Origin of the sequence: Streptomyces sp. CA-106110, from assembly GCF_050936285.1 — a bacterium.
GTDB lineage: Bacteria > Actinomycetota > Actinomycetes > Streptomycetales > Streptomycetaceae > Streptomyces.
Genome location: NZ_JBNJNB010000001.1, coordinates 2,738,797 through 2,794,837, shown reverse-complemented (window position 1 = coordinate 2,794,837; position 56,041 = coordinate 2,738,797). Strand labels below are relative to the sequence as shown.

53 protein-coding genes and 3 pseudogenes (2 of these 56 running past the window's edge) are annotated in these 56,041 nt (G+C 69.3%); 15 read left to right on the top strand and 41 right to left on the bottom strand.

Features of this window, described 5'->3' with window-relative positions; all coding sequences use genetic code 11:
- Window positions 1-1,167 carry the 5' portion of a metallophosphoesterase gene (locus ACQEXA_RS12900; protein ID WP_433129879.1) on the bottom strand. The gene continues 54 nt to the left of window position 1, outside the view, so 1,167 of the gene's 1,221 nt are visible here — the first part of the coding sequence; its start codon is at window positions 1,165-1,167; its stop codon lies off the left edge, out of view.
- Between the two features lie 376 nt (window positions 1,168-1,543).
- Here ACQEXA_RS12900 and ACQEXA_RS12895 point away from each other — a divergent pair, with 376 nt between their 5' ends.
- The 3 genes and pseudogenes from ACQEXA_RS12895 to ACQEXA_RS12885 form a co-directional block, all read left to right on the top strand.
- Entirely contained in the window at window positions 1,544-1,741 is a 198-nt protein-coding gene (locus tag ACQEXA_RS12895) for a hypothetical protein (protein WP_432934785.1), read from the top strand.
- Window positions 1,742-1,784: 43 nt separating this feature from the next.
- On the top strand, window positions 1,785-1,919 hold the full coding sequence (locus ACQEXA_RS12890; RefSeq protein WP_432934786.1) for a hypothetical protein: 135 nt from the start codon (window positions 1,785-1,787) through the stop codon (window positions 1,917-1,919).
- Window positions 1,920-2,474: 555 nt separating this feature from the next.
- Window positions 2,475-2,982 (top strand): annotated as a pseudogene (locus ACQEXA_RS12885) (maleylpyruvate isomerase N-terminal domain-containing protein); the annotation flags it as partial.
- Window positions 2,983-3,204: 222 nt separating this feature from the next.
- Here ACQEXA_RS12885 and ACQEXA_RS12880 read toward each other — a convergent pair.
- The 4 genes from ACQEXA_RS12880 to ACQEXA_RS12865 all read right to left on the bottom strand — a co-directional run bounded on the left by ACQEXA_RS12880 (window position 3,205) and on the right by ACQEXA_RS12865 (window position 6,228).
- Complete coding sequence (locus ACQEXA_RS12880; RefSeq protein WP_432934787.1) at window positions 3,205-3,987, bottom strand: CbtA family protein; 783 nt, start codon at window positions 3,985-3,987, stop codon at window positions 3,205-3,207.
- A gap of 15 nt (window positions 3,988-4,002) precedes the next feature.
- Entirely contained in the window at window positions 4,003-4,221 is a 219-nt protein-coding gene (locus ACQEXA_RS12875; RefSeq protein ID WP_432934788.1) for a CbtB domain-containing protein, read from the bottom strand.
- 207 nt (window positions 4,222-4,428) lie between these two features.
- Window positions 4,429-4,794, bottom strand: a complete 366-nt coding sequence (locus tag ACQEXA_RS12870; protein WP_432934789.1) for a hypothetical protein — start codon at window positions 4,792-4,794, stop codon at window positions 4,429-4,431.
- Between the two features lie 879 nt (window positions 4,795-5,673).
- Complete coding sequence (locus ACQEXA_RS12865; protein ID WP_432934790.1) at window positions 5,674-6,228, bottom strand: helix-turn-helix domain-containing protein; 555 nt, start codon at window positions 6,226-6,228, stop codon at window positions 5,674-5,676.
- A 511-nt stretch (window positions 6,229-6,739) separates the two neighbouring features.
- Here ACQEXA_RS12865 and ACQEXA_RS12860 point away from each other — a divergent pair.
- Window positions 6,740-9,928 carry an ATP-binding protein gene (locus ACQEXA_RS12860; RefSeq protein WP_433129877.1) on the top strand — a complete coding sequence of 1,063 codons (3,189 nt, stop codon included), beginning with the start codon at window positions 6,740-6,742 and terminating at the stop codon, window positions 9,926-9,928.
- Window positions 9,929-10,004: 76 nt separating this feature from the next.
- Here the strand turns inward: ACQEXA_RS12860 and ACQEXA_RS12855 are convergent, their stop codons facing one another.
- From ACQEXA_RS12855 to ACQEXA_RS12825, 7 genes are all read right to left on the bottom strand, one after another.
- Window positions 10,005-10,340, bottom strand: coding sequence for a hypothetical protein (locus tag ACQEXA_RS12855; protein WP_359406196.1), 336 nt, complete (start codon window positions 10,338-10,340; stop codon window positions 10,005-10,007).
- 103 nt (window positions 10,341-10,443) lie between these two features.
- Window positions 10,444-10,824 (bottom strand): nitrile hydratase accessory protein, encoded by a 381-nt coding sequence (locus ACQEXA_RS12850; RefSeq protein ID WP_432934792.1) that lies wholly within the window; start codon window positions 10,822-10,824, stop codon window positions 10,444-10,446.
- Window positions 10,821-11,435 (bottom strand): nitrile hydratase subunit alpha, encoded by a 615-nt coding sequence (nthA, locus tag ACQEXA_RS12845; RefSeq protein WP_356215404.1) that lies wholly within the window; start codon window positions 11,433-11,435, stop codon window positions 10,821-10,823. The genes ACQEXA_RS12850 and nthA overlap by 4 nt, the downstream gene beginning before the upstream one ends.
- Window positions 11,432-12,094 carry a nitrile hydratase subunit beta gene (gene nthB, locus ACQEXA_RS12840; protein ID WP_432934793.1) on the bottom strand — a complete coding sequence of 221 codons (663 nt, stop codon included), beginning with the start codon at window positions 12,092-12,094 and terminating at the stop codon, window positions 11,432-11,434. Before nthB ends, nthA begins: the two co-directional genes overlap by 4 nt.
- Window positions 12,095-12,290: 196 nt before the next feature.
- On the bottom strand, window positions 12,291-12,779 hold the full coding sequence (locus ACQEXA_RS12835) for an MSMEG_0572/Sll0783 family nitrogen starvation response protein (RefSeq protein WP_356215408.1): 489 nt from the start codon (window positions 12,777-12,779) through the stop codon (window positions 12,291-12,293).
- A gap of 60 nt (window positions 12,780-12,839) precedes the next feature.
- Entirely contained in the window at window positions 12,840-13,097 is a 258-nt protein-coding gene (locus tag ACQEXA_RS12830; protein ID WP_432934794.1) for a hypothetical protein, read from the bottom strand.
- A gap of 1 nt (window position 13,098) precedes the next feature.
- Window positions 13,099-14,436: an FAD-dependent oxidoreductase gene (locus ACQEXA_RS12825; RefSeq protein ID WP_432934795.1), complete on the bottom strand. Its 1,338-nt coding sequence runs from the start codon at window positions 14,434-14,436 to the stop codon at window positions 13,099-13,101.
- A gap of 228 nt (window positions 14,437-14,664) precedes the next feature.
- On the opposite strand from ACQEXA_RS12825, the gene ACQEXA_RS12820 reads away from it, so the two are divergent.
- Together ACQEXA_RS12820 and ACQEXA_RS12815 are read left to right on the top strand one after the other, a co-directional pair.
- Complete coding sequence (locus tag ACQEXA_RS12820) at window positions 14,665-15,708, top strand: AIR synthase related protein (RefSeq protein ID WP_432934796.1); 1,044 nt, start codon at window positions 14,665-14,667, stop codon at window positions 15,706-15,708.
- A complete protein-coding gene (locus ACQEXA_RS12815) occupies window positions 15,705-16,127 on the top strand; it encodes an OsmC family protein (RefSeq protein WP_432934797.1) in 423 nt (140 codons plus the stop codon). Before ACQEXA_RS12820 ends, ACQEXA_RS12815 begins: the two co-directional genes overlap by 4 nt.
- A gap of 7 nt (window positions 16,128-16,134) precedes the next feature.
- Here the strand turns inward: ACQEXA_RS12815 and larC are convergent, their stop codons facing one another.
- From larC to ACQEXA_RS12785, 6 genes are all read right to left on the bottom strand, one after another.
- Window positions 16,135-17,292 (bottom strand): nickel pincer cofactor biosynthesis protein LarC, encoded by a 1,158-nt coding sequence (gene larC / locus ACQEXA_RS12810; RefSeq protein WP_433129875.1) that lies wholly within the window; start codon window positions 17,290-17,292, stop codon window positions 16,135-16,137.
- Window positions 17,289-18,017: a nickel pincer cofactor biosynthesis protein LarB gene (gene larB, locus ACQEXA_RS12805; protein WP_356215420.1), complete on the bottom strand. Its 729-nt coding sequence runs from the start codon at window positions 18,015-18,017 to the stop codon at window positions 17,289-17,291. Before larB ends, larC begins: the two co-directional genes overlap by 4 nt.
- 31 nt (window positions 18,018-18,048) lie before the next feature.
- A complete protein-coding gene (larE, locus tag ACQEXA_RS12800) occupies window positions 18,049-18,882 on the bottom strand; it encodes an ATP-dependent sacrificial sulfur transferase LarE (protein WP_359406224.1) in 834 nt (277 codons plus the stop codon).
- A gap of 255 nt (window positions 18,883-19,137) precedes the next feature.
- Complete coding sequence (locus ACQEXA_RS12795) at window positions 19,138-20,337, bottom strand: MSMEG_0565 family glycosyltransferase (protein ID WP_433129873.1); 1,200 nt, start codon at window positions 20,335-20,337, stop codon at window positions 19,138-19,140.
- A complete protein-coding gene (locus ACQEXA_RS12790; protein ID WP_433129872.1) occupies window positions 20,334-21,872 on the bottom strand; it encodes an FdrA family protein in 1,539 nt (512 codons plus the stop codon). The genes ACQEXA_RS12795 and ACQEXA_RS12790 overlap by 4 nt, the downstream gene beginning before the upstream one ends.
- The gene (locus ACQEXA_RS12785; protein ID WP_432934801.1) at window positions 21,869-22,846 is read right to left on the bottom strand and encodes a carbamate kinase; all 978 of its coding nucleotides are present in this window, start codon (window positions 22,844-22,846) and stop codon (window positions 21,869-21,871) included. The genes ACQEXA_RS12790 and ACQEXA_RS12785 overlap by 4 nt, the downstream gene beginning before the upstream one ends.
- A gap of 201 nt (window positions 22,847-23,047) precedes the next feature.
- On the opposite strand from ACQEXA_RS12785, the gene ACQEXA_RS12780 reads away from it, so the two are divergent.
- A complete protein-coding gene (locus ACQEXA_RS12780) occupies window positions 23,048-24,232 on the top strand; it encodes an MSMEG_0568 family radical SAM protein (protein ID WP_432934802.1) in 1,185 nt (394 codons plus the stop codon).
- Window positions 24,229-24,831, top strand: coding sequence for an MSMEG_0567/Sll0786 family nitrogen starvation N-acetyltransferase (locus ACQEXA_RS12775; RefSeq protein WP_359406235.1), 603 nt, complete (start codon window positions 24,229-24,231; stop codon window positions 24,829-24,831). Before ACQEXA_RS12780 ends, ACQEXA_RS12775 begins: the two co-directional genes overlap by 4 nt.
- Window positions 24,832-24,949: 118 nt before the next feature.
- Here the strand turns inward: ACQEXA_RS12775 and ACQEXA_RS12770 are convergent, their stop codons facing one another.
- The 7 genes from ACQEXA_RS12770 to ACQEXA_RS12740 form a co-directional block, all read right to left on the bottom strand.
- The gene (locus tag ACQEXA_RS12770; RefSeq protein WP_432934803.1) at window positions 24,950-25,657 is read right to left on the bottom strand and encodes an oxamate carbamoyltransferase subunit AllH family protein; all 708 of its coding nucleotides are present in this window, start codon (window positions 25,655-25,657) and stop codon (window positions 24,950-24,952) included.
- Window positions 25,658-25,725: 68 nt separating this feature from the next.
- Entirely contained in the window at window positions 25,726-27,144 is a 1,419-nt protein-coding gene (locus ACQEXA_RS12765; protein WP_432934804.1) for an oxamate carbamoyltransferase subunit AllG family protein, read from the bottom strand.
- Window positions 27,144-28,685, bottom strand: coding sequence for an argininosuccinate lyase (argH, locus tag ACQEXA_RS12760; RefSeq protein WP_432934805.1), 1,542 nt, complete (start codon window positions 28,683-28,685; stop codon window positions 27,144-27,146). Before argH ends, ACQEXA_RS12765 begins: the two co-directional genes overlap by 1 nt.
- Complete coding sequence (locus tag ACQEXA_RS12755; RefSeq protein WP_432934806.1) at window positions 28,682-29,656, bottom strand: 1-aminocyclopropane-1-carboxylate deaminase/D-cysteine desulfhydrase; 975 nt, start codon at window positions 29,654-29,656, stop codon at window positions 28,682-28,684. Before ACQEXA_RS12755 ends, argH begins: the two co-directional genes overlap by 4 nt.
- Window positions 29,647-30,981 (bottom strand): class-II fumarase/aspartase family protein, encoded by a 1,335-nt coding sequence (locus ACQEXA_RS12750; RefSeq protein ID WP_433129870.1) that lies wholly within the window; start codon window positions 30,979-30,981, stop codon window positions 29,647-29,649. The genes ACQEXA_RS12755 and ACQEXA_RS12750 overlap by 10 nt, the downstream gene beginning before the upstream one ends.
- Window positions 30,982-30,992: 11 nt before the next feature.
- Window positions 30,993-31,895: a DUF7714 family protein gene (locus ACQEXA_RS12745; protein WP_432934808.1), complete on the bottom strand. Its 903-nt coding sequence runs from the start codon at window positions 31,893-31,895 to the stop codon at window positions 30,993-30,995.
- Window positions 31,892-32,665, bottom strand: a complete 774-nt coding sequence (locus ACQEXA_RS12740) for a phosphosulfolactate synthase (RefSeq protein WP_432934809.1) — start codon at window positions 32,663-32,665, stop codon at window positions 31,892-31,894. Before ACQEXA_RS12740 ends, ACQEXA_RS12745 begins: the two co-directional genes overlap by 4 nt.
- A gap of 513 nt (window positions 32,666-33,178) precedes the next feature.
- On the opposite strand from ACQEXA_RS12740, the gene ACQEXA_RS12735 reads away from it, so the two are divergent.
- Complete coding sequence (locus tag ACQEXA_RS12735) at window positions 33,179-33,574, top strand: adenosylhomocysteinase (protein ID WP_432934810.1); 396 nt, start codon at window positions 33,179-33,181, stop codon at window positions 33,572-33,574.
- 20 nt (window positions 33,575-33,594) lie between these two features.
- Here ACQEXA_RS12735 and ACQEXA_RS12730 read toward each other — a convergent pair whose 3' ends face one another.
- Both ACQEXA_RS12730 and ACQEXA_RS12725 read right to left on the bottom strand, forming a co-directional pair.
- Window positions 33,595-34,662: an integrase core domain-containing protein gene (locus tag ACQEXA_RS12730; protein ID WP_433129868.1), complete on the bottom strand. Its 1,068-nt coding sequence runs from the start codon at window positions 34,660-34,662 to the stop codon at window positions 33,595-33,597.
- 168 nt (window positions 34,663-34,830) lie between these two features.
- Window positions 34,831-35,049 carry a hypothetical protein gene (locus tag ACQEXA_RS12725; protein WP_433129866.1) on the bottom strand — a complete coding sequence of 73 codons (219 nt, stop codon included), beginning with the start codon at window positions 35,047-35,049 and terminating at the stop codon, window positions 34,831-34,833.
- Window positions 35,050-35,176: 127 nt separating this feature from the next.
- Here ACQEXA_RS12725 and ACQEXA_RS12720 point away from each other — a divergent pair, with 127 nt between their 5' ends.
- Window positions 35,177-36,493 (top strand): helicase-associated domain-containing protein, encoded by a 1,317-nt coding sequence (locus ACQEXA_RS12720; RefSeq protein ID WP_433129864.1) that lies wholly within the window; start codon window positions 35,177-35,179, stop codon window positions 36,491-36,493.
- 9 nt (window positions 36,494-36,502) lie between these two features.
- On the opposite strand, the gene ACQEXA_RS12715 is transcribed toward ACQEXA_RS12720, so the two are convergent.
- Together ACQEXA_RS12715 and ACQEXA_RS12710 are read right to left on the bottom strand one after the other, a co-directional pair.
- Entirely contained in the window at window positions 36,503-37,765 is a 1,263-nt protein-coding gene (locus ACQEXA_RS12715; RefSeq protein WP_433129862.1) for a hypothetical protein, read from the bottom strand.
- Window positions 37,762-38,208 (bottom strand): hypothetical protein, encoded by a 447-nt coding sequence (locus ACQEXA_RS12710; protein ID WP_433129860.1) that lies wholly within the window; start codon window positions 38,206-38,208, stop codon window positions 37,762-37,764. Before ACQEXA_RS12710 ends, ACQEXA_RS12715 begins: the two co-directional genes overlap by 4 nt.
- A 783-nt stretch (window positions 38,209-38,991) precedes the next feature.
- On the opposite strand from ACQEXA_RS12710, the gene ACQEXA_RS12705 reads away from it, so the two are divergent.
- Window positions 38,992-39,696 carry a UPF0158 family protein gene (locus ACQEXA_RS12705; protein ID WP_432934811.1) on the top strand — a complete coding sequence of 235 codons (705 nt, stop codon included), beginning with the start codon at window positions 38,992-38,994 and terminating at the stop codon, window positions 39,694-39,696.
- An 11-nt stretch (window positions 39,697-39,707) separates the two neighbouring features.
- On the opposite strand, the gene ACQEXA_RS12700 is transcribed toward ACQEXA_RS12705, so the two are convergent.
- The 11 genes and pseudogenes from ACQEXA_RS12700 to ACQEXA_RS12650 form a co-directional block, all read right to left on the bottom strand.
- Complete coding sequence (locus ACQEXA_RS12700; RefSeq protein WP_360995123.1) at window positions 39,708-40,058, bottom strand: calcium-binding protein; 351 nt, start codon at window positions 40,056-40,058, stop codon at window positions 39,708-39,710.
- Complete coding sequence (locus ACQEXA_RS12695; protein WP_433134541.1) at window positions 40,033-40,245, bottom strand: hypothetical protein; 213 nt, start codon at window positions 40,243-40,245, stop codon at window positions 40,033-40,035. The genes ACQEXA_RS12700 and ACQEXA_RS12695 overlap by 26 nt, the downstream gene beginning before the upstream one ends.
- A gap of 201 nt (window positions 40,246-40,446) precedes the next feature.
- Window positions 40,447-40,698, bottom strand: a complete 252-nt coding sequence (locus tag ACQEXA_RS12690) for a helix-turn-helix domain-containing protein (protein ID WP_432939702.1) — start codon at window positions 40,696-40,698, stop codon at window positions 40,447-40,449.
- Window positions 40,695-41,033 carry a helix-turn-helix domain-containing protein gene (locus ACQEXA_RS12685; protein ID WP_360995129.1) on the bottom strand — a complete coding sequence of 113 codons (339 nt, stop codon included), beginning with the start codon at window positions 41,031-41,033 and terminating at the stop codon, window positions 40,695-40,697. Before ACQEXA_RS12685 ends, ACQEXA_RS12690 begins: the two co-directional genes overlap by 4 nt.
- A complete protein-coding gene (locus ACQEXA_RS12680) occupies window positions 41,030-41,410 on the bottom strand; it encodes a type II toxin-antitoxin system RelE/ParE family toxin (RefSeq protein WP_432934812.1) in 381 nt (126 codons plus the stop codon). Before ACQEXA_RS12680 ends, ACQEXA_RS12685 begins: the two co-directional genes overlap by 4 nt.
- Before the next feature lie 253 nt (window positions 41,411-41,663).
- Window positions 41,664-42,731 carry an integrase core domain-containing protein gene (locus ACQEXA_RS12675; protein ID WP_432934813.1) on the bottom strand — a complete coding sequence of 356 codons (1,068 nt, stop codon included), beginning with the start codon at window positions 42,729-42,731 and terminating at the stop codon, window positions 41,664-41,666.
- A 59-nt stretch (window positions 42,732-42,790) separates the two neighbouring features.
- Window positions 42,791-43,510, bottom strand: coding sequence for a hypothetical protein (locus ACQEXA_RS12670; protein WP_433134832.1), 720 nt, complete (start codon window positions 43,508-43,510; stop codon window positions 42,791-42,793).
- Between the two features lie 79 nt (window positions 43,511-43,589).
- Window positions 43,590-43,715: pseudogene (locus tag ACQEXA_RS12665) on the bottom strand (ParA family protein); the annotation flags it as partial.
- 401 nt (window positions 43,716-44,116) lie between these two features.
- Window positions 44,117-44,819: pseudogene (locus ACQEXA_RS12660) on the bottom strand (integrase core domain-containing protein).
- 470 nt (window positions 44,820-45,289) lie between these two features.
- Window positions 45,290-46,933 (bottom strand): plasmid pRiA4b ORF-3 family protein, encoded by a 1,644-nt coding sequence (locus ACQEXA_RS12655; RefSeq protein WP_433129857.1) that lies wholly within the window; start codon window positions 46,931-46,933, stop codon window positions 45,290-45,292.
- A 74-nt stretch (window positions 46,934-47,007) separates the two neighbouring features.
- Window positions 47,008-49,299, bottom strand: coding sequence for a 2OG-Fe(II) oxygenase (locus ACQEXA_RS12650; RefSeq protein ID WP_432934817.1), 2,292 nt, complete (start codon window positions 49,297-49,299; stop codon window positions 47,008-47,010).
- Between the two features lie 314 nt (window positions 49,300-49,613).
- Between ACQEXA_RS12650 and recD2 the strand changes: the two genes are divergently transcribed.
- Window positions 49,614-51,932 (top strand): SF1B family DNA helicase RecD2, encoded by a 2,319-nt coding sequence (gene recD2 / locus ACQEXA_RS12645; protein ID WP_432934818.1) that lies wholly within the window; start codon window positions 49,614-49,616, stop codon window positions 51,930-51,932.
- 342 nt (window positions 51,933-52,274) lie between these two features.
- Here recD2 and ACQEXA_RS12640 read toward each other — a convergent pair whose 3' ends face one another.
- The gene (locus ACQEXA_RS12640) at window positions 52,275-53,372 is read right to left on the bottom strand and encodes an integrase core domain-containing protein (RefSeq protein WP_432934819.1); all 1,098 of its coding nucleotides are present in this window, start codon (window positions 53,370-53,372) and stop codon (window positions 52,275-52,277) included.
- A gap of 43 nt (window positions 53,373-53,415) precedes the next feature.
- Between ACQEXA_RS12640 and ACQEXA_RS12635 the strand changes: the two genes are divergently transcribed.
- The 3 genes from ACQEXA_RS12635 to ACQEXA_RS12625 form a co-directional block, all read left to right on the top strand.
- Complete coding sequence (locus ACQEXA_RS12635) at window positions 53,416-55,224, top strand: tyrosine-type recombinase/integrase (protein ID WP_433129855.1); 1,809 nt, start codon at window positions 53,416-53,418, stop codon at window positions 55,222-55,224.
- On the top strand, window positions 55,217-55,756 hold the full coding sequence (locus tag ACQEXA_RS12630; RefSeq protein WP_433129853.1) for a hypothetical protein: 540 nt from the start codon (window positions 55,217-55,219) through the stop codon (window positions 55,754-55,756). Before ACQEXA_RS12635 ends, ACQEXA_RS12630 begins: the two co-directional genes overlap by 8 nt.
- A 76-nt stretch (window positions 55,757-55,832) precedes the next feature.
- A protein-coding gene (locus ACQEXA_RS12625) for a hypothetical protein (RefSeq protein ID WP_432934824.1) crosses the window boundary here: on the top strand, window positions 55,833-56,041 show its 5' portion. Its footprint extends 28 nt past the window's final position; only the first 209 of its 237 coding nucleotides appear in the window; the start codon lies at window positions 55,833-55,835; its stop codon lies beyond the right edge, outside the window.

The window sequence follows — 56,041 nt, the reverse complement described above, 5'->3', positions numbered from 1 at the left end:
GGGGGCGAAGACGCGGAACGGCGGGCCCCAGAAGCCGGTGCCGCGGCTGGTGTAGAGGAGGGTGCGGGTGCCGTGGTGGCTGAGGCCGGCGAGGGCGGGCTGGTCGATGCGGACCAGGTGGTGGAAGGGCCAGATCTGGCCGCCGTGGGTGTGGCCGGAGAGTTGGAGGTCGATGCCGTCGGCTGCCGCCCGGTCGACGAACTTGGGCTGGTGTGCCAGGAGCAGGACGGGCAGGTCGGGGTCGGCGCCGTTCAAAGCTCCGGCCAGGTGGGCGCGGTGGCCTGCCAGGCCGGAAGACTCGGCGGTGACGTCATCCACGCCGGCGACCACGAGGGTGTCGCCTCCGCGTTCGAGCAGCAGATGGCGGTTGCGCAGCGGCTCCCAGCCCAGCTCGTCCATCAGGTCGACCCAGCCCTGGGCCTCGCTGTAGTACTCGTGGTTGCCGGTGACGTATACACGGGCATGGGCGGCCTGCACGGTACCGAGTGGGACGGCCTGGGCGCGGCGGCGTTCGGCTGTGCCGTCCGCGATGTCGCCGGTGTGGCAGACCAGGTCGGCTTCCAGAGTGTTCACCGTCTCGCATACCCGTGCCGACCAGCGAGCCCGATCGAGTGGGCCGTAGTGGGTGTCGGTGATGAGGACGACGCGGATGCCGTCCAACCCGGCACCCAGTCGCGGGAGTTGCACATCGAGTCTGCGCACGCGTGGCACGCGGCGGGCCTCGGCGTACCCCCAGGCGAGCAGTACGGCGGTTACGCCGAGGACAGCCCAAGTGACAATTCGAGCCCGCTCCTGACTCTCGCCGACGCCGGCCGCGGTCAGGACGAGCCACAATGGGACGCCGAGCAGAACGGACCAGGTGAACAGAACCCAACTGGCACCCAGCAGGGTGTCACCGATGATCGCCGCCCGGTCCTGCTGGCGCCGGCCGTGGCCGCGCACCATCGCGAGCGGCATACCGACGAGGCCGAGGACGAACAGGGCGGTGCCGACCAGCGTCACGGCCAGCGGCCAGTGCTGGCCGGTGTGCAGGAGCACCCAGCAGGGCACGGCCCACAGCAGGACGGGGGCGATCCGGGGGATGTAGCGCATCAGGCGGTGCAGTCGGCTCTGCCGCGGCGCTCGCGCTTCACCCTCGGCGGGCCGGGTGTTGCTGGTGGCGGTCACGCTTCCCCTCCCTGACCAGGCTGCCGTCTCGCGCACTGTATCCGGTCACCCTGGGGCCGGCCGGACCGGCGTTCATAAGCGCGGCCCCTTGGGGCGAAGGGTTCTGTGCGGGATGGCAAACGGCGCATCGATTCGTGTGGGGGAGGCGACCGCCGCCGCACCGCTCAGCGTTAGACCCCCGGCTGAGCTGTCGGCGGCAAGCTGCGCCTCAGGCGGTAGTCAGATCGAGTAGTTCCGTACGGGTCACGGGAAACGAGGCACGTGTAGTGAAGGCCGAGTAGCGAACCGGCGTTAATACCCAGGTTGGTAGCGAGCGCCCGAGTGGGCAGTGGATGCTTGTCATGGTTCTCGCCTGAACGGCCGCGCACGGTGCTGAATGACACGGAAACTGTGCTTCTTTCAGGGCGGACCGGACGTGTCACCGGACCAGTGGCTGCGTGGCCATGACTGGAAGCCGGACGTGACCACGCTCGCCAAGGAGACGACCGCACACGGCAGGGACATACCGAAGATGTTCCAGGAAGGGCGCCCGCACGAGGCCAATCTCTGGCCGGCGCACGGCATTCTGCGCTGATTGACCAGTGCCGCCGGCCGTCGCAGGTGACGGAGATGTAGGCATGTCCGTCGTAGACCTTGGCGGAGTCGTCTTCGTCGATACGGTCCCAGACCTGATAGGCGACGCCGGGGTGGACGGAGTCGGCGCTGACGGAGTTCATGTCGTCGGTGATCTGGGCCTGAGTGTCGTCGATTAGAGGGGTTGTGTGCGTCCATGTGCGCACGCCGTTGTACGACGTGGAGGCGGCTGCGCTGTTGCGTGTCCGCCTCCGCGCCCGCCTGCGCGGTTGTCGACTGGAGCAGGTGCCCCCGCAACCGGTCTGAACAGGACGCCGTCTGCGGCATGTGGCTCGCCTCGCTCGGTGAGGGTGCGGGCGAGGCGGGCCGCCAAAGGGATCCGACAGGTTGCGACGCAACGACGCCCACCGTGACACGCGAGACGTGCCTGGCGAGGTAGCCGCGGCTGCGCCGCCCGCTTTCGGGTGATGTGCCTGTCAGCTGCTCAGGCGAACCGCCAGTCGTCCTTGCGCGATCGCGGCTGTATCGTCAGCCGTCAACTCGCCCCTCGGACACACTTGCGACTCCAGTAAGGCGCTGGTCGGGAGGGATCTCGACCAGCGCTTTGTGTTGTGCGGCACGGTACGTCATGCGTAGCCCGAGGGCGCGGTACTGCCGGTTCTTCTGCTTGCCGTCGGCCTTGCGGAGCATGTCGGTCGCCGGCGGCGTTCACGAGTTCGCTGATCTGTTCGCGGCTGGACGTCCTGCGGGAAGCCGGCCCGGATCGCGGTTGCTGGACGTGGTGGGGTACCTCGCAGTTGCCGCAGACCTGCGGTGCGGTCGCCCGGCACCAGCTCCAGGAGATCGTGATGCACACTTACGACGCCCAGGTCGCCCTGGGCACGCCGCAGCCGCTGGCGGACGAGGTGGCACTCGACGGTGTCGACGAGTTCCTCTCCACCTGCTGCGCAATGACGGGCGCCTGGCCGCACAAGCCCGCTGCCGTCGATTACCACGCCACCGAGGGCCGCTCATGGCGCCTCTGGCTTTTCCGCCGACGGCGCACGGGCTGCCCGCCTCCCCACGCCCGGGACCATGCCCGCCACCGCTGCCGGCGAGGACCTGGCGGCGGCCGACGCCTCCGCCCGGGGCACGGCCGGTGCGCTGGTCCTCGCCCTGTACGGCCGTATTCCGGTGGACTCCCTGCAACTCGGCGGCGACCGAGGTCTCTTCGACCGGCTCATAGCCCGGGACCCGGATGAGCAGGACGTGACGATGCGCCACCCCGTGTGCCCCAAGAGCACGCCTCCCGCGAACGGCTGCAGCCATGCCGTGGTGCCCCTCGGTGCCGCTGACCGCGATCTTCGCCCAGGTTCCCCTGGACGCCTCGGGCCGCCTCGCCGGAGCGCGCGACGCTCTCAGCGGTGCCGCGCGCCGACGGCAAGAGCGCTGTGTGAGCACAATGTGCAGGATGCTGACGGACCGTCAAGCAGGCGCGGACTGAGGCGCGGTCGCGTTCACCGTCCGCACCGCACGCGAGTCGGCGCGCAGCCCCAGCGCCCCGAACACCGCGCCGAGCACCGCCCACAGCAGGGTCTGGGCAGCCAGGGACTGCAGGCGGAAGTCCCAGACCAGTGTCGCCGGCACCGTCACCGCGTCCGGATTGTCAGGCAAGGTGAACAAGACGGCCAGGATCGCCAGGAGCGTACAGGCCACCGCCACGTGCCGGCGTGGTGCCGACCGGTCGGCCAGGCGTCGGCCGACCTGCCAGGCCAACAGGACGCCCAAGACCCCGATCACCACCGCGGCCAGCCACACCAACTGCCGGTCGCGAACCGTTCCCGAGTCCCCCACGCCAGGCGGGCTGGCCGGGTAGCGAAGGCCGGGCAGCAACGAGAGCGCCACAAACCCTGCTCCAGCCAGGCTCATGGCGCGCGGCCACGCCCCGACGGCCGGATCGGAGCGCCGATGCACCAGGGCGTACGCCACACCGAAGAGGGCGCCGAGGGCCAACCCGGCAATGACCGCGGTGACGACCAGCCCGAAATGTTGGGCACCCCGGGAGAACAGTTCCTCATGGTGGTGTACGACGGCTACCGTCGCATCCTGCCCATGGCGGTGCTGCTGCGCTCCTTGGCTTTGTTCTTCCAGGCGGACCGCACGATCCATCAGAGGCTCGGTGAGCAAGAGTGAGAACAGGCCGGTGGCAAGGCCTGCCAGTGCACCGGCGGCCAGCCCGCGCCGCAGAAAGGGAAGGACAGTGGACATGGCTGCAGGCCCCGATCAGTGGCAGGGGGCACCGAGGAGGTGCCGGCCGTCGTGCGTGAATTCGTGCAGGTAGGCGCCCGTCGCCGAGACGAGTGAGCCGTCGTCGATGAACACCGCGTAGAGGGCGAGCAGCGCGACGATCACCGCAGCTCCGGCGATGAGCCAGTCCCGGGTGAGGTCGGTGGCATCGGTGAGGATCTCCGAACTGGTCTGCTGCGCCGTGTGCAGGGACATCTGTACCTCCTTCACGGGGCTCCCAGGCCCCGTATGGATCCGTTTCGTGCTTTCTCCGTCAGCAGGTGCATTCCGGCCACCGTGAGCAGTCGCCCGGCCTCGCGATCCGGATGGTGACGTTCGCGAGGCCCGGGGTCGCTGCTTGGCTTGCCGGTCTGAGGTCCGGTGCTGGTCTTTCCGGGCTGCCTTCGGCGGCTGCCGCAGGCGTCAGGAGACGTGCGCGGGGGCGAGCCTGAGGACGCTCGGGGACGATGCGGTTTCGTGATGGGGGCGGCGGGTGGGGCGCTGTGCGATGTCGGTGGCCAGGCTGAAGATGCGTTCGACCAGGTCGGGGTCGCGCCACTGGTGGCAGTCGAGGAAGTCCAGCCACTGGGCCGGCGGGATGACCTGCGTGCCGGAGTAGTCCAGTTCACGCCAGGTCACGGCAAGTTCCATGAGCTCGAGGACTGCGCCGGGGTCACTGTCCACGCTGAGCAGGCTGTCGTGGTGGGTGCGGAGCGAGCGGCTGAAGGCGCATGGCTTCGGGCATGGCTGCCAGTCGTCGGCGCGGGACATCCCGGGGTGCCGTGGCATGTGGTGCTCCTCGGTCAAGAGTGCGGCTCGGTCAGTCGGTGGGCGGCCCGCAGAGTCGGCTCGGGGCCGGACCCGACTGAGTGAAAGCTGATTCTTGGCTTCGGTGTTGCACGCGGATTGCAGCGCCGTGCAACGCCCCTCAACGTACTGACGCAGTGATGACGATGTCCGTCGCCACAGTCCTGGCAAGCCCTACCGGGAGGCTGCAACGGCGCGGGCCGGGGCAGCCGTGCGTCAGCCTGCGTGCGCCGTCAGGCGGGGAGGCTCCGCCTCGGGGCCGGCCGGCGGCGTCCCGCTGGTGACGCGGGTGCCGGAGCCCGTTTCGCGCAGCAGCCAGGTGGTCCGCTCGAGGTGAACGTCCTCGGCCTCCCGGGGGCGACGGCCACGAGCGTGTGGGGAACGGATCGCCTGTACAGCGACGCCGCCGGCCGCCCGGCCATCACGAGAAGAATGCGCTCGCGAAACCCGGCAGGCACGGCGGGCAGGACGTGCTCTCCCGCGGTCGTCACCGCGTGCCAGCCCCACGTCGCCCCGTCCGAGTCGACGCCGTCGCCACGGCCGTCCGGCCGGTCACGCCCCATCTGCGGGACCGGCTACCGACGGGCCCCGGGACTTCGGGCGCCGGTGCAGCAGCCCGGCAGGCAGCTAGGCCGTGTTTGAGAACTCCCGCCTGGCTCGCGACGCCTGGCACGCACACTCGCTGTGTTGTCGGAGTCATCCAAGTACGTCCAGTACGAGGATGATCTCTACCAGCTACCGCTGGGAGGTGCCCCCACCGCCTTGCGATTGCACGCACTAGACGCCGCGAGCCCCGCCCTACGGGCGGACGGCGCTAGTTCTCAAACACGGCCTAGAGGGCATGCCGTCCGGAGGCCGGGCTCAGGCGTCGTCGTGGAGTTTGATCCATGCCAGGGTCGCGGAGCCGGTTTTCGGGTTCGTCCACACGTACCTGCACGAGGCAAGGTAGTGCAGGGCATCTCCCTGCTTCAGCGAAAACTCCTGTTCCCCCACCGTGAAGTCGACCGCACCGTCGAGCACGAGTACCAGTTCCTCGCCGGACTGGGCCGGAGACCATTCGCTGCCACGGGAGCCAGGAGGAAGGGTCGCGATCACGCCGTTGACGCGGAACCGCTCGGCGGGACCGGAGATGTCCGCCAGTTCGACGCCGGTTCGGCGTGTTTTCATCACCCTGCGCTCGTCCGCTGGGGTGTAGACGGCTGAGGCCGGGTCGGTGGTCTCTTCCTCTATGAAATAGCCGACGGGCCGCTCCAAAGCGGAGGCAAGCTTCAGCAAGGTGGTGACCGTGGGCACCATGTTGCTCCGCTCGATCTTGTAGATCGCGGCCGCACTGACCTCTGCCCGGCTGGCCAGCTGCTGGAGGGACAGCCCCAGCTGCCCCCTCAGCTCCCGGACTTTGGGCCCGATGGCGCTCACGACGGCTTGCCAATGAGGTACCGGCCCGCTGGTACCCGACTCACCGGACGGCTCGGCCGGCGCAGCCGCCGTATGTCGTGTCGCCACGCGCTCGCTCCTTGGTCGTCACTCGTCCTGAAGACCTACTTTAGTAGATGGATCGAGTCGGATGGGGCACTCAGTTCGACTTCGCAGTTCCTTCCGCGGCCGGTGGGCCGGGACGCCGGTGCAACGGAGCAGGCGCTCGGCTGCCGCTGGTCGAACGCGGGTGTGGTCGCCAGCCGGGGCCGGAGGTACGTGATCGCGGATCGTTCAGGCGCGACGCTTGCGGTATCGCGGCACATGGTGGTTCCCTCTTGCGATATCCGCGGAGCGCTCTCACAGCCATGACGATGCCTCCCCCCGCCGGGCCGGTGTTGCAGCACCTCGCAACGTGCGGACACAAGGGACGGGGAGAGGGCAGACACCGGGTAATGGCGCAACTACTCTGCTGGACGTAGGAGGCCCCTGGGTGCAGGAGATGCGGTCGAATATGGTGCGTTTGCGTCTCATCGGCTCCTTCCGGATAGAGGGCGACCCCCTGAAGCCCATTCCGGCAGGCAAGGCCGGGCGCCTCCTCACGGTGCTCGCCGCACACCCCGGCCAGTTCCTGCCGCTGTCGCTGCTCATCGAGGCACTGTGGGCCGACGGGCCACCGGACAAGGCGGATCGCAACATCGCGGCCCTGATCAGCCGCTTGCGCCGTTCCCTCGGCCGGCAGCGCATCGAAGGCGGGCCCGGGGGCTACCGGCTGATCACCGACGAGAGCCTCACCGTCGACCTGGCCGAAGCGGAACGCTACGTGCGCACGGCGGAGCGTGAGCAGGCGCGTGGTGTGTGCGCAGTGGCGGCAACAGCCGCTGCCAGTGCCGCAGGCCTGCTGGCAGCGGATAAACCGTTGGCGAACGAGCCGGACGCGCCCTGGGTCCACGAGGTGCGTCAGGTCGTCGATGGTCTTCTGCGACGTGCACGCGCGTGCAGTTGGACCGCCGCGCTTGAAATGGGCGAGGTCAGGACAGCTGTCGAGGCCGCATCTGCCGCGTTGACCAGTGACCCGTTCGACGAGGAGGCCTGCCGGGCCGTCATGCGCGCCTATCGGCTCGGGGGCGAATCCGGTGCCGCGCTGGCCGCATACGAGCGTCTGCGGTCGTCTCTGGCCGAGGACCTCGGCGCCGATCCGGCCCCCGTCACCCAGGCGCTGTACCTGTCGGTGCTCCGCGGTGAGCCCCCGTCCACTCCCAGCCGCGCCATCGCAGGACGCCCACGGACTGCGACGTCCTCGCTCGTGGGGCGGGACACAGAACTGCAGAGCCTTCTCGACCGATGGTCGGAGGCCGTCCTCGGTCACGGTCAGGTCGTTCTGCTGGTGGGCGAGTCCGGCGTGGGAAAGAGCTCTCTGACCTCGGCACTCGCCCGACAGGTGAGTGCCAGTGGGGCCCTGGTCGTGACAACGGGGTGCTTCGAAGCCGAACGTTCGCTGTTTCTCCAGCCGTTCGTCGAGGCACTCCGCAGTGTCATCGCATGGCAGACCCCGCAGGCCGCGCGGGAGCTGTTCCGCGGGTGGAACGGCCCCTTGTCCGAGCTGGTGCCGGAGGTCGCCCGGCTCATCGGACCGGTGAACTACGAGCGCTATGAACGGGGTACGCCCGAGACGGAACACCGCAGGACCCTGGAGGCCCTCGCAGCGGTCCTCGGACGGCTCACCGAGTCGCACCCCGTTCTGCTGATCATCGAGGAGCTGCAGCACGCCGGACAGTCGACCATCGAGGCCCTGCACTTCCTCACCACGCGGGTGACAGGGTGCCGGCTGCTCATCCTCGGGACGCTGGAAGCGGCCGAGGCCTCGCACATCACGGATTCGCTCGAAGGGTCCGTGACGCGCATCGGCATCGGGCCGCTCTCCCGTGCCGCCGTGCGCACCCTCGCCATGGAGGCCGGACTGCCCGTCGACGCGGACTGGTTGTACGAGTGGACCGGCGGGTCTCCGTATTACGTCACAGAACTCCTCCGACCCGGCCACGAGCTTTCCGCGGCGGGTCACAGCCCGCCGGAGCACATGCCTACGTCCCTCCGCGATGCCGTCGCCCGCCGAATCAGCCACGCGGGGAGGGACGTCGGGCTCCTGCTCCAGCTGGGGGCCATCCTCGGAGTCGCATTCTCCCTTGACGATGTGGCCGCCCTGGGGGACCTGGGCGTCGAGGAGTGCATCCGCCGGGCCGAGAAGGCACAACGCGCCGGCCTGCTCGAGCCCAGTGGCGAGACCTTCCGCTTCTCCGGCCACATCATCCGCAAAGTGGCCTACGACTCTGCGTCCGAGCCCGTGCGCATCAGCCGGCACCGGCGCGCGGCGAAGCTTCTCGCCGCCCAACCGGAGGCGGCGGCACACCAGTTGGTGGCGGCAGGTGACTGGGCTCCGGCCGTTGAAGCGTGGTTGCGGGCCGCGGACGCCGCCCACCTGGCGTTTTCCAACCTCGAAGCCGAGCGGCTGCTCACGGAGGCGCTCGCCTCAGTGACACGGTCGGGAGACCGCAGGCTGCTCGCATCGGTCCGGCTCCGCCGCGGCCAGGTCCGGGCCGATCTGGGGCGGTACGACGCCGCACGGGAGGACCTCTCGACCACCATCGGGCTGGCCAGGGAACTCGGGGACGAGGGGCTGGAGGCCCGCTCCCTGGAGCAGCTCGGTTGGACCGCCCTGTATGCCCGCGACGCCCTCGCCGCCGTCGACCTGGCATCCCGCGCCAGCCATCTTGCAGAGTCGGCCGCGGCCGCCCCTGGAGCACTGCCGAGTTCGTTGCTCTTGCTGGGCCGGGTCCGTCACTGGGACGGCGACTACGCGGAGGCTGCCGAGGCCTACGAGCAGGTGTTGTCGGCTCAGACCGACGAAGCGACCAAGGCCATGGCCCTCGCCCAGAAGGGGGCCATGCTCCAGCACCTCGACCGCTTCGTCGACGCCCGTCGGGTCCTGGAGCGTGCGGTGCTCCTCTGCCAGGGCACCGGGTTGCTGCGCCCGTTGCTGCAAAGCCTGTTCTTCACCGCGCTCGCGCGCGGTGACGCGGGTGACTTCACGGGCGGGTTGCGCGCGCTCGAGCGGGCGCGCCGTCTGATCGACGCGGCCGGAGTGACGTACTACCGCGCCGGCATCGACACCGCGATGTCGTGGCTGTGGCGGGAGCTCGGCGAGGTGGGCCGGGCCAGGGAGATCGCCGAACGTGCCATCGAGTCCACTCGCCGGGGCGACGCACTCGAGCTCGAGCAGGAGATGCACGCGCGGCTGGCACTGGCCGACTGCGATCTCGTGCTGGGGAGGGAGGACGACGCTGCCGCACAGGTGGCCGCCGCTGTCCCCCTGCTCCAGGGAAGCATGCCGTTCCGGCCGCGCGCCGAACTGCGCCTCCTGGAGATGCAGGCCCGTTGGGACACGACCGCTGCCGAGGCCCTGCTGCAGACGGCGCGGAACGCCTCGTCCACGAAGTACGAGGCTCTTGCGCTGTGGCACCTCGAACGTCGCGAGGAAGCGGCGCGCACGGCGCTGCTGACCGGGTCGGACCTGGTGGTGGCGAGTGTGGGGACCCCGCGCGACGCCCAGCAGGCGGTCGAACGGATCGCGCAGGGCCTGCCGGCCGAGCTACGGAGCTCCTTCGTTGCTCATGGCCGGCTCCCCTTACTCGTCCGATCCCGCTGACCGGGGCGCAGCAAGCCTTCGCCCCGGCGGGCGAAGAGCGCGGCTTGCTGCGCCGGCCGGTGTTTGCGGTGCACGCTCACTCGCGGGCGCTCGCACCCTGTGCTGCGAGTTCGACAAGGCGCAACGCGCAGGCCGCCTCCAGCACGGTTCGTGCATGGATGAAGTCGTCCGGTTGCTCCATCGCATCCGCGGAGAGCGACTCCTCGGGCTTGCCGTCGACGCCCAACAGGTCCTCTATGCTCAGGCAGTTGGTCCGAAGCTCGGCGAGCACCCTCCCGACGCGCTGTACGGCCCGTTGATACGCCTCAGGGTTGGACAGGGCCAGCGGGTACAGCCGCTCCTCGGCAAGACGCCAGCGAGCCCGTGTCATTCGCATGTCCTGTGCTGTCATTCCTGGTTCGTTGCTGTGCATGGTTCCTCCTCGGCGCCCTCGCGTGCCTGCCGTCACCGCCATGGGAAAGGGCCCCCGGACGACGTGCGCTACCCGGGGGCCCACCGATACGACGACGATGACGTCAGTGACTGTGTGCGTGCTCGTGGCCGTGGTCGTAGCCGGCCGGCCGGTTGGCCAGCGTTTCCACGCGATCGATCACTTCGTCCGCGGAAAGCACTCCGGTGCCGATGACGACGTCTTCCAGCGCTTGCAGCCAGCAGCAGTAATAACTCCACTGCTCGTCGGCCGGATCGGCTTCCCACTCGTTGATGCGCGCGATGAGCCGGCGGCGGAAGTCCTCCCACTCGAAGGCGCGCTGATCGTGCAGGGTCACGGCCAGCCCGAACGCACGGCTCTCCCAGGGTTCGGCGAACAGCAGCTCGCCGTTCTGCCGGGGAAGCGCGGTCTTTCCTTCGGTCTCCAGCAAACTCTGCTGTACGGAATTCGAGGTCGGGCAGGTCATTGCACATCGCCTTCCGGGCTCGCGGACGCCCTGGCCACACCGACCATCGAGTCCCGGCTCACCAAGGCGACCAGCTCGTCCTCCGACAGGTTCTCCGTACCGGCCGGACGTTCCGGCAGCACCATGTAGCGCACTTCTGAGCTGCTGTCCCAGATCCTGATCTCGACGTCGTCGTCCAGGGTGAGTCCCATTTCGGCCAGCACCGTACGCGGCTCCCGCACCACGCGGGCACGGTAGGCAGGGTCCTTGTACCAGCTGGGCGGCAGTCCGAGCACCGGCCAGGGGTAACAGGAGCACAGGGTGCACACCACGACGTTGTGCACGGCCGGGGTGTTCTCGACCACGACGATGTGTTCGCCCTGCGGACCGCCGAAGCCCAACTCCTTGATCGCAGAGGTTCCCTCTGCGAGGAGGCGCTCGCGGTACTCCGTATCGGTCCAGGCTCGGGCCACCACCTTCGCACCGTTGAGGGGGCCGACGTCACGCTCGTAGGTCTGGATGAATTTCTCCATCACCGCCGGGTCCACCAGGCCGCGCTCGACGAGCAGTTGCTCGAGTGCTTCGGTGCGCACGGCGATCGGTGCGCGGTTGGCGATCGGGTCGTCGCTCACGCCACAGCCTCCAGGTAGCTCTCGTACAGGTCCGCGGTCAGTTCGAACTTCTCCGCTTCCGCGCCCCACAGCTCCTGCGAATCAAAGGTCACCGCGTATACGTGCTGGGCGTTTTCACCGAGGAAGTGGGCGTGCGTGTCCGGCAGCAGGGCCGCGGGACGGATCGACTGGATCAGGCAGGGACGCCGCCGCAGATAGCGGGCCAGCTTGGTGTGGCCGGCGGTCTGGAGGTCCTTGGTCATCACCCGTTCCCCGACCGAGAACTTCGGTGGATCGTCGATCGAGCGCAGCGACCCCGGTCCGGTCGGCTGGTAGTCGGGCTTGGTGGGTTCGGGGACCGGAGGTTCCTCGATCTTCTCGCCGGCGTGTGCCCTGATCCGCGCGTCCACCGCGTCCTTGGCGATGATGTTGCTGTCGGTGAGCAGGAGCTCTGCCGCGTGCAGCCACCGCCCGTAGTAGCCGTCGACGAGGTAGTCGATCGGCTGCAGCCTCTCCAACGCGTGCCGGAAGGCGTCGAGGTTCCTGCCTGACAGCCGCATGGACAGCAGGGACAGCGCGAAGGCCCTGCCTTCCCAGCGTTCCGCGAACACCGGTTCGGGAAGCGGGGGCGCAAGATCTCCCCACCCGTGCATGCCCCCCATGTCATGAATCCCGTCCAACGTACGCCACCTTTCCACCATCCCGTGTGAAGCCGGAACTCACCGTTCGCAACCGCCGTGGCGTGGGGCCGCCGACCACCGCGGCGCGTCTGCAGGGGCGTGCCGCCCCCTCGGATGCGATCCCGACCGGATCGAACGGGGGCGGGACACCGGCCCGGATCCTGCCGGCGCCCCACCCCGAGACCGAGCACGAAGCTCAGACCGTCCAGGTGTTCATCTGGAAGGCCTTCTCCCGCCATGCCGTGAGCGCCGTGTCGAGCACGTCCAGCGGGTGGAACGGTGTCACACCGGGGATCAGGTCGTCCTCGCGGAAACCGTACAGCGCGCCCAGAGCGAAGCGGCAGGCGTAGATCTTGCCGCCCTCCTTGAGGATCGTCTTCAGCTGGTTGCTGATCGCCATGTGGCCGGGGAACGCCTCCTGGCCCACCGCCGGGTAGCCGCGGGTGCCGGAGGCGAGGAGCACGCCCGGGCCGTACAGGATGACCGAGACGTCGAAGCCCTTGCGCAGCAGACGGGTCGTGGTGAGCAGGTTCACCAGTCCGACCGAACCCTCGTAGGGCACCGTGTGGATGAAGATGTACGCCTTCTCACCCGGATTCGCCTGAATGTCGTCGAAGAGCTTCTCGTCCGAGTTGTACAGCGTCTCGCCTTCGTTGGGGAGTTCGGTGGTGATGGTCTTCGGCATGCGCTTTCCTCCTTGCGGGTTGTGAGTGGTGTGCTGCATCTCCTGCTCTGCGGGCCGCCGTCACACCGCCGGGCCGGCCGGCCGCCTGGCGGCCGGCCACTGCTTGCGGTGGCTTCCCGGCATGAGCTTGAGGACCCAGGCGCGGAAGGCCCAGGGCAGGAGCCGATAGATGGGTGCGAAGATGCGCAGCCAGAAGAAGTCCTTGAGTCCCTCCGGCGGCCGAGGCCGACGTGCACCGTACTGCTGTGCGACCTGTTGCTGCGCGGCGACGAGAAGGTAGTGCTCGGAGTTGGTGCGCAGCCACCTGGCGAAAGCCATGTCAGCCCTTTCGTGCGGCGTTCACGCCGTTCTGAGCCGCGACGGCGATGGGTTCGTTCAGCGCGCCGATCGCCGGCGAGTACACGTTCTCCATGACCGCGAGGTCGTTGAGGGTGAGCCCGAACTTGATGGCGGTGGCCAGGAAGTCGGCCCGCTCCTTGATGCCCTCGCCGCCGACCATCTGGGCTCCGATGAGGCGGAGCGATCCGGGCTCGGCCAGCAGCTTGACCCGGACCTTCTTCACACCCGGGTAGTACCGGGCCCGAGAGATGCCGTCCGCGGCACCGAGCACGTACGGGATGCCGAGCGCCTTCGCGGTCGTCTCGCCGAAGGACGCCCCGCCGATGATCCACTTGCCGGCCGGTGTTCCCCAGGGGATGTACACCGGCTGGTAGCTCTTGGAACCGCCGCCGGCGTTGAATCCGGCGACCTTTCCCTGTGCGTAGGCGTGGCTTCCGGTCAGGCCCTGCAGTCCGACACCGGTCACCCCGTGCGGCAGTTCCGCGCAGTCGCCCGCGGCGAAGACATCCCGGGCAGACGTCGCCATCCGCTCGTCGACGATCAGTCCGCCGGTCGGCCCAGTCTTGAGACCGGCCTGCGCGGCCAGCCTGTTCTCCGGCTCCTTGTGGGTCGCGACGACGGCGAAGTCCGCGGGCAGCTCTCCCTGCGAGGTCAGTACGCTGCGCACGCGTCCGGAACCGAGGAACGCCTTGAGGGTCGTGTTGAAGTGCAGCTTGACCCCGAGTTCGCGCCAGGACTCCTCGACGGGGGCCATGATGTCCGGGTCCGCCATCTCGGCCAGCGGCCACGGGTGCGGGTCGATCAGATGGGTCTCGATTCCGCGGTGCGCCAGCGCGGTGACCATCTCCAGGCCGAGCGGCGTGGCGTTCACCACGACGGCCACCTTCGCCCGGTCGATGACCTTGTCCCACTCCATCGCCTGACGGATGTTCTTCACGTAGTAGAGACCGTCGAGGTCACTGCCCGGCACCCCGGGATCGGCGTAGTGGAAGCCGGTCGCGATCACCAGCCGGTCCCACGAGACCTCGCCCTCACCCGCCACTTGGATGGTCTTCCTGCGGACGTCGATCGCGGTGACTTCCGTCTGATAGTGCACGTCGATGCCCGCGCGGACGTAGGCCTCCTTCTCCGCCAGGAACAGCGCTTCGAAGGTTTCGATCTCCTTGCCGTGCACATACGGGATGCCGCACGGGCTGTAGGCGACGTCCTCGAACTGCGTGTACACCACTACTTCGTTGGCGGGGTCGGCCGCCTTGACTCCTCCGGCGGCGCCCAGCCCCGCCGCTCCTCCACCCACCACTACGGTCTTGTGCGGCACCAGCACTCCTCTTGGCCACTCGGGAGGACGCCCCCCGGAGGGTGTGCACTATAGATGACGGGAGTTGACTATACTCATAGCCCGTTGTCAAGAAGCCGTGCGCGACCGAGTTCCCGTGCCGTTCGCGTTCGCGAGGTGACGCCTCACGCCCCCGCATGACGTTGCCTATAGTAAAGATCCATGCACTATGGAAGCATGTGGCGGTCCGCTCAGGAAAGGACGACCGACATGTCCCCAGTGCACACCGGGCCTTCGAAGGACTCGCCCACGCGTCAGGGCCTGCTCGCCGGCATTGTGGATGCCGTACGCACCCATCCCGGCATCGCGAACAAATCCGCGATCGGGTTGGTCACCGAGGTGCTCGGCAGGACCGACTGGCTGACCGGCCCCGGCGACGACGGGGCCGTGGTGGACGCCCTCGGCTCCACCGTCGTGGCCTGTGGGGAGGCCCTGCTGCCGCAGTTCGTGGCAACCGACCCGTACGGCGCGGGAGTTGCCGCGGTACTCACCAACGTCAACGACCTCGCCGCGATGGGAGCCCTCCCTCTTGGCATCGTGGACACCATCGTGGCGAACGAGCAGGTGGCCAGGACGGTGCTCGAGGGCATGCGCCACGCGTGCGAGCTCTACGACGTTCCGATCCTGGGCGGTCATCTGACCCCGCACACGGGATCGCCCTCGGTGTCGGCGTTCGGTGTGGGCGTGACGACCCAGGCGCTCACGATCACCCGGGTGTCCCCGGGGCAGCGGCTGATGCTCGCCTGCGCCGTGGACGGCGAGATGCGCACCGACTTCCCGTTCTTCCGGTCGTTCGAAGCCCGCGGGAAACGCTGCGCCGGCGACGTGCGCGTCCTGGCCTCCGTGGCCGAGTCCGGCGCGTGCGTGGCCGCCAAGGACGTCAGCATGGCCGGACTGGTCGGTTCGCTCGCCATGCTCCTCGAATGGGGTGGCCACGGAGCCACGGTCGACCTCGACGCCCTGCCCACACCCGAGGGCGTGTCCCTGTCGGCGTGGCTGACCTGTTTCCCGAGTTTCGCATTCCTGTTGTGCGTTCCGGCCGGCCGCGAAGAGGACTGCGCAGCGCCGTTCCGCGACAGAGGCCTTGTCGCCTCCGTGATCGGGGAGATCGACGATTCGGGAACGGTCTCACTGCGCCTCGGCGACCAGACCGAGACCGTGATGGCCGTGACGGACTCGCCGGTGACCCGCCTGGACCGGACGTCGCCCGACCTGTCACCCGACGCGCCGCAGACGACGGGGGGTGCTCCGTGAGGAGTCGGTCGGTCCGGGCGACCTGGGAGGAAGGCCTGCGCTGCACGGTCGATGCCGGCGGATTCCCGTTGACCGTGGATGAGCCACGATCCGTCGGCGGGAGCGACCAGGGGCCGCAGCCCACGGACCTGCTCCTCGCCTCCGTCTCATCCTGCTTCACCGTGGCCCTCGCCTACTGTGCGGCGCGGCAGGGGGTTGAGCTGGTCGATCTGCGGGTCACCGCGACGGGTGTGTACGACGGCCCGCGTTTCGCCTCGGTGCGCATTGAGGTTTCCTCGGGATGTGAACGAGCCGCCCTGACACAGCTCATCACGGCGGCGGAAAAGGTCTGCTACGTGACGAACACGCTGCGGCGGGCCCCCGAGATCGAGGTCGCCCTGGCCGAGGAGCGGCACCGGGCCGAGGTGCCGGACGCCTGACGCGGCGTCATCGCTGGTCCGACTGGTCCTGCAAGGACTGCAGGGCCAGTTGAGCGACCTCGCGCGCCGGCCGGCCGAGTGCTGAGGCCGCGGCGACCACGTCCTCGTGCTCCGGTTTGGCCCCCCACACCCCGTGTTTGACGCGAATCGCATGCCCTCGCAGGTCGATCACGGATGTTCTGCGCTCGAGCGCCACCTTGTCCACCGCTGTCCTGCGCAGGCCCAGCGTTCCGGTCTCCGTGAAGATGACCTCCTCCAGGTCTGCCATGCGATGCAGGGGCGCGAGCACGTGCACCGTGTGCGCGGGGCGGCCCTTCTTCATCGTGATCGCCGAAACCCAGGCGTCGGCGGCTCCGGCGTCGAGAGCACGGCGAATCAGATGGCCCAGCACCTCACCCGTCACATCGTCCACATTGGTTTCGAGGAGGATCTCGGTGGACAGCGAAGCCTGGGGCGTACCGAGCAGTCCCTGTGTGACGTTCGGCCGGTCCTCCACGACCCGTGTTCCCGCGCCGTAGCCGACGGCTTTCACCGCCATAGGCGGCACCGGTCCGTAACTGGCGGCCGCCGCCAGCAACAGCGCCGCCCCGGTGGGTGTCACCGTCTCGCCGTCGATCGCCGCGCCGGTGATCTGCGCCTGCGCCTCGGCCAGCAGGGCGACCGTGGCCGGGGCGGGCAGCGGAAGGACTCCGTGCCGGGTCCGCACCGTCCCGGTGCCCAGCGTCAGCGGAGCCGACCGCACGGCGGTGATACCCAGCAGGTGCAGGCCCGCAGCGAAGGCGACGGTGTCGACCACCGTGTCGAGGCCACCGATCTCGTGCAGGTGCACCTGGCGTGCGTCCTCGCCGTGCAAGCGGGCTTCGACCCGCGCGATCGCGGAGATGGCCCTGGCCGCGAGCGCGGCCACGGGCTCGGGTCGTGCCTGCCGCACGATGGCGAGCAGTTCGGCGGCCCGCCGTGACGGCGCGTCGTCGTCGACGGTGACCACGGCACGCGTGGCGGTCAGCCCGCCCGTCATGACCCGCTCGGCGTCGAGTGCCCAGCCGGACAGTCCGGTGGACGCCACGATGGCACGCATCTCGTCCAGCGGGGCGCCGAGCGCGAGCAGCGTGCCCACGCCCATGTCCCCCGACAGGCCACTCACCGGATTCAGCCAAAGGATCATGCCGGGCGCGGTTCCTCACGGGTCATGGCCGCCGCGGACGGCACGGAGGCCCGGGCGATCCGGAACGCGGCCATCGCAGCGGAGAAGCCGGAATCGATGTTCACCACGGTCATCCCCGCCGCGCACGAGGACAACATCGCCAACAGGGCGGTCACTCCCGCGAGGTTGGCACCGTAACCCACCGACGTGGGCACGGCGATCACCGGGCACCCCACCAGACCGCCGACGACACTGGCCAGGGCTCCTTCCATGCCGGCGACGCACACCACGGTGTCCGCACGGTGGAGCGCGTCCGACACGGCCAGCAACCGGTGGATGCCGGCCACCCCCACATCCGCGATCCTCTCGACCTCGAGCCCGATCGCCGAGGCCACTGCGACCGCCTCCGCGGCGACGGGACCGTCGGCGGTCCCCGCCGACACCACGACGACCCGGAAGTCCAGGAGGGCGGCCCGCCGCCAGCACAGGAGCCGACCCGCCCGGTCGTACGTGCCGTCCGGCACCTCGGCCAGGACCGTGGCGGCGACCTCGGATTCCACCCTCGTCACCAGAACGGGACCACTGTTGCGGGCCAGGAAGTGACGCACCAGACCGGTGATCTCCTGCGTCGTCTTGCCCGGCCCGTACACGATCTCCGGAAGTCCCTGACGCGCCTCGCGGCCGATGTCGGGCCGCGCGAAGCCGAGGTCGTCGAAACCGTACTTGCCGTCCGTATCGCTGTTCACACCATCTCCCGGCATGGTCCGGCGTTCTGCCTCAACCGGCGGTCCGCGTCGGAGGCCTGCCCGGCATGCCCAGCAGCACGTTCATCCGCCCACTGCGAAATCCCGCCAGGTCGATCGCCGCGAACGCGAAGCCCGTCGCCCGCAGTTCCCTGTCCAGCAGGTCACGCGCGACCACGACGCGTTCGATGTCCTCCTCCGGGACCTCGATCCGCGCGACCGTACCGTTCGCGTGCGCGCGCACCCGGCATTCTGCGAATCCCAGGGATTGCAACACACTTTCCGCCCGGTCGATGCGCTCCAGGACCTCGGCGGTCACCGGATCGCCGTAGGCCACGCGGGAGGCGAGGCAGGCCGATGCCGGTTTCGCCGCGGTGGACAACCCCAGTTCGGCGCTGACCCTGCGCACGTCTCCCTTGGACATTCCCACGTCGACGAGAGGAGAGATCACACCTCGGGCGGCGGCGGCACGCTGGCCGGGACGGTGGTCGCCCAGGTCGTCGGTGTTGGTGCCGAGGGCGATCCGCCCACCGGCCAGGGAGGCGATCGGCTCCACAGCGTCCAGCAGCGCAGACTTGCAGTGGTAGCACCGGTCGCCCTGGTTGCGTACGTATTCCGGGCGCTCGATCTCGTCCGTGCATACTTCCACGTGCCGGATGCCGTACCGTCCGGCGAATTCCCGGGCCTGGGTGCGGGCCGTCGGTGACAGGCTGGGCGAGACCGCGGTCACCGCGACGGCACGCGGTCCCAGCTCCTGGCTTGCCACGGTGGCCACCAAGGCGGAGTCGACTCCGCCGGAGAAAGCCACGATGAGTGCCGTCTCCTCGCGTATCCGCTCCCGCAGGGCGCGGAGCAGTTCTTCTGCCACTCGTCCTCCTCATTCGCCGAGGGAACCAGCAGACCCACGGCCACCCCACCCACCGGTCTGGCGTCGCAACAACGTAGACCGGACGCGCAACTCTACGGGATCCGTGTGCGACGCGAGCAGTAAGGTACGTGATCACCTCGGCGCAGGCGGTGGCCCGCGCACAACAGACGCCGGCCAAGCCGGGTGTTGGGGTGATCGTGGCGCGCCGGCCGAGGCCAACGCGCCACCGCGTCAGCACGCCGTCGGATCCACCGGTCAGCCTGCCTTGCGCACCGCCCCGGCCGGCCGAGCGCCGCCGCCGGCCGACCGGATGTCCTGGTAGATCTCGGCGTGTTGGGCCGCACTCGCCTCCCAGGTGAACCGGGAGACGGTGGGCCGGCTCCCGCGGTGCAACCGCGTGCGGAGCTCCGGGCTCTCCGCCAGCTCCCGCATTCCCCGCGCCAGGGCCGTCGCGTCGGCGACCGGGGTGAGCAGTGCGTTGCGCCGGTCGGTCAGATACTCCTTGAACACGGGCAGATCGCTGGCGATCACCGGGAGTTCCGCGCTCATCGCCTCGAGGACGGCAAGCCCCCAGCCTTCCTTGACGGAGGGGAAGGCAAGCGCGTCGGCGGCACGGTACCAGGCACTCAGTTCACTGTCCGGAACCGTCCCGAGCAGGACGACGTCCGTGCCCAGCTCCAGTCCGAGCGCCGGAAGTGCGGACAGGGCGGCATCACGGTAGTCGGCGTAGTCCTGGAAGGAGTGGCCCCCGACAACCGCGAGGACGGGCGGCGTGTCCATCAGGTCCTTGAGGATGGACATCGCCCGGAAGAGATGGACCGTGCCCTTGCGCGGTTCCACCCCGCCCACGGCCAGGAAGAGGAACCGGTCCTCCGCCCCGATCCCCTTGCGCAGCCGGCTTCGCAGCTCCGCAGGGATGGGGCCGAAGCGATGGGGATCCACCCCGTTGTGGACGACGTGGGACTCGACGTCGTACTCGGTGCGCAGCAGCTCGCGCCAGTACTCGCTGACGACGAGGACGCGGTCGGGCTCGAAGATCGCCCGGCGCTGGCAGTCGATCAGTGCGGGTGTGGTGAAGTCGTCCACGTGATGCACCGTGCGCACGACGGTCACCGGCGCACCCGCGTCCCGCACACGCGCTGCCGCGCGCGCGGAGATGCAGTCCTGGGTGTGGAGGATGTCGAACCGGTCGCTCACGTCCGCCAGGCCCTCGGCGAGGGTGTCGAGGGAGGCGAACACCCGTGACTCGAGGGTGGCTTCTCGACGGGGGGCCGGGATGATGGTGTGCGGTACGGGGGTGGGCCGGAAGAAGCCGGCGTCCCTCTCCCCGAGCGCGATCAGATGGACGGGGACGCCTCGGCGGTGCATGGCCTCAGCCAGCGAGAGGGTGTGCACGACACCGCCCCGCGGCTTGGTCGAGTACGTGACGAGTGCCAGTTCTTCGGGTGATGTCACAGCACCTCACCGACCAGGTCCGGGTCGCGCAGAGCGATGGCCGCAGCCGCGAGGGATGCCCGGGCAGCGGTTTCGGTCACGATGCATCCGGCCTCCTCGAGCGCGCGCCGCTGGGCCTCCAGGCCCTGGGGGTCCCGCTCGGTGCCCAGCACGTACGCGACCACGACCGGTCCGCCTCGTGCGGCGATGTCAGCGCAGACGGGAGCCAACTGCCCTGCCGGATCCGGGTGGGCGCCGTGGCCGAGGACGACGTCCATCAGGATGGCGGCGACCTGGGGGTCGGCGCCCTGCTTGCGCAGCAGTTCGATCCTCGCCTCGGGATCGATCATCGGGTGGGGCCGCCCCTTGGTGTACTCCTCCTCGCCGAGGTCGAGACACACATGGCTGCCGGGCGGCTCGGGGACCATCCACGACTCCTGGATGGGTGTGTTGGAGTGCACGGGTCCCACGAACTTCGACAGGATGACCAGCGACTCGTAGCAGAGTGTGCCGCCGGAGTAGAGCCCCCGGATGAGCGTACGATCCGGCCCCAGCCGGTCGCCGGCCTCGGCCACCCGCTGCCGGAGGTTTCCGGTCAGGTTGGGAGCGTCGGCGCCCAGGAGTTCGACTGCCTTGACCGCGCCGCCTTCCAGCGTCCCGGTCAGCGCGACGTGCGCCGGCACGTCGAATTCCGCCTGCAGGCCGATCAGCGCGGCCACCAGGGGCTTGTCCTGGGCCGTCTCGACCACGCTCCGGGCGACGCTCTCCTCCGGCGGTTTCGACACGAGCAGGATCACGTCGGTGTCCGGGTCCGCGCAGAGCGCTTTGACAGCCACCTTCGCCATGCGCCCGCCGACCGCGCCGGAGAGGTCCCGGCCGCCGAGGCCGATGACATGGGAGACGCCGACTCCCCACCGGTCCAACAGCGTTGCGACCTCCTGGGCACCGGTGCCCGCGGCGGCGATGACACCGACCCGGCCCGGCTCGACCACGTTGGCGAAGCCCAGGCACGTACGGCCCAGCATCGCCGTTCCGGCTCCCGGCCCCATGACCAGGTGGCCCAGCCGCTCGGCCCGTTCCTTGAGCGCGATCTCGTCCTCGACGGACACGTTGTCGCTGAACAGCAGCACGTCGAGGCCGGCCGAGAGCGCCTTGTGCGCTTCGAGCGCCGCATAGTCGCCCGGCACCGAGATCACGGCGACGTTGGTCGACGGCTGGTTCTCCAGCGCGCGTTCGAGGGTCCGGGGGGCACGATCGCTCTGCGCATCCATGTCACCGCCCGCGCGCGCGGCGAACATCGCGATCTCGCCGGCCGTCAGGGCGGCGTCGATCGCGTCCTGGCCGGCGGCCCGGACGGCGAGGAACAGGTCGTTCGCTCCCGCTCCGGAACAGTCGTCGGTGAAACCCTCGGACCGAAGAATGTCCAGGTTGGCCGGGGTCGCCATCGCCGCCGCCGCCCAGTCGACACCTTCCGCCTGGCGCATGGCGCGCGTGCCGGACAGCTGGATGACGGAATCGACGTAGGTGTCCTTGAAGAGGCGGATCGTGGTCTTCATCGGGTCGCTCCAACCTGGGTCCGGGAGGTCACGATGCGAGTGCCCACTTCCGCATCGGCCTTCGGATCCGCATCGAGTGAGGCCTGCACGAGTTGTGGGGTGGTGATGACCGCCGTTTCCCCGCCGTTTCTGATGAATCGCAGTGCGGCCCGCACCTTCGGCCCCATGCTGCCTTCCGGGAACTGGCCGTCGCCGAGGTGGCGTTCCGCCTCCTCGGCGGTCATTTCCCTGACAGGGCGCTGCTGCGGGGTTCCAAAGTCCAGCAGCACCCTCTCCACGCCGGTGACGAGGACCAGGGCGTCGGCCTTCAGGGAGGTGGCGAGCTGTTGTGCGGCGTAGTCCTTGTCGATGACGGCGTCCACGCCGGTGTACCCCTTGTCCTGCCGCACGACGGGAACGCCACCGCCGCCCGCGGCGACGACGATGACACCGCTGTCCACCAGCGTCTTGATGACTCCGGCCTCGACGATGCGGGTGGGTTCCGGTGAGGGGACGACGCGGCGGTAACCGCGTCCGGCGTCCTCGGCCACCCTCCATCCCCGCTGGTTCGCCAGGAGCGTTGCCTGGTCCGCGTCGAAGAACGGGCCGATCGGCTTCGTCGGACGGTCCATGGCGGGGTCGTCGGCTTCGACCACGACATGCGTCACCAAGGAGGCGACGTCGCGGATCCGGCTTCCTCCCACGCGGCGCAGGGCCAGCGTGAGGAGGCTGCCGATCTGTCCCTGCGTCATCGAGCCGAGACAGAACAGGGGTTGCTGCGGTACGAGGGGCTCGCCCTGTTCCTGCTGGATGGCGAGGTTGCCGACTTGCGGGCCGTTGCCGTGGACCAGGACCACGTTCCAACCGGCGTCGCGCAGCGAGCAGACGGTTTCCGCCATGTGCAGGGCGTTGAGTTCCTGCTCGACGTAAGTGCCTGATTGCCCTTCGAGGGTGAGGACGTTGCCACCCAGGGCAACTACAGCAGTCTTCGACATGTGGGCTTCTCCGGATGGGCGCCGATCTTCTCCATTATCCGATCGCGCTGCCTACTATAGTGAACGCCTCCGAGGGGTCAACCTCCCCTTCGGGGGCCGATCGGCAACGCGTGCGCGATGCCGAGTGATTGACAAGCCACCCCCGGACGTTTCTTATAGGAAGCAATAACTTCCCAAAGTAGATGCATTGGCAGGTGGACCATGACTGTCAGCTCAGGACCGGAACTCGCCGTCGGTGACGCTGCCGGCCACACCGGCTCGTTCTCCCCTGCGCACGACCCGCGGGCGCTCGCCGAGCTCATCGTGGATCTGCAGAGTGCCGGGCTCCGCCTCGAGACGGAGATCGAACGACGGCGCGGCGGAGCAGGTCCCTCCGACTCAGGGATGCTCTGGGTCGAAGGCACGGCGGTCACGGTGCCGACGGAGACCGACGCCGCTCGGACCTCGCCGTACGTCCTGCGTGTCGAGGACGAGGGCTACGGCATCTACCGGGACGGGGAACGGCTGGCGAGCGCATCGGGCGCGGAGCGCCCCCGTTTCTACGACATGACGACGTCGGACGGGATTCCGTACTGGAAGATCGCGCTGATGCACCTGGACTCCCTGGCCAGCACGGTGGTCCAGACGTGCGCCTACTGGGGAAAGTCGGATCAGTGCACGTTCTGCGGCATCGGCGTGTCCCTCGACAGCGGACGCACGATCGTCAAGAAGACTCCCGCCCAGCTGGCCGAGGTCGCCGTCGCGGCCAAGAGGTTGGACGGTGCGGTCGACGCGACCCTGACCACGGGCAGTTCCCTCGGCGTCGACCGCGGGGCCCGGTACGTCGCCCGGTGCGGGAACGCGATCAAGGAGGCCTCGGGTCTTCCGGTGGAGGTGCAGTTCGAGCCGCCCCTCGACCTCGACGTCATCAACGAGGTCGGGGACCTCGGGATCGACTCGGTCGGCATTCACGTGGAGTCCTTCGACCCGAAGGTGCTCGGCGAAGTCGCCCCCGCCAAGGCCCGCACCGGCATCGACCACTATTTCCGTGCGTGGGAGCGGGCCGTCTCCGTCTTCGGAGAGGGCCAGGTGTCCACCTATGTCATCCTCGGCATGGGAGAGGACCCCGACCTGACGATCGAGGGCTGTCGCCGCGCCATCGACATCGGGGTGTATCCCTTCGTCGTCCCCATCCGGCCGGTCGCCGGAAGCCTGATGGAAGACGTCACGCCGCCCTCCAGGCAGTACACGGAACGGATCTACCGCCGGGTGGCCGCCTACATGACGGCCCGCGGGCTGAAGGCCACCGGCGTCGCCGCGGGATGCGCCCGCTGCCAGGCCTGCTCGGCGCTCAACGCCGTCCAGAACCTGATGCAGATCGGGCCCCGTCCCGGTGGTGGCTCGTGACGGGCACGGTGCCCCTCGATGCCGTGGGCTCCGGCGTGCGCATCTCGCTCCAGGATTCACGCGGCGGCACGCTGATCTGCCGGGCCACCGCCCCGCAGGAGCGCCGGCTGCACCACGGCATCCGCCGGCGGGTCTTCGTCGAGGAACAGGGCGTCTTCGCCGCGTCGGATCTCGACTCGTACGACGCGCGGGACGACGTGATCCATGCGATCGCCATCTACAACGGCATCGCGGCCGGAACCGTCCGCCTCTTCCCGATCGACCGGGACACCGGGCTCTGGCAGGGAGACAGACTGGCCGTACTGCCGCAGTTCCGCGTCCACGGCCTCGGGGGTCCTTTGGTACGCTTCGCCGTCGCCGTCGCGGCGGCCGCCGGCGGCCGGCAGATGCTCGCCCACGTCCAGTTGGCGAACGTCCGCTTCTTCGAGCGCCTGGGCTGGCGACGGTCCGCAGCGGTCGAGACGTACGTGGGTCGACCGCACCAGCCGATGACCATCGCCCTGCCTCCCGCGTCCGGGGACGATGTCGTCCGCCTCGAGCCGAGCCCGCACACCAGGACCGGCGCAATCGGCTCCCCCGCTTCGTACGTCAGCCGCTGAGCACCGGCGGAACCGCCTTCATGCCACATGGCGGCGGCCACGGTGGTGTCCTCCTCGTGCGGGAGCAGGGCATCACCGTGACCGCGCTCCGGCTGCACGGCCGGCCACGGAAGCGGCACTACCCCGCGTCCGGGTGGGCGGGCAGATGCCGCAGTCCCCGGGCGAGTCCGGTCACGAGGTCCTGCCCCGAGCTCTGCCCGAAGGTCAGGAGGGTGTCCACAGCGGTGCGGGCCCTGGTCAGCTGGCCGTCCGCCACCGCGTCGAGGAACGTGTGCGCGGGCTCGATGAGCCGGCCTCTCGCCGCCCAGGCCAGGAACGCCGCAGCGATGTCGTTCGTCCGCACCGCCCCCGCCAGCGCGACCAGATGGGGTTGCCCCACGGCCCCCCACAACGCCCTCGCGACCACGAACACACCCGCGAGAACGTCGTCGCCGGACGGTGTGAGGCCGGGCCCCCGCCCGCCGAGGAGGCGGGCGAGGGGTGAAAGATCGCCGGCGCGCAGGTACTGCGACACCTGATGGTCGAGCCCTCCGGAGCCGCCCGTGAGCAGCAGCGACGGCGGCACGTGCGCCGTGGCGTCCACGCCCACGGCCCGATGGGCGAGGAGATCACCGGCCGGAGGCGGCAGCGGCCGCCACGTCGGGCACGCCAGGCTGATCCAGGCCCGCCTGACCTGCAGTCCCGTCCCCGTCGTCACGACCCGGTCGCCGGTGCCCACGGCCGGCAGGGCACTGCAGCGCAGGTGCAGCGGCCCCCGCTCGACCCCTGGTCCGGTGAGCGCCACCAGCCCCTGGGGAAACCGCAGATAGACGGCCTTCGAATGCACAGAGTGGACCGTGCCGGCGCCGGCCCGGGAGAGGATCCTCCGCGCGCCGGCGCCCATGTCCAACGGTGTCATGAAGTCCGTGCGGCAAGGTCGAGCAGTGCCTCGACGAAGCAGGCGACGGGCGCGGTCGCCACTCCGGCACCCACCTGCCCGATGCCGGAACTGACGTGCAGCACCCCGGTGTTAACCTTCGGGGTGATACCGAGCTCGACGACCCGGCGCAGATCGACGCCCACGGGAGTCCCCTGGAAGTCCAGCGGGGGCAGCTTGAAGCGGGAGCTGGCCCCGGCGCAGATCGCCGCCATGGCCTCGGTCGCCTTCAGCGCGTCGGCCATGGTCCCGCCGAGGAAGGCCGCGACCGCGGGCGAACCCGCGGCGGCCGGCCCGCCCAGGCCCATGAGTTCGAGGACCGCGCTGTCGCCGATGTCGCGTGCGCTGGTCTCGGGACCGTATCCGGAGTAGTACAGCGCGTCCTCGACCGGAGGAGCTTCGGTGATGTACCAGTGGTCCGAGCCCGCCACACGGATGCCGAACGTGGTGCCGTTGCGGGCCATCGAGGTCACGATGCTCGATCCCTGCACCTGCTCCGCCCACAACGTCAGCGACTTCGCGGACGCCATCGCGAGGTTGAGGAAGAACAGGTGGTTCCCGGAGAGGTACCGGGCGAACTCGACGCGTCCCGGTCCCTCGTACTCCGCGATGTACGGCAGCAGGTTGCGCGTCAGCAGGTTGGTCGTGGCCTGCGTACGCATATGAAGGTCGTCGCCCATCTGGATGCCCTGGCTGGCCAGGGCGAGCAGATCGATCGGCCCGGTCCTGCGAACGGTCCAGGACAGTAGCGGTCCGGCGACGTCCCGCAGGAAGCGGAGCCGTTCGATCGCGGCGTCCGTCTCGCGTCCGAACCATGCGACCTCTCCCGGGCCCTGGTTGATCGGCGAGAACGCACGCGTGCCGCCCTGCTCGTTCTCCACCACGAACACCGGGGCCGAAGGGCCAATCGCGGTCGCCATCGGGACGACCATGGCGTGGTGGTTTGCGGGTTCCAGCCGGACCTCGCCGCGCTCGACCAGCCGGTGGGCCTGCTCGACGTCGTCGGCCCATCCTTCGGCCACGACGGCGGCGCGGATGGAACGGCGCAGCGGGTCGCACACATCGGTCCAGTCGATCGGCGGACCGCAGTGCACGATGGTCCGCCCGTCGAAGCCCAGCACGACCTCACTCGCCCGCGAGACCTCGACGAGGAAGGGGACGCCCTGATCAAGACGCCGGACGACCTCGGCGTTGGCCTCGTCGATCGCGGCCGCGCGATCGCCGTAGAGACTCTGCAGAGCCTTGACGGCGTCCAGGTTTCCCCCGGCGGGAATGCGCCAGTCGACGTGCTGGACCGGGCGGTCCTGATCACGGACGGAGTCGGCGAACAACGGCAGTCCGACGTTGACGACCTCGACCTGGTGGGGCAGCGACACGGTGGGCGACGCAATGGTCATCAGAGGTTTCTCCCATCTCGATCCGGTGTGCTGGTCAGGGTGCGACCCTGCGCCGCCCTCTGCCGGGCCGTGGCCAGCAAGGCCTGCTCGGCCGCTTCGAAGGCGGCCCGCCGGTGGACCACCGTCTTCTCCAGTTCGGCGATCTCCTCGGTGATCGAGGCGGTCATCGCGGCGAACGACGAAGCGGCGGCGCCCCCGACGACACGGCGCGAGGCCACGATCTGCGCGGGGTCGAGGGCGGGCGTGAGGTCCTCTCCGGCCAGTCCCCAGGAGTGCCCGGTGTGTTCTTCGGCGGCGCGGTCGAGCATTTCCCCGGTGATGTCGATGCCGCGGACGTGGTTCCGGCTGGCTTCCCGCACCGCGTTGCCGACCACGACGTAGGCGCTGCGATAGTCGACCCCGCAGCGCAGGACCAGATGCTCGGCGAGATCCGTGGCTTGGGTGTAGCCGCGCAGCAACTCCTCGAGCATGCGGTCGGCGTTGACGTTCAGCGTGCGCACGACGCCGCTCATCAACCGGGTGACCTTCAGGCACAGATCCACGGCCCGGGGCACCTCGCCGTAGGCGAAGATGAAGTTGTCGCTGCGCGCCGAGGGGCTCTTGGTGACCGCCAGGAAGCCGGTGAGCCGGCCGACGAGGACTCCGGAGGCTCCTCGCACGATGGACAGGGAATACGGGTTGCGCTTCTGCGGCATGAGGACGCTCGACCGGCTGTAGGCGTCGTCCAGGTCGACGAAGTCGAATTCCGAGCTCGACCAGATCTCCAGGTCCTCAGCGAGCTTGCTCTGGTTCGACAACAGGCTCGCGGCGCCGGCGAGGATGTGGATCAGGCCGTCGACCTGCCACATGGCGTCCCGCGTGTGGTCGATGACGCCGTCGAAGCCGAGTGCCCGGGCGATGAAGCTCCGGTCGTCGAGCAGCCTCGTCCCGTTCACGCACCCCGCCCCGCCCGGGCTGTGGTTGATCCCGGACAGCTCCTCCAGCAGCCGGCGGGCGTCCCTGATCGCAGGATAGGTGAAGGACAGCAGGTAGTGGCCCAGGGTGGAGGGCTGCGCCTGCTGCAGATAGGTCTGATCGGGCATCAGGGTGTCGGCGTGCGCGGCCGCCTTCGTCGTGACCGCGGAAGCGAACCCCAGGGTGTCGGCCACCAGGTCGGCCAGCTGCCGCCGCAGTTGCAGCCGCAGGGCGACCCGCGCGGCTTCGCGGCGTGGCCTCCCTGCATGCAACCACCCAGCCAGGTCACCCAGTTCGCGGACGAAGTAGCGCTCGCGCGAGTTGTACGCCTCGCCGTAGGCCGGGTCGTAGGGGAAGTCCTCGACGGAGGTCGCGTGGACCTTCAGCAGCAGCGCGAGCAGTGCCCGCTCGGCGTCCTCGGGAATGATGCCCCGCCTGCCCATGTCCAGGACGTGGGCGATGTCGGCGAGGTTGAGGCCCTCGTGGAGATATGGAGCGTCGTTGTTCTCGAGGGCGAATCCCGACTCCACCAGCTCGATGGCCGGCCCTTGTTCCGGAGGGCCCCCTCGGCGTGTACGTCTGGTCATGTGTTCCTCACCTGTGTGAATGCGGCCACGGCCGGGACGAGTCCTCCGGTGTGCCAGAAGACCACGGGCCCAGGCGTTCCTGATTGCAGCAGCTCTGCGGTCACGCGGAAGGACTTCGCCGTGTACGTGGCATCCAGCACCAGGCCTTCGGTCTCCATCGCGAGCCGCGCGAAGCGCACGTCGTCGGCGGAGGGGATCCCGAAACCCGGCCCCCGGGCGTCGACCACCTCGACGTCCTCAGGACGCGGCAGCTCCCAGGACCCGTGCTGCCGCGCGCATCCCCGCGCGATGTCGAACACGCGCGCCGTGATCTCGTCGACCGGTCTGCTGACGGATGCCCCGATCAGACGCCAGCGCTTCGCCAGTCCCGTCAGGCCCGCGAGGAGGCCGGCCTGGGTGCCTCCCGAACCCGTGGCCACGACGATCGCCTCCGGCTCCATGCCGAGCGTGTCCAGTTGCCCGGCCAGTTCCCGAGCAGCCATGGCAAAGCCCATGGCGCCCAGGGGGGTCGATCCGCCCCGTGGCAGAGGCAGCGGCCGACGCCCCTCGGCAGCGAGGTCGGAGGCCACCGCCGCTACGGCCGCGTCCACGAATTCCCGGTCCTCGCCGGTGAAGTGGAGACGAGCACCGCACGCGCGGGCCATGGCCAGGTTGGGGGACAGGACGGCCGGCGACGCGCCGGGAACGACCAGAACGCAGTCGAGCCCGGCCGTCCGCGCCGCCACCGCCGCGGCCTGGCAGAAGTTCGAACCCGGCCCCCCGCCCGTGACGAGCACGTCGCAGCCGTCGGCGCACGCGGCGCCCAGGAGGTACTCCAGCGGCCGCGCCTTGTTGCCCGCACAGGAGAATCCGATGAGGTCGTCACGCTTCACCAGCACAGGACCGCAGCCGAGCGCCTCTTCCAGGCGATGGGCCCGTACCAACGGGGTGGGCAGCACCGCGAGGGGAAAGGGGGAAGGGATCAACGCCATGTCTGCGGCTCCTGCTCACGTGCTCGGCGCCCCCTGCGTACGACGTCGTCGACCATGCGGCAGGCCGTGCCGACAGCGGAACGCCGCACCCATGTGCGGATCTCCTCTTGTGTCGCGAGTCCGCGCTCCTGCAGCGCCGCGGCGAGATCGGCGCCGGCGCCCTGCTCGCGCAGCACGTCCTGCAGGACCGCCTGCGCCTGGTGCTTGCCGAGGCGCTCGGACAACGCCGCGAGCACCCGCTCGGACGCCAGGCGGTCGCCGTGCCGCGTCACGTTGGCCGCCATGGCGTCCGGGTCCACCTCGAGCCCGGCGAGCAGGTCGTGGGCGGTACGTACGGCACGAGCGGTGAGCAGGCAGATCTCCGGCAGGGCCACCCACTCGGCCTTCCAGCCCCGGCCGTCCCGTTCGTGCTGCTGGACCATGCCTTCCAGCAGGATCCCCGCGTTGCCCCGGGCCAGCCGGGCCAGGGTGTCGAGGTGCTCACTGTTCTCCGGGTTGCGCTTGTGCGGCATGGTGATGCTGCTGACCCCGCCGGGGGGCGCGGGCTCGCGCAACTCGCCTATTTCGGGGCGCTGCAACTCGTACACGTCGGCGCCCACGCGCGCCAGGGTTCCGCAGATCATCGCGAGCACACCGGCGAATTCCGCCAGCCGGTCCCGCGCGGTCAGCCAGGAGATGCCCGGGTCGGCAAGCCGCAGGTGCCGGCAGAACCGCCGGCGGAGTTCCTGTCCGTCCCCTTCGAAGAAGCCCAGGGCACCGACCGCGCCGCCGAGTTGGCCGACGGCCCAGCGGTCGCGTCCCTGGTGCAGGCGCTCGATGTGCCGGCGGATCTCGTCGGCCCAGCCGGCCGCCTTGAACCCGAAGGTGACCGGAGCGCCGGGCTGCCCGTGGGTGCGTCCTGCCATCACGGTGTCCCGGTGCAGGGAGGCGAGCTGGAGCAGGACCGCCTCGACCGATCGCAGGTCCTCCCAGAGGAGCGAGCCCACTTCGCGCATCACGATGCCGAACCAGGTGTCGGTCAGGTCCTGGACCGTCGCACCGAAGTACACGTGCTCACGCGCCTGTTCCGGCAGGACCTGCTGCAGGCCCCGGATGAGCCCCAGCGTCGAGTGGCTGGTCCTGCGGGTCTCCTCGGCCACGTGGTCCAGGTCGAGCAGTTCCACCCGGGCGTGCTCGGCGATGGCGTCCGCGGCGTGCCGCGGGATGATGCCCAGGTCGGCCTGGGCGCGGGCGAGTGCGACCAGGATGTCCAGCCAGGACTGGACCCGGCCGGTCTCCTCGAACAGCGCGCGCGTTTCGGGGGTGCCCCACAGATGGGCGTACATGGATGAGTCCGTCAGACGGGCGCCCACGTCGGCTCCAGATGCTCGGCCAAAGAGGACAGGGCACGCCGCACATGCTCCAGCGACGAGCCCCAGGGGACGGAGACCGTCCCTTCGCTGTGCTCGATGTCTTCTTCCTGCATGCAGCACTTCGTCAGCACCGCGGAGTCGCCGTCCGAGGCGTACAGGCCGGGGCAGAAGTCCTCGCCCGGCGGGGTGAACCCGTAGAACCACTGGTGGATCTGCCGTGAACGGGCGCACCCGAGCAGGGTCCAGTCGGCACGTTCGGGACGTTCATCGAGGAAGTGGACTTCGGCCTCGGGTATGTCCCCTCCCGACCCCCGGCAGGGCAGCAGATAGCTTTTCGCAGGGTGCCGCCGCGCCAGCGTCTCCAGGTCGATGAGTTCCGGGACGAGTTCGATGGGGGGCAGGTCCTCGGCGGTGTCGAGGATGCGCCGGGCCTGGTCAAAGAGCTTGGCCGGCGAGGGCGGGACCACCTCGCGCACGGCGATGCGCAAGGGTTCCGGGTGGAGGATGAAATTGACGTGCTCGTACCGGCCTTGCACGACCACGGCCGGTGATCCCGCGGCATGCCGGCGTGCGGCGTGTGCCAGGGCCGACGGTACGGCGACGTCGGCCTCCGGGACGTGCACGAAGGCGCACTCGGCGGGCGAGGCCAGAAGCTCCACCTCGACGATCGGGCTGAAGAGGGGGTCCTCCGATTCCTTCCTGACGCGCAGCAGCGCGGTGTCCGTGCCGGACCGCACGACGATGAACCGGGTGCGCCGGTACGCCTCGCGGCCCAGGAAGTGCCGGCGCAGGCTCTCGGCGTCGAGGCCGCCATCGACATGGGCGACGGCGACCCCTCGGTATCGCCCAGGAACGACGTTGCGGGCCGGAAGCGGTGCGAAGGTCACGCCAGCACCCCTTGGCAACCGACGCCGACAGTGTCGGCGCGCAGACCCAGCCGGAGTGTCTCCACGGACAGTGCATCGTCCAGGGTCACATTGGCCAGGTTGACGTTGGCTCCGAACCGCCTGACGAACCAGGCCTGTTGGTCCTTGCGGGGTGCCTCGAAAAACACGCGGTCGGGACTGCCCGCGGCGATGACGGCGTCCACGATGTCCTCGCGAACGTCTCCGGCACTGTCGTAGAGACCGACAGTGCCGCTCTCCCGGGCCTCCGCCACGACCCACTTCGCTCCCGCGGCCAGATCACCCGCCACCTCGGCGGCCCATTCGTCCTCGTGCAGCTGATGCGCCTCGTCCTTGGAACCGGTCTCCGCCAGCACGATGAAGCGTGATGCGGCCCGCCGGATCAGCTCGCGCTTCTCCGTCGGCGACATCGGCACCACTCCACGGGACACCTCGACGTGCGGGAAGCCCTGCCGGTGCGCCCAGTCGAGGCACTCGTCCGCCTTGCCCTGGGCCCAGGCGATCTCCAGGAGCGTTCCGCCGAGGCAGGCGCCGATGTCGTGGTCGGCGAGCAGCTTGAGCTTCTCCTTCAGCGACCGGTCGATGTAGGCGGTGCCCCAGCCGAACTTCCAGACGTCGATGTGGTCCCCCGCCTCGGCAATGAGGGATGCCGCCGCGGCCGAGGTGATGCCCTTGTCGAGGACGTGGGTCAGGCCGCTCAGCCGCGGCTTCCCGGTCCGGTACGGGAGGGAGAGGAAGGTGGGGACAGACATGTTCCGGATAGTAGACGCGTTTGCACTATCCGACAAGAATCGACATGCCCTCATTCCATGCCACGCCCCCTCGTTCACCCGCTGAAGACACACCAGGCCGTAAGGCGCGCGAGGGTCGGTGTGGGCGGCTTTGTCACTTTTCGAGGCCGCCCGTACGTGGCCGTGCGGATGCGGGCACTCGACCGAAGTCTTGCCACGACGACGTTATGCGTATAACTTCACTGCTCGTAGGAGTAGACGAACGAGTCACCTGATCGCGTAGAGGAGGCCCCCGATGAACGCAGACCAGGGGAGCCGTCACCTGTGGATCTTCGGTAACCACTCCTTCCGCAGCGAGTTCTACGGCTGACGAGTCGAACCGAGTCGAGGGCACACGTGTGTCCCGACTCCGGCTCCACGGCATCTGACGTGCCGTGCCTCCCTCTTTTTTCAGCCAAGAAACTCGTCATGCCTCAGCTCACCCCTGCCCGCTGCTAGATCTTCCACGACGGCACGCAGTGGGCCGCCCGCCACATGCCGCTGCTCGCGGCCACCATGCAGGCCCACGCGGCGGCGTTCGCCGGCCGCCGTATCGGCATCTGCCTGCACATCGAACCCAAGACCGCCGTCCTCGTCGGATACCTCGCCCAGGCAGGCGCCGAGGTCGTCCTGACCGGTTCCCCGGGCACCACCCAGGAGGACACTGCGGACGCGCTGCGCGCCTACGGCATCACGGTCGTCGGCCATCGCTCCGACGACCTCGCCCAGTACCGAGAGAACATCGCTCAGGTCCTCGGCACGCAGCCCGATCTCATTCTCGACAACGGTGCCGACCTGATCGAGGGCGTCCTCGCCCGGGGCGGCTTGCCCGGCCTTACGGGCGCCACGGAGGAGACCCGTACCGCTTCAGAATGTCTGCACAGCCCGTGAGCTGCGGCTTTTCCGGGTGATCAGCTTGCTCGGTGGTACTGATTGATGAGGCCTGCGACGGCTTGTCGGCGCTGGATCCGAGTTGCGGGTAGTGGGATGACATTGGGGTCGTCGAGGGGTGCGAGCTGGTTCCGGCCCTGGTGCGGCCGATGAGCATTGAAGTGCCTCGCGTAGTCGTGGAGGATCTTCTCGGCGTGGCCTCGGTCGAAGATCAGGAGCCGGTCGGTGCACTCCTCGCGGACCGAGCGCACGAACCGCTCGGCGTGCGGGTTGCAGTTGGGGCTCCGCGGAGGGATCTTGGCCACGGCGATGTCCTCGTTGGCGAAGACGGCGTCGAAAACGGCGGTGAATTTTGCGTCCCGGTCGCGGATCAGGTGGGTGAAGTCGTCGGCGCGCTGGCCGAGTTGCCACATGAGCTGTCGGGCCTGCTGGGTGGCCCAGGCGGCGGTGGGGTGGGCGGTGACGCCCAGGATGTGCACAGTGCGGGTGTGTACCTCCATGACGAACAGGGAGTACAGCCGCTGCAGGCTGATGGTGTCGATGTGGAAGAGATCGGTGGCGAGCAGGCCGTGGGCTTGGGCCTTGAGGAAGGCGGCCCATTCGCCACGCGCCGGATGTCGGCGCGGGGCGGGGCCGAGGCCGGCGGCGCGCAGGATCCGGCGGACGCTGGGCGGACTGACCCTGTGCCCCAGGCGACGGAGTTCGCCGTGGACGCGCTGGTAGCCCCATCGTGGGTTCTCGGTGCCGAGCCGGATGATCAGGTCGCGCAACTCCTCGGGTACGGGCGGGCGTCCTGGCGAGGGGGGTTGCGTCCACTTGTCCTTGATCAGACGCTGGTGCCAGGCCAGGAGGGTGCGCGGGGAGACGATGCGATGCTGGCGCAGCGCCCGTGGCAGGAGCCGGGCCAGGGCCGCGAGCAGTGCCCGGTCGGGCCAGGTGGGCTTGGGAGCGGTGACCTGTCGACGCAGGACCGCAACCTCGTGCCGCAAGATCAGTATCTCGGCCTCCTTGGCCGCGGAGGTTCGGGACAGCAGGATCAGCCACGCGAAGCTCCGCGTGGCGATCAGGTAGAGCATTCGTACGAGCACAAGCTCCGATGGTGCCGGATCGGCCGTGCGGTGCATCGTCCCAGGTGAAGGGCTGTGCGGCTATTCTGAAGCGGTACGGGGTGCGGGTGGTCCAGGCGTTGACGTGGTGGCCGAGGCGGTAGGGCTGCACCGTGGGCAGGTTCAGGGTCTGCTTGGGCAAGCGGAGCATCAGCCGGTGGGCGCCCCGTTGGTGACGTACAGGTGGGCGTCGAAGTAGCGCTCGGTCATGCGGCGCGGATCGCCGCTCAGGTCACACCAGTTGTAGGTGTTGGTGAAGCTGGTGGCGGTGATCCGGGCTCGGGTGGAGATGGCCCGCAGCTGGTCCTGTTCCCCGTGGCTGAGCGGCCTCCCGAGGGCCTGGAACTCGTAGTACTGGTACTCGCTCACACGGCGGACCCTATCGCCGCCGCGGGTGGGCGCGAACACGGAGCGGCCACGGAGGCGGAGCCGACCGGACGCCGCACTCAAACGCCGTAGGGTGAGCCGAGGCGGGCGGTAGCGGGAGGAGCGGGCTGTGGCGGCGGTGTGGACCGAGCGGGCGATGGAGCACGGGGCGAGAACGGAGCTCGCGGCCGTGCTGCAGCTGGCCGCCGCGGGCAGGCTGCGGTGCAGCGACAAGACGAAACGCCCCTCCGAGGCCACGATCCGAGCGCTGGGCGAGGTCCTGACCGGCGGTGACTTCTACGAGGGTGAGGCGGTCAGGGCCTTCGCATGGCCGCTGCTGCTTCAAGCCGGCGGTCTCTCGGAACTGTCCGGCGGCCGACTGGAGTTGACCGCGCGGGGCCACAAGGCGCTGGCCGGGCCCGCCCACGAGACGATCCGGCACCTGTGGCGGCGCTGGCTGAGCCACGGGGTGCTGGACGAGTTCAGCCGCATCGAAGAGGTCAAGGGGCAGCGCGCGGCGAACGTCCTCAGCGCGACCGGTCCGCGCCGTAAGGCGGTGGGTGCGGCGCTCGCCGAGTGCTGTCAGCCCGGGAAATGGGTGACGGTGGACGAGCTGTTCAAGGCAATGCGTACCGCGGGCCACGACCCGGACTTGGTCCGCTCTGAGCGGGCGCTGTGGAAGCTGTACCTGGAGGACGCGCAGTACGGCAGCCTCGGCTACGACGGACACCACGACTGGCCGGTGCTGCAGGGCCGTTACACCCTGTGCGTGCTGTTCGAGTACGCGGCCACCCTCGGCCTCGTCGACGTCCAGTACATCGACCCGGACGGCGCCCGGGACGACTTCCGCCACATGTGGGGTGCCGACTGGCTTCAGCGGCTCAGCCGCTACGACGGGCTGCTCGCCATCCGGTTGAACCCGCTCGGGGCGTACGCGACGGGGCGCGTCGACGAGTACCGGCCAGGTCCGGCGCCCGCCGTCGGGGAGCGGAGCCCGGTCAGGGTTCTGCCGAACTTCGACGTCGTGGCACTCGACGGTCTGGCCCCCTCCGAGGCGCTGCTGCTCGATGCGTTCGCAGCCCGGTCCGCCGACCGTGTCTGGACGCTGTCCACCGCCTCCCTGCTGAAGGCACTCCACGCAGGCCGCGGCCTGGAGGAGCTGCGCCGCTTCCTCGCTGAGAGCAGCACAGGAGGGGAACTGCCGCAGACGGTCACGGCTTTGCTGGCAGATGCCGCCTCCCGCACCGAGAAGGTACGGGATCTGGGTACGTGCCACCTGCTGGAGTGCGTGGACGAGGCGCAGGCGGTGATGATCGCGAAGGACCGCAGGGCGGGTGCGCTGTGCTCCCGGATCGGCCCCAGGCACCTCATGGTGGCCCCCGGTGATCTGCCGGCCTTCCGCGCCGCGCTGCTGAAACTCGGTTGCGTACTGCCTGCCCGGACCTGAGCGGGAGGATCACGCCCAGGGCGTGGTCCGCGGGGCATGGGCACGAGCTCCTAGTGCGGTGAGGACGGCGGCTCGGCCGGTGGGGGTGAGGGAGATCGTGGAGCGGCGGCGATCGCGGTACGCCAGGAAGCCGAGGGCCTCGCCGGGACGCAGCCACTGCCACAGGAAGTGGCGGGTGTCGTCGGGGCGTGGCGCCGTGCCGTCGGCGAGGGTGAACGCCTCGGCGGCCAGGGTGTGCACGGCGCCGGCCAGATCGTCGAGCGTGACCTCTCCGTCGAGCAGGGCCGCGGCGGCGGCTTCGGCGAGCTCGGCTCGGACACCGTCGCCGAACCACGCGCGGGCCGCGGTGGCCTGCAACAGGTCCGGGTCGACGAGGTGTTGCCGACCGCGGGCGGTCAGGGCGAGCTTGCGATGCCGCTTGGTGACCAGCCGCGCCGCGCGGGCCATTTCGTGCAGTTCGACGAGGCGGGCGACGTCGTACTCGGTGCGCGGCACCATGCCGGGTAGATACCAGTCGTAGCGTTCGGCAGCCTCGATGACCAGAGCTCGTGGCAGGTAGCCGGCCTGGGTCAGCGTCACCCCGTCGCCGACCGACTCCAAGAGCCAGCGCAGGGGTTCGGCCGTGTCGGCGGGCACCTCGGGCGCCACGCTCAGCAGGTCCATTACGGTGCCGCGCAGACGGCGCCGGGCGGCGGGCGAGGCCTCGGACCAGGTGCGGCGGCGCTCGCTGTGGATGGCGTCCAACGGGGTACGGCCGTCGTGCGCGGGGTGCGGGGTGGTGAGCCAGCGCTCCAGATGTTTGATGCGCGCGGTGGCGTAGCCGCGGGCGCCAGGCACCAGTGCGCCGTCGTCCAGCGCCTGTTCCAGCAGCCGGGAGGCGTTGCTGTGGGTGACGGCCTCGTGGATGCCCATCACCGGCCCCCAGGTGAGCAGGTCGGTGTCCGGCGGGGTCACCGGGGAGGCATCCACCGCCCGCAGGTGGGCGGCCCGCCCCTTATCGGGCGAGCCCTGCCATGCGTCGAGGATCTCGCGGGTGCCCTCCGAGGTGCAGACGGCTGCGGCCCGGGACCGGCCGGCGTCCTGGAGAAGTTCTGCCAAGGCGGAGAGGATGTGCGGGTACTCGGCGGGCTCGGCCATCCACTTGACCGGCAGCTCGTACCAGCAGAACCGCTCCACGTCCTCCTGGGCGAGCGAGCCGGCCGCTCCGCCGTCCGGCAGCAGCCAGCCGAGCAGCCGGTCCCGCACATCCCCTCCATGGCCGGTACGCGTCATGTGTGTCCTTCCCCGCCGAGATCCTGGTCGACTTCGATGGCCCGGCGCCGTACCCAGCCCCGGTGAAACCCCGGCCGGTCCGCCGCCCGGAGCACGGCATGGGCGGTCGCGGCGTCACCGCGCCGCAGGGCGCAGGAGATCATGGCCTCCAGCGGTTGCCAGTCCTCCGAGCCCAGCACCGTCGCGGTGGCAGTGAACCGGTCCACCTCCCCGGCCGCGACCTGGGGGTAGGCGCGAGGGCCCAGGATCTCACAGGCGCGGAAGTCCCAGCGGGCCGAGGCGTACTCGTTGTGGAGCGCGCAGACCAGAGTCTCCACCAGGTCCAGATCGCCCCCGACCCCGGCGTGCACGAACAACTCGGCCTCCTGCCGGTGCGTCCCGCCGACATCACTGACCTCACCAAGGAGTTCAAGGAAGTCCTGCCAGAACACTTCGGGGGGCATCGCTGCCGCCAGGGGACAGCGGCGTACTCAGCCACCGTCTGGCGCAGCCACTCGCCCAGCGTGCCGCACGAGTCGTCGCACACCCGCAGCGCCCGCACGCCGCACGTCAGCGCGGCCCGCCGGACGGCCGGCAGCCTTGCTGCGTCCCCGCCTGCTTCCCCCACCTGGGCGACAGTGGCTTCGGCCAGAGCCTCTGCCACCGCCATCGTCGCCCACTGGCCGTGATGCCGATCCAGATCCGCAACCCCGGCGAATGCTCGTACGGACCCTGCGGCGACACAGGGAAGCGCGGCCACGCCCCAGTCAGAGCCCGCTCGGACAGCCGCCGACCCGGAGTCCACCGCATGGACGCCGTTTCCGCCCGCCCCTCCAGCGCCTGCTTCCACACCTTGGAACGGGCCGGGGCGACGACCTTCGGATCACGCGCCCCGTCCTCGGCCAGCTCGGCCGCTCCGAGCCCGCCTGCTGCAAGACGCTCCCGTAGATCCAGCAGATGACTCCATAGCGATTCCAGATGCGCCCCGTGCATGACCCCGCCCGACCGCTCCCGCGTCAGACGCGCATCGAAAGCATCCCAGTCGCCGCCGCAGTCCACCGCGCATGCCACGGCGAACCACACGTCCCAGTGCGACCAGTCGCCAGACGGCGCCGGATGAGGCCACGGCTCCGGGCCGAACGTCGGCGGCCTGCGCCTGCCAGGGGACTTGTCTGCCGTGCTCACCAGCGCTTTGTCGCACCGGAGACGATGGCGCTCGCAGCGCGCCTCGGCGTAGCCTCGCGGGCATGACCGAGCCATGGACCGACCACGCGCTCAAGGCGCTCCGCGCCGCCTGCCACACCGCGGACGGCCCGTCCCTGCTCGCCCTGCTGCGTGCGCATGACCCCGCTGGCGTCCTGCAGCAGTGCGGAGACGCACTCACCACAGCCGTCTTTCGGGGTGTGCCTGGCGCCCGGGAGATGGCGATCGCATGCACGTCCACCCTGCGCGAACGGGGCTGGCCCGGCGACGACGTCCTCGCCGAACAGCTCGACTCGGTGGGCGGCGGTGCCGTCTTGGTGTTGCGGCCGCTGCCGGTCGATCTGGAGGAACTCTCCGGTCTGCTCGGAGGAGACCCGGCCTGGGGCGGTGGCCGCATCGACCTGAAGACTGGAGTGTGCTGGCCTGCCATCGCGGACACCGAGAGGTCGTGGGACGAGGACGAAGCGGAAGGCACCCAGGGGTGGCTCCCTGTCCCGTGCGAAGGATCACCCGACGCCTACCGCGACATGGAGGGCTTCATCACCACCCTCGACGACCAGGACCTCGCCCGGTTCCTCAACATCGCGATCCAGGGCCCAGGAGCATTCCGCCGCTTCAAGGACATGCTGGCCACCTCACCGGCACAGCTGCAGCGGTACTGGTTGTTCGCTGCGGAGCGGCAGTACGGCCGGGCCCGGGCCTGGCTTGCCGATCAGGGCTACCGGCCAGCGCCACTGGGCGACCACTGACGGGGGTGGCCTCAGGGTCCCCAGTGCCGGTACGCCTCGATCCACTCAGCCCCCTCGGGCGCCGGATCCGGCAACGGAAAGTCGAGAATACCGATCGCCTGCCGGTGCCTGCCTCGCGTACAGACCGCCACAATCTGGCTGCCGGGTAGGAGGTCCACCTTCTTCACGGTGACCTCGACCCCGAGAACGACCGTCTTGAACGGGACGGCCAGATGCTCTGCGAGCATCGTGTAGAGGCCGGTGAGCTGCTCCTCGTCGTCGTAGGCGTCCACGGTGGCCTGCGCGACCAGCTCATCGAGTTCCGCGTCACTCAGCTGCCCGTCCTCCCTCGGCCAACTACCGGCCGCTCTGCCCTGGGTCATGACAGCCGTCTCTCCTCTCCTGTGCCGAGGCGATCGTGCTGCCTGGTAGCGCGTACCGACTCTGCGGCCGCACGGCGGCATGCAGGATGCGGCGGACGGTTGCCGGACTGATTTTGTGCCCGAGGCGCCGCAGTTCGCCGCGCACGCGCCGGAACCCCCACCGGGAGTTCTCGGTGTCGAGTCGGATGATCAGATCCCGCAGCTCGTCGTGTACGGGCGGACGGCCCGGTGAGGCTGGTTGAGGACCAGCCACGCGGAGATCCGCGAAGTGATCAGGTAGAGCGTTCGTACGAGCACAAGGATCGATGGTGCCTTACTGGCCCCGAGGAGCCTCGTCCCAGCCCACGGGCTGTGCAGTCATTCATTCTGAAGCGGTACGAGCCGCCGATCAGGCGGCGTCAGTGTGCGGGGTGAGCTCGATGGTCAACTCGGCATCCAAGGCGTCGGCCAGACGTCGTAGCAGAGGGATTGTCGGCACGGTGCCGCCGCCTTCGATCCGGGAGATCTGTGGCTGTTTCATGCCGCACCGCTCGGCCAGCTCGGCCTGGGACAGTCCGAGGGCGGCGCGCCGGTCGTGGACGAGGCGGCCCAGCTGTTTCGCGAGGACGGGTTCGGAGGGCTGCACGGCTGCCTCCGTCAGGCAGCCGGCGGGACGATGGTCACGGTGGGCTCGGCGCCGGGCTCCAGGTGCATGTCCACGGTGAGGTCCAGGGCGCGGGCCAGGCGCATGATGACCGCGATGGGCGGCAGTTCGGTGCCGGTCTCGATGCTCTCGATCTCGGCGGTGTCGATGTGCATGCGCTCGGCGAGGTCGGCCTCGCTCAGCCCGAGCTGCTTGCGCCGGTCGTACACGGCCTGGCCGAGTGTGATGGCCAGCCCCGTTTCTTCGTAGACGCGGTCGTACTCGGGGTCGGCGTCGAGGCGGTTGCCGAGGATCTGGCGGTGGCGTCGGGTGCGCCATTCGCTGTGGTTCACCGGCTCTCCTTCAGGTTGCGGCTGTAGAGGTCGTGCTCAGCGGCGGCCTCGTGCTCCGCCTCGCAGAGTCGCTGCGCGGACAGTGCGCGCTCGACCTCGGCCTGCTTGCGCATCTTGGTCTTGACGAACGCCGTCAGCAGCACGACCCGCTGTCTCGGTGCAAGCCAGTAGGTGATGCGTTGATGTGCGTCACCCAGGCGAAAGCGCAGCTCACGGACCTTGCCAGCCAGGTGGCGGGAGTATGGTTCGTCGAGCGTGGTGGGGTGTTCGGCCAGCAGGTCGGCGATGCGTTCGGCCTGCCTGTAGTGCTGAGCGGGAATGTTGTCGAGCCACAGCCGTACTTCTGGCTCGATCTCGATCGCGTACCGCTCGCTCATAGCGGCGATGCTATATGGCGCGGCCGTGATGACGCCACCGGACGCTCCCATGCCGCCTGCCCAGGCGGGATGATCTTTCCGCTTGCCGGGGTGGGCGTCGGACAGTGGTTGATCATGCTGGGAGGGGGCGTCCGTGGGCAGCGCGCCACACAAGGGGCACCGGAGTGAGGCCAGACCGGGCCTCACGAGGTCGGAGTGGGCGTACCGCTTCAGAATGGCTTCACAGCCTGTGAGCTGCGGCTTTGCCGGACAGTCAGCTGGCTCGGTGGTACTCATTGATCAGTCCGGCGACGGCTTGCGGACGTTCGATCCGGGCTGCTGGCAGTGGGATGACGTTGGTTTCGTCCAGGGGTGCGAGTTGGCCGCGGCCTTGATGCGGCCGATGCCGGTTGAAGTGGCGCGCGTAGTCCTTGAGGACCTTCTCGGCGTGGCCGCGGTCGAAGATCAGGAGCCGGTCGGTGCACTCCTCGCGTGCTGAGCGTACGAACCTCTCGGCGTGAGGGTTGCAGTTGGGGGAGCGCGGAGGGATTTTGGTGACGTTGATGCCCTCGCTTGCGAAGACGGCATCGAAGCTGGCTGTGAACTTCGCGTCGCGGTCGCGGATCAGGTGAGTGAAGTCTGATGAACGGTGGCCGAGTTGCCAGAGCAGCTGTCGGGCTTGCTGGGTGGCCCAGGCCGCGGTGGGGTGCGCGGTGACGCCGAGGATGTGGACGGTGCGGGTGCGGACCTCCATGACGAACAGCGCGTACAGCCGCTGCAGGCTGATGGTGTCGACGTGGAAGCAGTCGGTGGCGAGCAGGCCGTGGGCGTGGGTCTTGAGGAAGGCTGCCCATTCACCGCGCACCGATTGTCGGCGCGGTGCCGGTCCGAGGCCGGCGGCGCGCAGGATGCGGCGGACGGCGGCCGGGCTGACCTTGTGCCCGAGGCGGCAGAGTTCGCCGTGGACGCGTCGGAAGCCCCACCGTGGGTTCTCGGCGCCGAGCCTGATGATCAGGTCGTGCAGCTTGTCGGGTATCGGTGGACGTCCCGGTGAGGCGGGTTGTGTCCACTTGTCCTTGATCAGACGCTGGTGCCAGGCCAGGAGGGTGCGCGGGGAGACGATCCGATGCCGGCGCAGCGCCCGCGGGAGGAGTCGGGCGAAGGTGGTGAGCAGTGCTCGGTCGGGCCAGCTGGGTTTGGGGGCTGCGACCTGCCGGCGCAGTACCGCGACCTCATGTCGCAAGATCAGTATCTCGGCCTCCTTCGCCCCAGAGGATCGGGACAGTAGGACCAGCCACGCGAAGATCCGCGTGGCAATCAGGTAGAGCATTCGTACGAGCACAAGGTCCGATGGTGCCCGATCGGCCCGCGGAACGTTGTCCCAGGTCACAGGGTGTGCAGCTATTCTGAGGCGGTACGCGCCAGCAAGGAGGCGGGGCTGCCCGCGACGTCCCGGAAGGTGGCGAGGGTTTCCTCGTAGGCGTAGAACGGCGTGTACGGGACCTCCACCTCGCTCCAGTACTGCTTCGGGTTTCGGCCGTTGTGGGAGGCGATGATCCGGTCGAACTGGAGTCGTATCTGGTCCCGAGCGGCCGCCAGGCGATCGAGTTCGGCGTCTTCGACGCGCATCGGTACGGGGAGGACGCGCATTCCCCGGTCGCTGTGGATGTCCTGCACGCGGCGGGCCACTGCCACCGCGCCGTCGATGCTCTGGTCGTTGAGGGTGAAGCAGTCGACGAGCACGTCGGGAAGGTGGATGGTGCAGATGTCCGCGACGTCGCTGAGTCCGGTGCGGCTGTCGATCAGCACGTAATCGTAGTCGCGGCGGAACTCCCGGCGAAGCTCATCCAGATACTCCCCGCCGAACATCTCGTCGTAGAAGGTGTTCCAGTCGAAATGAGAGAACGCCGCGGAATAGTTGCGGTTCTGCCGCCCGGCGGAGATGTAGTCGAGCCGACCGCCCAAGGGGAATCGCCAGTCCACCGGAATCACGGCGTGGCTGGTTCGAGCCTGCCCGCTGATCCAGGCCAGTCGATCCCCGGACGGGTCGTTGAGCGGCGAATCGGAACGGGCACGTCCTTCTGTGACGGCCTGACCGTAGTCGGTGATCAGATTGCACACCCGGCGTGGTCTGGATTCTCCGGCCCTCCAAGAAGGGATGGAGGAAGCGATCCAGCCCGGGTGCCTCGAGATCCCAGTCGACCACCAGAACGCGGCGTCCCGAGGACGCGATGATCCACGCCACGTTGGCGAGGGCCATGGTGCGTCCGGTCCCGCCCTTGTAGGAGTAGAAGGTGACGATGGTTCCGCTGTTTCTGTCAGTCATCGCTCCGTCTCCGAACTGCCGTATTCCGCCCAGAGGCGGTCGTCTCGCTCACCGCGGCCCGGCGCACTCCAGGTGTCGCTGTCGCCCGTGCCATCGATGTCCAAGCCGTCGATGCCAAGCGTGAGCCGAGGCCTGGATGGCCCTACCGGCAGCTCGAGAGGGATGCTACCTGAGGGTGTCTCAGGAACCGCAGACTCAGATGAGATAATCAGCTAAGGCAATGTCGACGCCCCATCTGTGACGGGCGGTTGTCCGGCACTCGCAGCCCCCGGCGCCAGATATTCAGCTCAGCGTCCACTCATTGATCGGCCTGTCAATTCGCAGCCGGACCGGTCCTTGCACGATCACAACCGTATCGTTGGCCGTCAACTCTGCGGGTGCCGATTGATCATCCAGCCTGCTCAGGCGGCATGTTGGTACTCGTGGAGGGTTCCGCCGAGCCGATCTCGTCGGTATAGGTCAAGGGGTGCGATCTTTCCTGGAGTGCTGGTCGGTTCGGGCAGTGGGCGGAGCGGAGCAGCTTGACCCAGGGTCCGGTGCGGTCGATGGCCGTTGTAGAACGACTCGAACTCGGACAGGGCGTGGAGCAGGTGGCGCTGGTTCCATATGAGGGTGCGGTCCAGCAGCTCGCGCCGACAGGTCTGTACCCAGCGCTCCATGATGGAGTTCATGCGGGGCATTCGGATGCCACAGGTCACCACGCGCAGGCCCGCGTCCTGCAACACAGCGTCGAACGCCGCGGTGAACTTCGAGTCCCGGTCACGGATCAGGAACTGCGCCCTTGCGCCCGCGGCCTCCAGGTGGTGCGCAGGTCGCGGCATGGCGCCGTTTGAGCAGGTCGCGATGCCAGCGCAAGATCGTGTCCGGGCGGACCAGCAGCGGGAGTTGGCGCAGCTTGTCCATCGGAAGGTGGTGGAGCAGGCTGGCGAGTATTGCGCGGTCGGTGACGGTGAACGCGGGCTTGCCGGCTTGACGCTGCAGGACCTGCAGCTGGTGCCGCAGCACGAGGATCTCGATGCCTTTATCCCGCTCGCTCATCGGCGGCAGCAGCCGCAGCAGCGCGAAGGTGTTGGTCACGGCGGCGTAGGCCAGGCGCAGCAGCACGACAGATCATGATGCCGCCCGACTGCCGTCCACGTGAACAACACGGGTGCGAACTGCGCGGTAGCAGAGGACCACGCCATCGACGATCAAGCTCCTGACCTGGCCGGATGATTTATCGGCACTCGCAGGGGTCCTCAGGGCTCTGCGGGCATCCGTTCCGGGTGGCGCGAGAGGGAGGCGCGCCGTCGAGCACATGGTCCGTGACTTGCTCGAGGTTCGCGTCGACGACTGGGATTCACCCGAATATGCCTGCACGGCGTTTGCTTCACTCAAAATGAAGCAATTGCTGTATCCGATGCGCTACCGGCTCCAGGCCGAGCCCCGAGCCCCGAGCCCCGAGCCCCGAGCGCGGACGGGGGCGGCCCGGGGTGCGGTAGCCCGGTGTGCGGTCAGCCGCCCTCCTCGTCGAGGAGGTGGCCGGGCATCGTGCTATCGCGGCCTGGCCGCCCAGCGCGTTCGTTGACCCGGTATCAGTTGGGTGAGAACACCCGGATCAGGCACTCGTTGATGTCGTCGATCGCGAACGGCGCGGTGGGGTACGTCCCATCTTCGTTCTCGGGCAGGGAGTCCTCGATCGGGCTGTCGCCGTGCCCTGCCGTGCACACCGGGTGTGCCGTGCCGGGTCCGCCGGCGAGGGTCTTCTGGTAGGTGATCTCGTGGCGCCAGCATTCGCCGAGGTCGTAGGTGTAGCCCATGATGCTGCCTTTTCGGGGGAACGCGTCGACGACGAGGACGGTGTCCTCGTCGTCGACGTCCAGGTCGCACCAGTGGGGGGCGTAGGTGCGGCGGTCGGGTCCTTGGAAGAGGTGCAGGTGGTCGTCGTCCCAGTCCAGGACGGTCCGGATGACCTCGTGCAGGTCGCCGAGGGTGAGGGTGGGACGTACCAGGACCCGCCGCCATACACCCCAGCCGGTCAGGGAGATCTTGAGTTGGTACACGCTGGGCTGTGATTGTTCGGCGCCGCTGCGCGCCAGATGGTCGGCGAGGGCCGCGGCATCGGGGTGGTCGCTGCCGTGCAGGGCGGTCAGGCGCTCGGGTCCGGTGGCGCCCGGCAGGTCGTGGAACCGTTCGAGCAAGCGTGCCGGGTCGTCGCCGAGCCAGGCCGCGGCGCACTCGTCGACCGCCAGCCAGAGCAGGTCCTGTGGGCTGAGTGCCTGCTGCGTGGGGTCGTCGTCCCACAGTACTCGGCGGGCCGGGGGGCCGAGGACCGGGTGGGCGGTGGCTCGGTGCCACGGCTCGTCGGAAACCACGGGGAGTTGGGCGGCGAGTTCGAGGGCGAGTCTGCGCCGCGGGGTGTCCGCCCGGCCGGCTTCGGCGAGCAGGCCTTGCAGCGCGGTGTCGGGGCCCTGGACCTCGATCCATGGCCAGATCGCCGGGTAGGGATCGCGGAGCGGGCGGCGCTGAAGCTCTCCCAGCAGGTCGGTGGTGCTCATCGGCGGTGTGATCTGTGCCGGGCGTAGCTGCTCCAGTGCCCAGCTTCCGAGCGGGGTGAGGCCGCGGTTGCTATCAGCCGCCCCCGCGTCGACGAGGAAGGTGCGGAGCTGCTCAAACTCGTGCTCTTCCTGAGTCCAGAGAAAGGAGCAGCGCCAGGACAACGGCCACTGGCCGCCGCGCGTCATCTCGAGGATGCGGGCGCTGACGCAACCCGCGTCCCCGGGGTCATCGGCGGTGGACAAGGCGAACAGCAGGACGGCGATGCAGGTGGCGTGCTCGTCGTCGTCGCGCGGCCGTTCTGTGCCCGCGCCGAAGGGGATAGCTGCCGACAGGGCGTCGAGCCAGCGTCGCACCACGGTCTGCGGCGGCGGCTTCGGCCAGTCCGACTCCGCTGCGGCGGCGCGGCCCCGTCCGCGGTCGACGATCACGAAACCGCCCGCGCGGGCGAAGCTCCACACCATGCCGAGCTCGGGAATGTCGGCGGCACGACGTACCCGGCCTGGCGCGGGGATGCCCAGTGCGGCGGCGGCCGCGGGGGCGTCGGAGGGTTTCGGCATGCCCGTCGGGGTCAGTGCCCGTCCCGGACCGAGCCAGGCGGCGAGGGTTCGGGCGCGCGCGGCCAGCCGGCAGGAGCTAGCCGCGAGGGCGAGCGCGGGTGACGGGGACGTTGACGTGGTCACCGCGGCAGCCTAACGGGCCCGCACCACGGCGGTGCGGGCGTTACCCGTCCGGCGTGACGGCGGCCCGTTCCCGCTCACGCCGTGCGCCGAGTCGCTGTCAGCCATGCCAGGTCGGCCGCGGCCTCGTCGCGTGCGTGCGCGGCGCTGGTGAACAGCGTGTCGGTCTTGGTCAGCACCAGGGTGTAGGGCCGCCCCTGCCGTCGGGTCTGGTGGCGCACCGGCAGCTCCGCCGCGTCGATCCGGGAGTGCACGTGCCGCCGTCCGTCTTTCGCCAGCGGCCACTCCAAGGTCCGCTGTGTCCGTGAGCCGAGAAACGTCCCCAGCCGGTCGCAGCGGTCGCACCCGCACCCGGTCCATTCGATCGACCAGTCGTCTTCGTCGCGCGGCGGCGTCGCGGCGATCCTGCCGAGCCGCTCCGCGCAGTCCCGGGCGACCTGGTCGAGCCCCGTCGCCCCGCGCGCGTCCGCCAGGCGCAGCGCCGGCATCAGACACTCCAGTACGGTGTCCGCGCACTCGCGCAGCGTTCCCGTGATCTCGTCGTACAGGGTGTCGTCGGCCGCTTCCAGCAGCCGCGCCAAGGGCGAGCTCAGGATCTCCAGCTGTCGCCGGCGGACATCGCGGTGGGCGGTGGTGGTCCAGAGCCGGAGCCGGCTGTACAGCCAGCCCCAGGCCCCGGCGGCCAGGAGCTGTGCCACGTGCGGGCTCCCGGTGGCACGCAGCGCCCCGCACAGCCCCGGCAGCGTGGTGTCGGCCCACTCGGACAGGTCGGATCCGTACGGGTCGCGCTTCGGCCCAAACCACCCGTCGACGACGGTCCCCGTCCACTGCTCGCCGTACAGTTCGGCTGCCGCCGCCAGCCCGGCCGCGTGATCCTGCGCCAGCAGCTCCACACGGAACGGTTCAAGCAGCATCGCCGCAGTCCCGGCGGCATCCAGGCCCACTGCCACATCCAGGGCTGCCGGAAGCAGTCCTGCCTTCGTTTCCAGCTGGGACCAAAACGGTGCGAGCGACTGTGCCGCGTCACGTGCGCCCGGCAGGTCTCCGGCGTCGATGCGGTCACGGAGGTCACGCAGGGCCCACCGGGACCCGCCCTCGGCACGCGCCGCGAACGCCCTCTCGCGCGGCCACACGACGACCGCGGCCCGCCGGTACCACCGGTCCAGTGTGTTGCCATAGTTGCCCATGTAGCCCTCGTACTCGGACTGGTAGGGAGTCAGGCCCGCGTTCGGGGTGGCGGCACACACCTCGTCGTCGCTGACGCGCAGCGAGATCGGTTCACCGCCGGTACCGTCCTGGCTGGTCCACCAGTCGAGGGTGATCTCGTCATCGATCAGCTCGTTGAGTTCGTAGTCATCGGGATCCTCGTTCGGGCCGTCGCCGGTGTCGTCCTCCTCTTCCTCTTCGTCCTCGTAGTAGTAGTCGTCGTCCCATGGGCCGCTGCCGGAGGGCAGAGCGTCCCATGTCTCCTTCACCTCGGCGAGTGCCAGCACCGTCTCGCATCCGGCCTGCTCCGCTGCCGCGCGCAGCAGCGCGGCGCGCTCCGCGTCGGCGCCCTTGAGGCGCTGCCAGTTCAGGCCCCGCTGGGTGTACTCGTGGTCGAGGAGGAAGACCAGCCGGTTCGGCGGGGGCAGGACGCGGCGTGAGTATCGCGGGGTGACTGGCGTGCTGAAGTGCCCGGTCAGGCAGCGCGCCGACTCGGCAGCGGGGCCGGCCTCCACGGGCGGGGAACCGGCGTCGGCGAGCAGGTTGAAGGTGAGGGTCTCCCGGTAACCGGACCTGACCGGAGTCACTTGGTGACGGCAGTCGGCGTAGAACGCGATGAGGGTCAGCTCGTCCTTCGATGCTTGGTACGCGATGCTCTCCCCGCCGTGCTCGACGACCAGTTCCCCGCCGGTGTGCGCCGAAGGCAGGGACACCACCAGGGTGCCCACCATCGCGTCGTCCTTCTCCGAATCCTGGTGGGGGAGGAAGAACTGCCCCTTGCCGTACACCAGCATCGAGTGCAGTTCGGCACGGAGACGAGACCCGCGCGGAAGCCCGAGACCGCCACGGAAGTGTTCCAGCGCACGGTCGAGCAGTGCGGGCCAGCCGGTCCCCCCCAGCGTGATCTGATCCGGGGTCAGCTCCCAGGTGTCCCGGACGCTCGCATCGGCCAGCGTCTCCTCTCCTCGCCCGAACTTCGCCGGCCGCGCCACCGCGATCAGCTTCTTCGCCAGGGGCGCGCGCAGCGGAAGCCTCACCGGACCGACGCCGGACACCACGAGGTGGAGAAGGTCCGCCGGTGCCGACAGCTGAGCGCTGAACGATCCCGTCGGCGCGGAGCCGCCCAGCAGCTCCGCCAGCCGTTCCCTCGCGGTCTTCGCCATGCGCCCCTCACTCCCATCTGCCCCGCACCTGCCGGGGTGTCACTCTATCGGCGGCGGGGTACCAGCCAGATGAGAACGGGTCTGACCAGCGGTTTCCCGGTTCCGGGCCCTGTCCGACCCAGGGGGCAGTGGTACGGGCGCGGTGCCTGCTGCTTCGCAGGCGCTGTCGGTTCGCGTGGGCCGGTCGCTCGTTTCGGTGAGCTGCATCTTTCAGTTGCGCGACAAACCACAGCGCTGAGGTCATGCTGGCCTTGCCGCACCACAGCACGGCGTGATCCGGCGCCGTACCGGCCCTGGCCTTGGGAGACAAGCACGTGGCCCATCACGTTCCGCTGGACGTCGACGACGTGATCGAGGGCGTGGTCGATCACCTGCTGCACGTCAGTTACGACGAGCGCACGGTGCTTCGGCTGACGTCCACGGGGGACGGTGGGGAGAGCGTCACCGCGGTCGGCAAGGCGCTCTTCGGGGTCCAGCCAGGAGAGAGCCTGCGCTTGCGCGGATCGTGGGCCCACCATCCGCGCTACGGGCGACAGTTCAGAGCCGGACGCTGTGAGCGTACGGTGCCAGCCGACGAGCGGGCGATCCGCCTCTACCTTGCCTCGGGCATGATCCGCGGGATCGGGCCGGCCCTGGCGGCGGCGATCGTGGACACCTTCCGCGAACAGACGTTGAAGGTCATCGACGCCGAGCCGGAGCGGCTGCTGAATGTCCACAACATCGGTGAGATCCGGCTCGGGCGGATCATGGCAGCCTGGCAGGAACAGAAGGCCATCGCCGAGATCATGATGTTCCTGCAGCAGTTGGGGATCACTCCCGGGTTGGCGGTGAAGATCTACACCACGTACGCCGACACCGACGACGACCCGATCGATGTCGTCCGCCGGAGCCCCTACCGACTATGCCAGGACGTGTATGGCGTCGGCTTCGTCAACGCCGACAAGATCGCCCTCGCCGTCGGGGTCCCCAAGCACAGCGAGGAACGGCTCCAGGCCGCGCTGCTGCATGAGCTGGACCAGGCCGGCGGCCAGGGCCACTGCCACCTGCCCGTCCACGTCCTGCTCGCCCGCACCCGCCAGCTGCTGTCTGACGACGACCCGGCCACCGCGGAGATCCTCGACGACGCAGTCCTGCGCCACGCCCTGCAGACGCTGTCCGGGCAGGGTGAGGTGGTCACCGAGAGGCTACCGCTACCCGTGATGGACGGCACCGACGCGGTGGCGGACACCGAGATCGCCCTGCTCGCGCGCCGGCATCGCGACGAGACCCAGCTCGCCTGGCACGTGCGCCGCCTGCTCGGCTCCGCGCCCGCCCTGGCCGACCTCGCGGACTGGGGGCAGCGGTTGACCGCGCTGACCACGGCGGAGACGGCCGGGCTGACCGAGGAGCAGTATCAGGCGATCCACACCGCGCTCACCCGGTCCCTCTCCGTGCTCACCGGCGGCCCGGGCTGCGGCAAGACCCACACCCTGCGCACCCTTGTGGAGGTGGCTGACGAAGCCGGGGCGGTCGTCGCCCTGGCCGCGCCGACCGGGAAGGCCGCCAAGCGTCTGGAAGAGACCTGCGGACAGGCTGCGATGACCGTGCACCGCCTCATCCGGCCACCCGACGGGGACTCCCTCTTCGACCACGCCAGCATCCTGGATACCGCCGATCTGGTCGTCATCGATGAGACCTCCATGCTCGACCTCGCCCTGGCCCGAAAGCTCTTCGCCGCCGTCCGCGAGGGCTGCCACCTGGTGCTGGTCGGCGACACCGACCAGCTGCCTAGCGTCGGCCCCGGACGCGTCCTGCGCGACCTGCTTGAGGTGGACGCAATCCCGCGCACCCGGCTGACCAAGGTCTTCCGCCAGCACGACGACAGCGCCGCGATTGTGATCAACGCCCACCGCATCCTGCGCGGCGACCTGCCTGAGGACGACCCCAGAGCCTTCTGGAACCGGCCCATCCCGGGCGCGGAGGACATCGCCCAGCGCGTTGTGGAGCTGGTCTGCGACGTCATGCCGAAGCACCTCGAGGTCCGGGCCGAGGATATCCAGGTCCTATGCCCGGGCAAGAAGAACCTCGCAGGCATGACTGATCTCAACCTGCGCCTCCAGCAGCGTCTCAACCCACCCGCCGACCACAAGCCACAGCACTTCCACGACGGATGCGCCTTCCGCCTCGGCGACCGCGTTCAACAGGTCCGCAACAACCCGCACCGCGGCGACACAGGCGTTTTCAACGGCAGCAGTGGCACCGTCACCGGCGTCGACGTCGAAGCCCACCAGCTCACGGTCACCTTCCCCGGCGGCGAGACGGCCACCTACCCCTTCACCGACCTCGACGAACTGGTCCACGCCTACGCCCTGACCGTCCACCGCTCCCAGGGCAGCGAGTACCCGTACGTCGTCATCCCCGTGATCAACGCGGCCGGGATGATGTTGCTTCAGCGTAACCTGCTCTACACCGCCGTCACCCGCGCCCGCGACGGCGTCATGCTGATCGGCCAGCGCGAAGCCGTCGAGCGGGCCGTCGCCAACAACCGCACCCAGCGCCGCAACACGGCCCTCACCCACCGCATCGCCCACACCGACACCGCAACTCTGCCGCCGCGACCCCAGACACCGAACGGTCAGCTCGCCTGGGACTGAGAGCACAAAGGCCCATCCGGCAGGGCGCACAAGCGTGTTGGCCGGCTGCCCTCTTCCCCGCACCGTAGGCGATGGTCACACTGCTGAACGGAAGTCGACGGAGGGGGACTCGCGCGATGGCCGCTGGACCGGGACGCCGCTCAATCACCGGCCGACACAGGGCTGACGAGGAGGTGGGCGCACTGTGACCGGTTGCACGCGATGGAAGGACGTCCGGGCCGAGCATGTCGAGCGCGCGGGCGGTGAGGCGGCGGTGGTCGAGAGCTAGCGGCAATCCCGTGTAGATAGCGCGTGGGGCCTGCGTGCCAAGTGTGCGCCTGCCGAATATTTCATCCGACCAGGTCAGGCGGCGTGCCAGTACTCGTGGACCACTCCGCCGATTCGATCTCGGCGGCGTATGTCCAGACGGGAAATTTGCCCGAGATCGGCAATCGGTTCGGGGACCGCGCGCAGTGGCGCCGCCTGGTTCATCGCTTGGTGGGGCCGGTGCGCGTTGTGGTGCTGCTCGAACTGGCGGAGGGCTTGGCGCAGGTGGTGCTCGTTCCAGATGAGGGTGCGGTCCAGGAGTTCGTGGCGGCACGTCTGGACCCAGCGCTCCATGAAGGCGTTCATGCGCGGGATCCGGACGCCGGTGAGCACGGTCTGGATGCCGGCGGCTCCCAGGATCTGGTCGAAGAGCGCCGGGAACTTCGCGTCCCGGTCCCGGATCAGGTACGTGACGGTGGCTGCGGTGTCCTCCAGGTCCATGACCAGGTTTCGGGCGGCCTGGGCGACCCAGTTCGCAGAGGGATGGGCGGTGGTGCCCAGGATTCGGATGCGGCGGGTGGCGTGCTCGATGACCGCGAGGATGTACTGGCGCCGGCCGGTCAGGGTGACGGTCTCGATGAAGTCGCAGGCCAGGAGGGCGTCGGCCTGGGAGCGCAGGAAGTCCGCCCAGGTCGTGGCGGCCCGGTCGGGCGCGGGGTCGATGCCCTCGGTCCTGAGGATCTCCCAGACGGTGGAGGCGGCGACCTTGATGCCGAGAGTGGCGAGTTCGCCGTGCACCCTGCGGTAGCCCCACGACGGGTTCTCCCGGACCAGGCGCAGGATCAGGATGCGGATCGAGCGAACGGTGGGCGGGCGACCTGGCCTCTTCGGTCGACAGTTGCGGGCGTGGCGCTGCTTGATCAGGTCGCGGTGCCATCGCAGCACGGTGTCGGGTTGGACCAGCAACCCGAGCCGACGCAGAACCTGGCGCGGTAGCGACACCAGTAGAGCGGCGAGGAAGGCCCGGTCCTCCGGGGCGAACTTCACCCGGTCCGCACCGAGTTGCCGCTCAAGAACCATGATCTGGTGGCGTAGGGCGAGAATCTCCGCGTTCTTGTCGCGGTCGTTCATCGGCAGCAGTCGCAGCGCGGCGAACGCGTTAGTGATGGCCAGGTAGGTGAGACGAAGGAACATGAGTGCTCATCCTGCCGCAGCACCGAACAAGCCCCTGGACTGTATGGATGACATTCTCGGCAGGCGCAATGTCCGCGGGGGCCAGCGCAAAGTCGACTTCTACCTTCGGCTGCGGGCCTTGGGTGTCTTCCCTGATGACGCCCCGGCCACGATCCGGGCGTTCGGGCTTGCCGCCGGACGGCTGAGCATCGAAGAACTCGTGGATCGCTTTCCGATCCGGTGCCGCCCGGTCCGCGACCTGATCGTGGACTACCTGCGCGAACGGCAGCCGTCGTTGGATTACACCAGCCTGGACGCGGTGTCGCGGACGCTGGCTGGGCTGTTCTGGACCCGGGTCGAAGCGCTCTCACCGGGCATCGACTCCCTGCGGCTGCCACCGGCACTGGCCCGGGCCTGGAAGACAGACATCGCCACCAAGAAGCGCACCACGGTCGGTCCGGACGGCACCGCCGTCGAGGTGGCCAGCCCCAGGCTGAACGCCAAGGACGAGCTCATCCGCGTCCGCGCCTTCTATCTGGACATCGCCCATTGGGCTGCGGAAGAGCCGGTTCGCTGGGCGCCGTGGGTGGTGCCCTGCCCGATCAGCGATGAGGAGATCAGCAAGGCCAAGGACCGCAGACACCGCAAGGCCCGGATGGACCAGCGCACCCGCGAACGGCTTCCCCTCCTGCCGGTGCTGACCGACACCGTCGACCGCAGGCGACGTGCCGCAGCTGAACTACTGGCTGCTGCCGAGCGCACCCGGCCCGGGGATCTGATCCCCGACACTGCCGGAACCCTGCGCAGGGCCGTCGCGCCCAAGGCCGCAGGGCATCTGACCTGGGCCGAGGAGACCTCGACCGGGCGGCGGCGGAACCTCACCTACGAGGAGAGCGAAGCCTTCTGGGCCTTCGCCGCGATCGAGGTCCTGCGCCTAACCGGCATCCGCAACGAGGAGCTCCTGGAGCTGACCCATCACAGCATCACCGAATACCGGCTCCCCAGCACCGGCGAAGTCGTGCCCCTGCTGCAGGTCGCCCCGTCCAAGACCGACAGCGAACGGCTCCTCCTGGTCAGCCCGGAACTGGCGGACGTCCTTTCCAGCATTGTCCGCCGTCTGCGAGGAGGCGGCGGCGCGATCCCGCTGGTGGCCTCCTACGACGTCCACGAGCGGGTCTGGAACCCGCCGATGCCGCTGCTGTTCCAACGCGATATCGGCACCGAACATCGCGCTTTCACCCCGACCGCCCTCCGCAAGCTTCTGATCAACGCGCTGGCCGCCACAGGCCTGACCGATGCCGGCGGCGAACCGCTCGTCTTCTCCCCGCACGACTTCCGCAGGATCTTCGTGACCGACGCCATCATGAACGGTCTGCCACCGCACATCGCCCAAGTGATCTGCGGACATAAGAGTCTTGATACGACAATGGGCTACAAGGCGATCTATCCGGCAGAGACCATCGAGGCCCATCGCGCCTTCATCGCCCGTCGCAGGGCCACCCGACCCAGCGAAGAGTATCGAACCCCCACCGAGGAGGAATGGGACGCCTTCCTCGCGCACTTCGAGAAGCGCAAGGTCTCCATCGGCACCTGCGCTCGTGCCTTTTCAAGCCCTTGTGTTCATGAACACGCTTGCGTTCGTTGCTCGCTCCTTCAGCCGGACCCGGCCCAGCGCGGCCGGCTGGAGGAGATTCGCGACAACCTCGTTGCCCGCATCGCCGAGGCCGAGCGCGAAGGCTGGCTCGGCGAGGTCGAAGGACTCAAGGTCAGCCTCGCCGGCGCCGAGGATAAAATCGCCCAGATCGACAGGCGGTCCCAGAAGGCCACCATCAGCCTCGGCATGCCTACGACCAGGAGCGGGGACCTTGAGTAGCGACGCATATCGAGAAGAACCAGGCAGCGATCTGAGCACGTGGACGCTCGACAAGCTGCAGATGTTCATCCATGACGCCTGCGGCCAGCAACTTGAGACGGCGCGCGTCGCCGCGCAGGGACACGCCTACAACTCCAGCCACCCCCAGGAAGCCCGTCGCCAGTGGGCGAAGCTGTCACTGCTCGCGAACCGGCGCATGCTCGACAACGCCGAGGGACGCTCCGTGCGGGAGGCCCAGCAGGACTTCATGCTCCGGATGTGGGTGATCGACCGGCTGGGCCCCGACGACACGGACCCCGACTGGAGTCCCGAGGCGTTGGCGTCCGACACGCTCGACGCACTGACCTTCACGCCCACACAGGCCGCTGGTCTCGCCGAGGGCTGGCGCGACCTTCCCATCGAGCAGATCCGCGAGCTGCGGTGGCACAAGAACCTGACAGCTCATCTGGAATGCCTGGTCGGCTACCTGGCTCCTGGCCCGGTCCGTGAGCGACTGGTCGCCTGGACCGCGACTCGACAGCTCCTGCCTTGACCGGGCCCCAGCGATCACGTCGCCTCAACTGACCCGCTTCAAAGCGAAGTTCAGAGAAGCCTGTCTGCGGTGTTCGATGCACTGGCCCGACCCTGCCCAGCGTGCTCGCATCGCCGAGATCCGCGACAACCTTCTCGCCCGCATCGAGGAAGCGCGACGCGAAGGCTGGCTCGGCGAGGTCGAAGGGCTCCAGATCAGCCTCGCCGGCGCCAACGACAAGCTCGCTCAGATCGACCGCCGATTGCCTCAAACTGTCGACCTCGGGATCCCCTCCCCACGGCGACA

What these genes read in the sequence shown, in the direction of transcription:
- ACQEXA_RS12710 (WP_433129860.1), bottom strand. Translation starts at nt 38,208, where the DNA reads ATGCCCCCCGAAGTGTTCTGGCAGGACTTCCTTGAACTCCTTGGTGAG.
- ACQEXA_RS12650 (WP_432934817.1), bottom strand. Translation starts at nt 49,299, where the DNA reads ATGGCGAAGACCGCGAGGGAACGGCTGGCGGAGCTGCTGGGCGGCTCC.
- ACQEXA_RS12895 (WP_432934785.1), top strand. Translation starts at nt 1,544, where the DNA reads ATGACACGGAAACTGTGCTTCTTTCAGGGCGGACCGGACGTGTCACCG.
- ACQEXA_RS12680 (WP_432934812.1), bottom strand. Translation starts at nt 41,410, where the DNA reads ATGAGCGAGCGGTACGCGATCGAGATCGAGCCAGAAGTACGGCTGTGG.
- ACQEXA_RS12740 (WP_432934809.1), bottom strand. Translation starts at nt 32,665, where the DNA reads ATGTCTGTCCCCACCTTCCTCTCCCTCCCGTACCGGACCGGGAAGCCG.
- ACQEXA_RS12830 (WP_432934794.1), bottom strand. Translation starts at nt 13,097, where the DNA reads ATGGCTTTCGCCAGGTGGCTGCGCACCAACTCCGAGCACTACCTTCTC.
- ACQEXA_RS12850 (WP_432934792.1), bottom strand. Translation starts at nt 10,824, where the DNA reads ATGACCTGCCCGACCTCGAATTCCGTACAGCAGAGTTTGCTGGAGACC.
- ACQEXA_RS12765 (WP_432934804.1), bottom strand. Translation starts at nt 27,144, where the DNA reads ATGACCATTGCGTCGCCCACCGTGTCGCTGCCCCACCAGGTCGAGGTC.
- ACQEXA_RS12880 (WP_432934787.1), bottom strand. Translation starts at nt 3,987, where the DNA reads ATGTCCACTGTCCTTCCCTTTCTGCGGCGCGGGCTGGCCGCCGGTGCA.
- ACQEXA_RS12640 (WP_432934819.1), bottom strand. Translation starts at nt 53,372, where the DNA reads ATGTTCCTTCGTCTCACCTACCTGGCCATCACTAACGCGTTCGCCGCG.
- ACQEXA_RS12780 (WP_432934802.1), top strand. Translation starts at nt 23,048, where the DNA reads ATGACTGTCAGCTCAGGACCGGAACTCGCCGTCGGTGACGCTGCCGGC.
- ACQEXA_RS12790 (WP_433129872.1), bottom strand. Translation starts at nt 21,872, where the DNA reads ATGAAGACCACGATCCGCCTCTTCAAGGACACCTACGTCGATTCCGTC.
- ACQEXA_RS12875 (WP_432934788.1), bottom strand. Translation starts at nt 4,221, where the DNA reads ATGTCCCTGCACACGGCGCAGCAGACCAGTTCGGAGATCCTCACCGAT.
- ACQEXA_RS12750 (WP_433129870.1), bottom strand. Translation starts at nt 30,981, where the DNA reads ATGTACGCCCATCTGTGGGGCACCCCCGAAACGCGCGCGCTGTTCGAG.
- ACQEXA_RS12890 (WP_432934786.1), top strand. Translation starts at nt 1,785, where the DNA reads ATGTCCGTCGTAGACCTTGGCGGAGTCGTCTTCGTCGATACGGTCCCA.
- ACQEXA_RS12705 (WP_432934811.1), top strand. Translation starts at nt 38,992, where the DNA reads ATGACCGAGCCATGGACCGACCACGCGCTCAAGGCGCTCCGCGCCGCC.
- ACQEXA_RS12715 (WP_433129862.1), bottom strand. Translation starts at nt 37,765, where the DNA reads ATGACGCGTACCGGCCATGGAGGGGATGTGCGGGACCGGCTGCTCGGC.
- ACQEXA_RS12835 (WP_356215408.1), bottom strand. Translation starts at nt 12,779, where the DNA reads ATGCCGAAGACCATCACCACCGAACTCCCCAACGAAGGCGAGACGCTG.
- larC (WP_433129875.1), bottom strand. Translation starts at nt 17,292, where the DNA reads ATGATCCTTTGGCTGAATCCGGTGAGTGGCCTGTCGGGGGACATGGGC.
- argH (WP_432934805.1), bottom strand. Translation starts at nt 28,685, where the DNA reads ATGACCAGACGTACACGCCGAGGGGGCCCTCCGGAACAAGGGCCGGCC.
- ACQEXA_RS12855 (WP_359406196.1), bottom strand. Translation starts at nt 10,340, where the DNA reads ATGCACAGCAACGAACCAGGAATGACAGCACAGGACATGCGAATGACA.
- ACQEXA_RS12755 (WP_432934806.1), bottom strand. Translation starts at nt 29,656, where the DNA reads ATGGCGTTGATCCCTTCCCCCTTTCCCCTCGCGGTGCTGCCCACCCCG.
- ACQEXA_RS12860 (WP_433129877.1), top strand. Translation starts at nt 6,740, where the DNA reads ATGGTGCGTTTGCGTCTCATCGGCTCCTTCCGGATAGAGGGCGACCCC.
- ACQEXA_RS12785 (WP_432934801.1), bottom strand. Translation starts at nt 22,846, where the DNA reads ATGTCGAAGACTGCTGTAGTTGCCCTGGGTGGCAACGTCCTCACCCTC.
- ACQEXA_RS12635 (WP_433129855.1), top strand. Translation starts at nt 53,416, where the DNA reads ATGGATGACATTCTCGGCAGGCGCAATGTCCGCGGGGGCCAGCGCAAA.
- ACQEXA_RS12700 (WP_360995123.1), bottom strand. Translation starts at nt 40,058, where the DNA reads ATGACCCAGGGCAGAGCGGCCGGTAGTTGGCCGAGGGAGGACGGGCAG.
- ACQEXA_RS12820 (WP_432934796.1), top strand. Translation starts at nt 14,665, where the DNA reads ATGTCCCCAGTGCACACCGGGCCTTCGAAGGACTCGCCCACGCGTCAG.
- ACQEXA_RS12735 (WP_432934810.1), top strand. Translation starts at nt 33,179, where the DNA reads ATGCCGCTGCTCGCGGCCACCATGCAGGCCCACGCGGCGGCGTTCGCC.
- ACQEXA_RS12870 (WP_432934789.1), bottom strand. Translation starts at nt 4,794, where the DNA reads ATGCCACGGCACCCCGGGATGTCCCGCGCCGACGACTGGCAGCCATGC.